The sequence below is a fragment of the Streptomyces noursei genome, assembly GCF_016917755.1.
Classification (GTDB): domain Bacteria; phylum Actinomycetota; class Actinomycetes; order Streptomycetales; family Streptomycetaceae; genus Streptomyces; species Streptomyces yunnanensis.
The window spans coordinates 3,132,550-3,189,134 of the sequence record NZ_CP070326.1 but is presented as its reverse complement, the minus strand read 5'-3'; the positions used below and the strand labels follow the sequence as shown (position 1 = coordinate 3,189,134).

Annotated in this window: 52 protein-coding genes and 1 riboswitch (2 of these 53 only partly in view); of the genes, 32 read left to right on the top strand and 20 right to left on the bottom strand. The window is 73.9% G+C overall.

The genetic code is table 11. From position 1 onward, the window contains the following. Positions 1-820 carry the 3' portion of a hypothetical protein gene (locus JNO44_RS14110; RefSeq protein ID WP_205364399.1) on the top strand. 575 nt of this gene lie to the left of the window's left edge, so the window shows 820 of its 1,395 coding nt (coding positions 576-1,395); the start codon falls outside the window, past its left edge; the stop codon is at positions 818-820. On the opposite strand, the gene JNO44_RS14105 is transcribed toward JNO44_RS14110, so the two are convergent. After that, positions 777-2,066 carry a glycosyltransferase family 87 protein gene (locus tag JNO44_RS14105; RefSeq protein ID WP_205364397.1) on the bottom strand — a complete coding sequence of 430 codons (1,290 nt, stop codon included), beginning with the start codon at positions 2,064-2,066 and terminating at the stop codon, positions 777-779. The two genes, JNO44_RS14110 and JNO44_RS14105, sit on opposite strands and share 44 nt — an antisense overlap. A 204-nt stretch (positions 2,067-2,270) precedes the next feature. On the opposite strand from JNO44_RS14105, the gene JNO44_RS14100 reads away from it, so the two are divergent. Beyond that, complete coding sequence (locus JNO44_RS14100) at positions 2,271-3,413, top strand: glycosyltransferase family 4 protein (RefSeq protein ID WP_205364396.1); 1,143 nt, start codon at positions 2,271-2,273, stop codon at positions 3,411-3,413. Positions 3,414-3,551: 138 nt separating this feature from the next. On the opposite strand, the gene JNO44_RS14095 is transcribed toward JNO44_RS14100, so the two are convergent. Beyond that, complete coding sequence (locus tag JNO44_RS14095; protein ID WP_205364395.1) at positions 3,552-5,348, bottom strand: AMP-dependent synthetase/ligase; 1,797 nt, start codon at positions 5,346-5,348, stop codon at positions 3,552-3,554. 271 nt (positions 5,349-5,619) lie between these two features. On the opposite strand from JNO44_RS14095, the gene JNO44_RS14090 reads away from it, so the two are divergent. From JNO44_RS14090 to JNO44_RS14065, 6 genes are all read left to right on the top strand, one after another. Further along, positions 5,620-6,396, top strand: a complete 777-nt coding sequence (locus JNO44_RS14090) for a metallophosphoesterase family protein (protein ID WP_073445151.1) — start codon at positions 5,620-5,622, stop codon at positions 6,394-6,396. A gap of 257 nt (positions 6,397-6,653) precedes the next feature. Further along, positions 6,654-7,142, top strand: coding sequence for an SRPBCC family protein (locus JNO44_RS14085; protein ID WP_205364394.1), 489 nt, complete (start codon positions 6,654-6,656; stop codon positions 7,140-7,142). Positions 7,143-7,144: 2 nt separating this feature from the next. Next, positions 7,145-8,350, top strand: coding sequence for an ArsA family ATPase (locus JNO44_RS14080; RefSeq protein WP_205364393.1), 1,206 nt, complete (start codon positions 7,145-7,147; stop codon positions 8,348-8,350). Between the two features lie 141 nt (positions 8,351-8,491). Further along, positions 8,492-8,965, top strand: a complete 474-nt coding sequence (locus tag JNO44_RS14075) for a DUF5304 domain-containing protein (protein WP_073445148.1) — start codon at positions 8,492-8,494, stop codon at positions 8,963-8,965. Between the two features lie 122 nt (positions 8,966-9,087). Beyond that, positions 9,088-10,029: an ROK family glucokinase gene (locus tag JNO44_RS14070; RefSeq protein ID WP_039637304.1), complete on the top strand. Its 942-nt coding sequence runs from the start codon at positions 9,088-9,090 to the stop codon at positions 10,027-10,029. Positions 10,030-10,034: 5 nt separating this feature from the next. Then, a complete protein-coding gene (locus tag JNO44_RS14065; RefSeq protein ID WP_235093107.1) occupies positions 10,035-10,859 on the top strand; it encodes an endonuclease/exonuclease/phosphatase family protein in 825 nt (274 codons plus the stop codon). Between the two features lie 85 nt (positions 10,860-10,944). Here JNO44_RS14065 and JNO44_RS14060 read toward each other — a convergent pair whose 3' ends face one another. Next, positions 10,945-11,493 (bottom strand): hypothetical protein, encoded by a 549-nt coding sequence (locus JNO44_RS14060; RefSeq protein ID WP_205364392.1) that lies wholly within the window; start codon positions 11,491-11,493, stop codon positions 10,945-10,947. After that, positions 11,480-12,277 (bottom strand): alpha/beta hydrolase, encoded by a 798-nt coding sequence (locus tag JNO44_RS14055; RefSeq protein ID WP_205364391.1) that lies wholly within the window; start codon positions 12,275-12,277, stop codon positions 11,480-11,482. The genes JNO44_RS14060 and JNO44_RS14055 overlap by 14 nt, the downstream gene beginning before the upstream one ends. A 281-nt stretch (positions 12,278-12,558) precedes the next feature. On the opposite strand from JNO44_RS14055, the gene JNO44_RS14050 reads away from it, so the two are divergent. The 5 genes from JNO44_RS14050 to JNO44_RS14030 all read left to right on the top strand — a co-directional run bounded on the left by JNO44_RS14050 (position 12,559) and on the right by JNO44_RS14030 (position 17,682). Then, on the top strand, positions 12,559-13,260 hold the full coding sequence (locus JNO44_RS14050) for a lysophospholipid acyltransferase family protein (protein ID WP_039637309.1): 702 nt from the start codon (positions 12,559-12,561) through the stop codon (positions 13,258-13,260). 145 nt (positions 13,261-13,405) lie between these two features. After that, on the top strand, positions 13,406-14,617 hold the full coding sequence (gene macS, locus JNO44_RS14045) for a MacS family sensor histidine kinase (protein ID WP_205369783.1): 1,212 nt from the start codon (positions 13,406-13,408) through the stop codon (positions 14,615-14,617). Between the two features lie 23 nt (positions 14,618-14,640). Then, complete coding sequence (locus tag JNO44_RS14040; RefSeq protein WP_420882747.1) at positions 14,641-15,285, top strand: response regulator; 645 nt, start codon at positions 14,641-14,643, stop codon at positions 15,283-15,285. Positions 15,286-15,476: 191 nt separating this feature from the next. Beyond that, a complete protein-coding gene (locus tag JNO44_RS14035; protein WP_205364388.1) occupies positions 15,477-16,505 on the top strand; it encodes a 6-phosphofructokinase in 1,029 nt (342 codons plus the stop codon). 160 nt (positions 16,506-16,665) lie between these two features. Next, positions 16,666-17,682 (top strand): 2-hydroxyacid dehydrogenase, encoded by a 1,017-nt coding sequence (locus JNO44_RS14030; protein WP_205364386.1) that lies wholly within the window; start codon positions 16,666-16,668, stop codon positions 17,680-17,682. Here the strand turns inward: JNO44_RS14030 and JNO44_RS14025 are convergent. Beyond that, positions 17,648-19,615 (bottom strand): anthranilate synthase family protein, encoded by a 1,968-nt coding sequence (locus JNO44_RS14025; protein WP_205364384.1) that lies wholly within the window; start codon positions 19,613-19,615, stop codon positions 17,648-17,650. The genes JNO44_RS14030 and JNO44_RS14025 overlap by 35 nt on opposite strands. A gap of 258 nt (positions 19,616-19,873) precedes the next feature. Here JNO44_RS14025 and JNO44_RS14020 point away from each other — a divergent pair, with 258 nt between their 5' ends. Continuing rightward, entirely contained in the window at positions 19,874-21,223 is a 1,350-nt protein-coding gene (locus JNO44_RS14020; protein ID WP_039637319.1) for a class II 3-deoxy-7-phosphoheptulonate synthase, read from the top strand. Between the two features lie 155 nt (positions 21,224-21,378). Then, complete coding sequence (locus tag JNO44_RS14015; protein ID WP_205364382.1) at positions 21,379-21,696, top strand: (2Fe-2S)-binding protein; 318 nt, start codon at positions 21,379-21,381, stop codon at positions 21,694-21,696. Positions 21,697-21,736: 40 nt separating this feature from the next. Here the strand turns inward: JNO44_RS14015 and bfr are convergent, their stop codons facing one another. Then, positions 21,737-22,213, bottom strand: coding sequence for a bacterioferritin (gene bfr, locus JNO44_RS14010; protein WP_205364380.1), 477 nt, complete (start codon positions 22,211-22,213; stop codon positions 21,737-21,739). Between the two features lie 155 nt (positions 22,214-22,368). Between bfr and JNO44_RS14005 the strand changes: the two genes are divergently transcribed. Further along, positions 22,369-22,989, top strand: a complete 621-nt coding sequence (locus JNO44_RS14005) for a sulfite oxidase-like oxidoreductase (RefSeq protein WP_067352541.1) — start codon at positions 22,369-22,371, stop codon at positions 22,987-22,989. A gap of 30 nt (positions 22,990-23,019) precedes the next feature. Here JNO44_RS14005 and JNO44_RS14000 read toward each other — a convergent pair whose 3' ends face one another. Both JNO44_RS14000 and pknB read right to left on the bottom strand, forming a co-directional pair. Next, the gene (locus JNO44_RS14000) at positions 23,020-23,919 is read right to left on the bottom strand and encodes a deoxyribonuclease IV (protein ID WP_073445141.1); all 900 of its coding nucleotides are present in this window, start codon (positions 23,917-23,919) and stop codon (positions 23,020-23,022) included. A gap of 58 nt (positions 23,920-23,977) precedes the next feature. Further along, entirely contained in the window at positions 23,978-25,954 is a 1,977-nt protein-coding gene (pknB, locus tag JNO44_RS13995; protein ID WP_205364378.1) for a Stk1 family PASTA domain-containing Ser/Thr kinase, read from the bottom strand. A gap of 187 nt (positions 25,955-26,141) precedes the next feature. On the opposite strand from pknB, the gene JNO44_RS13990 reads away from it, so the two are divergent. Beyond that, positions 26,142-26,570, top strand: coding sequence for a MerR family transcriptional regulator (locus JNO44_RS13990; RefSeq protein WP_205364376.1), 429 nt, complete (start codon positions 26,142-26,144; stop codon positions 26,568-26,570). Here the strand turns inward: JNO44_RS13990 and JNO44_RS13985 are convergent. From JNO44_RS13985 to thiO, 3 genes are all read right to left on the bottom strand, one after another. Beyond that, complete coding sequence (locus JNO44_RS13985) at positions 26,567-27,415, bottom strand: thiazole synthase (RefSeq protein ID WP_073445139.1); 849 nt, start codon at positions 27,413-27,415, stop codon at positions 26,567-26,569. The two genes, JNO44_RS13990 and JNO44_RS13985, sit on opposite strands and share 4 nt — an antisense overlap. 9 nt (positions 27,416-27,424) lie before the next feature. Beyond that, positions 27,425-27,625: a sulfur carrier protein ThiS gene (gene thiS / locus JNO44_RS13980; RefSeq protein WP_205369781.1), complete on the bottom strand. Its 201-nt coding sequence runs from the start codon at positions 27,623-27,625 to the stop codon at positions 27,425-27,427. A 56-nt stretch (positions 27,626-27,681) separates the two neighbouring features. After that, the gene (thiO, locus tag JNO44_RS13975; protein WP_205364374.1) at positions 27,682-28,899 is read right to left on the bottom strand and encodes a glycine oxidase ThiO; all 1,218 of its coding nucleotides are present in this window, start codon (positions 28,897-28,899) and stop codon (positions 27,682-27,684) included. Next, positions 28,897-29,009, bottom strand: a riboswitch (TPP riboswitch). It overlaps the preceding gene by 3 nt. 176 nt (positions 29,010-29,185) lie before the next feature. Here thiO and JNO44_RS13970 point away from each other — a divergent pair. From JNO44_RS13970 to JNO44_RS13950, 5 genes are all read left to right on the top strand, one after another. Beyond that, entirely contained in the window at positions 29,186-30,478 is a 1,293-nt protein-coding gene (locus JNO44_RS13970) for an NAD(P)/FAD-dependent oxidoreductase (RefSeq protein WP_205364373.1), read from the top strand. A 101-nt stretch (positions 30,479-30,579) separates the two neighbouring features. Beyond that, positions 30,580-30,945: an Rv2175c family DNA-binding protein gene (locus tag JNO44_RS13965; protein ID WP_073445136.1), complete on the top strand. Its 366-nt coding sequence runs from the start codon at positions 30,580-30,582 to the stop codon at positions 30,943-30,945. A 111-nt stretch (positions 30,946-31,056) separates the two neighbouring features. Next, positions 31,057-31,707 carry a thiamine phosphate synthase gene (thiE, locus tag JNO44_RS13960; protein ID WP_205364371.1) on the top strand — a complete coding sequence of 217 codons (651 nt, stop codon included), beginning with the start codon at positions 31,057-31,059 and terminating at the stop codon, positions 31,705-31,707. 133 nt (positions 31,708-31,840) lie between these two features. Then, positions 31,841-32,758 (top strand): methylenetetrahydrofolate reductase [NAD(P)H], encoded by a 918-nt coding sequence (metF, locus tag JNO44_RS13955; protein WP_205364369.1) that lies wholly within the window; start codon positions 31,841-31,843, stop codon positions 32,756-32,758. Between the two features lie 35 nt (positions 32,759-32,793). Then, positions 32,794-33,849 carry a hypothetical protein gene (locus JNO44_RS13950; protein WP_205364368.1) on the top strand — a complete coding sequence of 352 codons (1,056 nt, stop codon included), beginning with the start codon at positions 32,794-32,796 and terminating at the stop codon, positions 33,847-33,849. Between the two features lie 69 nt (positions 33,850-33,918). On the opposite strand, the gene JNO44_RS13945 is transcribed toward JNO44_RS13950, so the two are convergent. From JNO44_RS13945 to JNO44_RS45155, 5 genes are all read right to left on the bottom strand, one after another. Then, positions 33,919-35,445 (bottom strand): phytoene desaturase family protein, encoded by a 1,527-nt coding sequence (locus JNO44_RS13945; RefSeq protein ID WP_205364367.1) that lies wholly within the window; start codon positions 35,443-35,445, stop codon positions 33,919-33,921. Between the two features lie 66 nt (positions 35,446-35,511). Further along, positions 35,512-36,132, bottom strand: coding sequence for a DUF4126 domain-containing protein (locus tag JNO44_RS13940; protein WP_205364366.1), 621 nt, complete (start codon positions 36,130-36,132; stop codon positions 35,512-35,514). A gap of 348 nt (positions 36,133-36,480) precedes the next feature. Next, on the bottom strand, positions 36,481-37,095 hold the full coding sequence (locus JNO44_RS13935; protein ID WP_039637345.1) for a TetR/AcrR family transcriptional regulator: 615 nt from the start codon (positions 37,093-37,095) through the stop codon (positions 36,481-36,483). A gap of 35 nt (positions 37,096-37,130) precedes the next feature. Beyond that, positions 37,131-39,338 carry a YhgE/Pip domain-containing protein gene (locus JNO44_RS13930; RefSeq protein WP_205364365.1) on the bottom strand — a complete coding sequence of 736 codons (2,208 nt, stop codon included), beginning with the start codon at positions 39,336-39,338 and terminating at the stop codon, positions 37,131-37,133. Then, positions 39,310-39,483 (bottom strand): hypothetical protein, encoded by a 174-nt coding sequence (locus JNO44_RS45155; protein ID WP_420882643.1) that lies wholly within the window; start codon positions 39,481-39,483, stop codon positions 39,310-39,312. The genes JNO44_RS13930 and JNO44_RS45155 overlap by 29 nt, the downstream gene beginning before the upstream one ends. Before the next feature lie 230 nt (positions 39,484-39,713). On the opposite strand from JNO44_RS45155, the gene JNO44_RS13920 reads away from it, so the two are divergent. The 3 genes from JNO44_RS13920 to JNO44_RS13910 all read left to right on the top strand — a co-directional run bounded on the left by JNO44_RS13920 (position 39,714) and on the right by JNO44_RS13910 (position 41,924). Continuing rightward, positions 39,714-40,229, top strand: a complete 516-nt coding sequence (locus JNO44_RS13920) for an SAV_6107 family HEPN domain-containing protein (protein WP_205364364.1) — start codon at positions 39,714-39,716, stop codon at positions 40,227-40,229. A 105-nt stretch (positions 40,230-40,334) separates the two neighbouring features. Further along, positions 40,335-41,090 carry a methyltransferase gene (locus JNO44_RS13915; protein WP_039637351.1) on the top strand — a complete coding sequence of 252 codons (756 nt, stop codon included), beginning with the start codon at positions 40,335-40,337 and terminating at the stop codon, positions 41,088-41,090. A gap of 432 nt (positions 41,091-41,522) precedes the next feature. Beyond that, the gene (locus tag JNO44_RS13910) at positions 41,523-41,924 is read left to right on the top strand and encodes a DUF3040 domain-containing protein (protein WP_067352575.1); all 402 of its coding nucleotides are present in this window, start codon (positions 41,523-41,525) and stop codon (positions 41,922-41,924) included. A gap of 317 nt (positions 41,925-42,241) precedes the next feature. Here the strand turns inward: JNO44_RS13910 and JNO44_RS13905 are convergent, their stop codons facing one another. From JNO44_RS13905 to JNO44_RS13890, 4 genes are all read right to left on the bottom strand, one after another. Beyond that, entirely contained in the window at positions 42,242-44,662 is a 2,421-nt protein-coding gene (locus JNO44_RS13905; protein WP_205364361.1) for a transglutaminase TgpA family protein, read from the bottom strand. Beyond that, on the bottom strand, positions 44,659-46,047 hold the full coding sequence (locus tag JNO44_RS13900) for a DUF58 domain-containing protein (RefSeq protein WP_205364359.1): 1,389 nt from the start codon (positions 46,045-46,047) through the stop codon (positions 44,659-44,661). The genes JNO44_RS13905 and JNO44_RS13900 overlap by 4 nt, the downstream gene beginning before the upstream one ends. Continuing rightward, entirely contained in the window at positions 46,047-47,072 is a 1,026-nt protein-coding gene (locus JNO44_RS13895; RefSeq protein ID WP_205364357.1) for an AAA family ATPase, read from the bottom strand. Before JNO44_RS13895 ends, JNO44_RS13900 begins: the two co-directional genes overlap by 1 nt. A 253-nt stretch (positions 47,073-47,325) precedes the next feature. Continuing rightward, entirely contained in the window at positions 47,326-47,886 is a 561-nt protein-coding gene (locus tag JNO44_RS13890; protein ID WP_205364355.1) for a beta-class carbonic anhydrase, read from the bottom strand. A gap of 411 nt (positions 47,887-48,297) precedes the next feature. Between JNO44_RS13890 and rsmH the strand changes: the two genes are divergently transcribed. From rsmH to murD, 7 genes are all read left to right on the top strand, one after another. Then, positions 48,298-49,257 carry a 16S rRNA (cytosine(1402)-N(4))-methyltransferase RsmH gene (gene rsmH / locus JNO44_RS13885; protein ID WP_039637361.1) on the top strand — a complete coding sequence of 320 codons (960 nt, stop codon included), beginning with the start codon at positions 48,298-48,300 and terminating at the stop codon, positions 49,255-49,257. Next, positions 49,254-49,916, top strand: a complete 663-nt coding sequence (gene ftsL, locus JNO44_RS13880; RefSeq protein ID WP_205364353.1) for a cell division protein FtsL — start codon at positions 49,254-49,256, stop codon at positions 49,914-49,916. Before rsmH ends, ftsL begins: the two co-directional genes overlap by 4 nt. A 114-nt stretch (positions 49,917-50,030) precedes the next feature. Next, complete coding sequence (locus JNO44_RS13875) at positions 50,031-51,989, top strand: peptidoglycan D,D-transpeptidase FtsI family protein (RefSeq protein WP_205364351.1); 1,959 nt, start codon at positions 50,031-50,033, stop codon at positions 51,987-51,989. 18 nt (positions 51,990-52,007) lie between these two features. After that, positions 52,008-53,774 (top strand): UDP-N-acetylmuramoyl-L-alanyl-D-glutamate--2,6-diaminopimelate ligase, encoded by a 1,767-nt coding sequence (locus tag JNO44_RS13870; RefSeq protein ID WP_205364349.1) that lies wholly within the window; start codon positions 52,008-52,010, stop codon positions 53,772-53,774. A 62-nt stretch (positions 53,775-53,836) separates the two neighbouring features. After that, on the top strand, positions 53,837-55,327 hold the full coding sequence (locus JNO44_RS13865; RefSeq protein WP_205364347.1) for a UDP-N-acetylmuramoyl-tripeptide--D-alanyl-D-alanine ligase: 1,491 nt from the start codon (positions 53,837-53,839) through the stop codon (positions 55,325-55,327). Positions 55,328-55,332: 5 nt separating this feature from the next. Then, the gene (mraY, locus tag JNO44_RS13860) at positions 55,333-56,397 is read left to right on the top strand and encodes a phospho-N-acetylmuramoyl-pentapeptide-transferase (protein WP_039641846.1); all 1,065 of its coding nucleotides are present in this window, start codon (positions 55,333-55,335) and stop codon (positions 56,395-56,397) included. Beyond that, a protein-coding gene (gene murD / locus JNO44_RS13855) for a UDP-N-acetylmuramoyl-L-alanine--D-glutamate ligase (protein ID WP_205364345.1) crosses the window boundary here: on the top strand, positions 56,394-56,585 show its 5' end (the start). 1,272 nt of this gene lie beyond the right edge of the window; the window shows 192 of its 1,464 coding nt (coding positions 1-192); its start codon is at positions 56,394-56,396; the stop codon falls past the right edge of the window. Before mraY ends, murD begins: the two co-directional genes overlap by 4 nt.

Below are 56,585 nucleotides of genomic sequence, written 5' to 3'. Positions count from 1 at the left end.
GCGGCTGCGCGACCTGGCGAACCGGGTGGACGCGGCGGTGCCCGCGGTCTCCGCGGCCTGGAAGGGGGAGTGGGCGCGGAAGGTGGTGGTGGAGGCGCCGGACTCGGTCCAGAAGATGGCGCAGCTGATGGGCGGTGACGATCCGTCCGGGTACGCCGGGATCGCGGCGGTCACCACCGGGGAGGCGGGCGCGTCGTCGGTGGCCCCCGCGGACCGGGTGATCGTCAACCCGGACGCGTACGAGGAGCTCAACGAGCTGGGCCGCACGGTCGTCCTCACCCACGAGACCACCCATGTCGCGACCCGCGCGCTCACCACGCCCGCCACCCCGCTGTGGCTCTCCGAGGGGTTCGCGGACTGGGTCGCCTACCGGAAGGTGCACCGCAGGCCGACCATCACCGCGCCGGAGCTCTCCCGCGCGGTCGTGGCCGGGCGGCTGCCCGCGGGCCTGCCCGCCGACGCCGACTTCGGCTTCCGGGCCGGCGCGGAGCGGCTGGCCAAGGCGTACGAGGGCGGCTGGTTGGCCTGCCGGCTGATCGCCGAGAAGTGGGGCGAGGACCGGCTGATCGCCTTCTACCGGGACACCGGGCGGCGCGGGCTCCGCACCGCGGCGGCCCGCCCGGCGAAGCCCCCGTTGGAGGCCCGGACCGCCGCCCCGACGAAACCGGCCGCCTCGGCCACCCCCGCGGTGGGCGGCGCCGGCGCCCCTGGCACCGGCCGCAGCGGCCTGGTGGAGCAGGCGATGCGCGAGCAACTCGGCGTCGGAATGGCGGAGTTCACCGCGATGTGGCGCGCGTATGTGCGCCGCGAGCTGAGCTGAGCGAGGGGCGGGCGACAGGACCTGGCACCGCGGCCCGGCCGAGGCCGGTGTGGGCGCGCAGCCGGCGGCACGTGACCAGGCACGCCGCCACCAGCAGACCGTTGCGCAGCACCAGCAGCGCGATGCCCCGGGCGTCGCTCGCCACCACGTCCGCGAAGGAGACCGGGAACTCCAGCTGGGTCACCCCGGCGGCCAGCAGCACCAGCACGGCCGGCGGGCCCTGCCGGCTCGCCCGTACGGTCAGACAGACCGCGGCCAGTCCGACCAGCCACAGCAGGTACTGCGGGCTGATCACCCGGCTCGTGGTGGTGAACAGCAGGACGGCGGTGAAGGCGGCGTCGCACAGCGTCGCGGGGGCGGGCTCCGCGCACTCCGCGCGCGCCCCGAACGGCCCGGCACGCAGCCGCCAGTGGACCAGCCAGGCCAGCGCGGCCCCGGTCAGTGCCAGCGAGAGGGCGCTGACGAGCGGCACGCCGGGGCCGAGGAACTCCAGCGAGCCGTAGTGGAGTTGCACCTCGCCGGGCCAGCCGGCGTGCCGGGCGAGGTGCAGGACCAGCGCGCCGAGCGACTCGACCTCGGTGCCGCGGTCGCGCTGGAAGGTGAGGAAGGAGAGCGCGCCCGGCGCCGCGAGGACCGCGGCCAGCATCAGCGCGGCGGCCCAGCCCGCCGCGCTCCCCCACAGGGCGCGGGCCCGGCGACCGCGCAGTGGCGCCCCGGTCAGCAGCAGCACCGGCCAGACCTTGAGCAGGGCGCCGAGGGCGATCAGCGCGCCCGCGGTGCGCGGCCGGCGGGCCGCCGCGAACAGCGCCGCCGCTGTCACCGCCGCCACCATCAGGTCGTAGCGGGCGTAGGCGGTCGGTCCGAGCAGGGCGACGCCGGCGATCCACGCCCAGGCGCCGGTCCGGCGGTGCCCCGGTGCGCGTCCGACGCGCAGGAAGAGCGCCAGCGCCGCCGCGTCCACGGCCAGCACCAGCACGGTGAACGCGGTGGTGTACGGCAGGAACGGCAGCAGGCCGGGGGCGAGCACCGGCAGTGCGGCGGCCGGCGGGTACTGCCAGGTGACGTCGTCCAGGGGGAAGGTTCCGGACCGCAGGACCTCGGACCAGCCGTGGTAGATCTCCGAGACGTCGGTGGTGACGTCCGGCCCGGGCAGCACCAGCACACGGAAGACGCACAGCAGGAGCAGTACCCGGGTCGCCGCCCAGGCCGTCCAGGCCGCCGCCGTCCCGCTGCCGGTGCCGGTCATCGTTCCCCCGTCGGTCGTCCTGTCTGCATGATGCCGGGCCGGGCGGGGCACGGTCGGGCAGGCCGGGCGCGGGCGTGGCGGGGCGCGCCACCCGGGCCCGGCCGCCCACCCGGTACTGTCGGCCCCGGACCGTCCGGGACGCCGCGCGCCCCGTCGCCCCAAGACGCCCCTCGCCGAGAGACCGCCGACCGCCGAGAGACCACCGTGCACAAGACCCTCATCGTCACCAACGACTTCCCGCCCAGGCCGGGCGGAATCCAGGCATTCCTGCACAGCATGGCGCTGCGGCTGGATCCCGACCGGGTCGTCGTCTACGCCTCCACCTGGAAGCGGAGCGAGGAGGGCCGGGCCGCCACCGCGGCCTTCGACGCCGAGCAGCCCTTCCGGGTGGTCCGGGACGCCACGACGATGCTGCTGCCCACGCCCCGGGTGACCCGGCGGGCGGTCTCCCTGCTGCGCGAACACGGCTGCTCCTCGGTGTGGTTCGGGGCCGCCGCGCCGCTGGGGCTGATGGCGCCGGCGCTCCGCGCGGCCGGCGCCCGCCGGATCGTGGCGACCACCCACGGCCACGAGGCCGGCTGGGCCCAGCTGCCCGCCGCCCGGCAGCTGTTGCGCCGGATCGGCGAGGGCACCGACACCCTCACCCACCTCGGCGAGTACACCCGCTCGCGGATCGCCGCCGCGCTCACCCCGGCCGCCGCCGCCCGCATGGTCCAGCTGCCGCCCGGCGTCGACGAGAAGACCTTCCACCCGGACTCGGGCGGCGCCGAGGTCCGGGCCCGGCTCGGGCTCGCCGACCGGCCGGTGGTGGTCTGCGTCTCCCGACTCGTCCCGCGCAAGGGGCAGGACACCCTGATCGAGGCGATGCCCGCGATCCGTGCCGCGGTGCCGGACGCGGTGCTGCTGATCGTCGGCGGCGGCCCCTACGAGGAGCAGCTGCAGGCGCTGGCCCTGGAGAAGGGCGTGGCCGACGCGGTCCGCTTCACCGGGGCCGTCCCGTGGGCGGAGCTGCCCGCCCACTACGGCGCGGGCGACGTCTTCGCGATGCCCTGCCGCACCCGCCGCGGCGGGCTGGACGTCGAGGGCCTGGGCATCGTCTACCTGGAGGCGTCCGCCACCGGGCTCCCGGTCGTCGCGGGCGACTCCGGCGGGGCGCCCGACGCGGTGCTGGACGGCGAGACCGGCTGGGTGGTCCCCGGCGGCTCCCCGGAGGCCGTCGCCGAACGCCTCGTCACCCTCCTCCGGGACCCCGGGCTGCGCCGCACCATGGGTGCCCGGGGCCGCGCCTGGGTGGAGGAGAAGTGGCGCTGGGACCTGCTGGCCGAGCGGCTCCGGGAGCTGCTCTAGGTCCAGGGCCTGGACACGCGCGTCCGCCGCCGTGGTGCGTGACCACGACGGCGGATTCGGCGGTGCGGGGCCGGGCAGCCCCGTGCGGGAGGTATCCGCGGGCCAGGGGCTGTCCGATGGGTCAGGGTGGGACGGACCCTACCCGCGGTAGAGCGCCTCGATCTCCTCCGCGAAGTCCTTCGCGACGACGTTCCGCTTCAGCTTCAGCGACGGTGTCACATGCCCCGACTCCTCGGTGAACTGAGCCGGCAGGATGCGGAACTTGCGGACCGACTCGGCCTTGGAGACCGCCGCGTTGCCGTCGTCGACCGCACGCTGCACGGCGGCCAGCAGCTCGGGGTCCTCGGCGAGCCGGGCGGGCGTCACGTCGGCCGGGTGGCCGTGCTCCTCGGCCCAGCGGGGCAGGAACTCCTCGTCGAGGGTGATCAGCGCGCCGATGAACGGGCGGCCGTCGCCGACCACCATGCACTCGGCGATCAGCGCGTGGGCGCGGATCCGGTCCTCGATGACGGCCGGCGCGACGTTCTTGCCGCCGGCGGTGACGAGTATCTCCTTCTTGCGGCCGGTGATGGCGAGGTAGCCGTCCTCGTCGAGGGTGCCGAGGTCGCCGGTGTGGAACCAGCCGTCGGACAGCGCCTCGGCGGTGGCCGTCGGGTTGTTCCAGTACTCGCTGAAGAGGTGCTCGCCGTGCAGCAGCACCTCGCCGTCGTCGGCGATCCGGACCACCGAGCCGGGCAGCGGCTGCCCGACCGTGCCGATCTTCTGCCGGTCCCAGGGGTTGAACGCGGTGGCCGCGCAGGACTCCGTCAGGCCGTAGCCCTCCAGGACGGTGAAGCCGATGCCGCGGTAGAAGTGGCCCAGCCGCTCGCCGAGCGGGGCGCCGCCGGAGATGGCGTGGCCGGCCCGGCCGCCGAGCACCGCCCGCAGCTTGCCGTAGACCAGGCGGTCGAAGACCTTGTACTTGAGCTTCAGCCCGAAGGACGGGCCGCCGGGGGTGTCCAGCGCCCGGCTGTAGGCGATCGCGGTCTCCGCCGCCTTGTCGAAGATCTTGCCCTTGCCGTCGGCCTGCGCCTTGGCCCGCGCGGAGTTGTAGACCTTCTCGAAGACCCGGGGGACGCCCAGGATCATCGTCGGCCGGAAGGAGGCCAGGTCGTCGGTGAGGTTCTTGATGTCCGGCGCGTGGCCCAGCTTGATGGGCGCCATGACCGAGGCGACCTCCACCAGCCGGCCGAAGACGTGCGCGACGGGCAGGAAGAGCAGGACCGAGGAGTCGCCGGTGCGGAAGAGCGGTTTGAGCCGTTCGACGACGTTGCCGCACTCGGCGAAGAAGCTGCGGTGGCTGAGCACGCACCCCTTGGGACGGCCGGTGGTGCCGGAGGTGTAGACGATGGTGGCGGGGGAGTCCGCGTCGGCCAGCCCGCTGCGCTCGTCGACCTCCTCGTCGGTGATGCCGTCACCGGCCGCCCGCAGCCGGGCGACGGCGTCCCGTTCGATCTGCCAGATGTGCGCCAGGTCCGGCAGTCGGTCGCGGACCGCTTCGACCGTCGCCTCGTGATCGGGGGTCTCCACCACGATGGCCACCGCGCCGGAGTCGCCGAGGATCCACTGGATCTGCTCGGCGGAGCTGGTCTCGTAGACGGGGACGGTGATGGCGCCGGCGCTCCAGATCGCGAAGTCCAGCAGCGTCCACTCGTAACGGGTGCGCGACATCAGCCCGACCCGGTCGCCCGGCCGGATCCCGGCGGCCATCAGCCCCTTGGCGGCGGCCCGGACCTCGGCGAGGAAGGTGGCGGCGGTGACGTCCTGCCAGGTGCCGTCCACCTTGCGTCCCAGGACCGCGACATCCGGGTACTGTGCGGCGTTGCGGCGGATCAGGTCCGTCAGATTGCCGTCCGCGGGGACCTCGTACAGGGCCGGAAGGCTGAACTCGCGCAAGACTGCTGCTCCTCGAAAGCGCCGGCGCCACGACGCTGTGTGCGCACCGGCTGCGGTCCATGATCATGCGGGGGATTGGACGGCCCGGACGTTACCCATCGGTATTGCTTTTGGGATAGGGGGTTACGGCCAGATGTTCGATGCGTCACATGCTGGGGACACGCCATGGGGACTGCACCGCGCAGACTAGACCAGCCCCGTGGTGACCCGAAAGTAACCAAGGGCCCGCCCTCCGCCTTCCCCCCGCCGCCCGGCGATCTAGGGTGACCCCATGCGCGTGCATGTGGTCAGTGACGTCCATGGGAACAGCCGGGACCTGGCGGCGGCCGGGGACGGGGCCGACGCCCTGGTCTGCCTCGGCGACCTGGTCCTCTTCCTCGATTACGCGGACCACTCGCGCGGGATCTTCCCCGACCTCTTCGGCGTCGCCAACGCCGACGCCCTGGTCGAACTGCGCACCGCCCGCCGCTTCGACGAGGCCCGGGAGCTCGGCCGCCGGCTCTGGGCCGAGCTGGACCGCAGCGGCGCCGGCCGGGAGGCGGTCATCGAGGCCGCCGTCCGCCGCCAGTACGCCGACCTCTTCGCCGCGTTCCCCACCCCCACCTACGCCACCTACGGCAACGTCGACATACCGCGTCTGTGGTCCGAGTACGCCGGGCCCGGCACCACCGTCCTCGACGGGGAGCGCGTGGAGATCGGCGGCCGGGTCTTCGGCTTCGTCGGCGGCGGCCTGACCTCGCCGATGAGGACGCCGTACGAGATCAGCGACGAGGAGTACGTCGCCAAGGTCGAGGCGATCGGCGACGTGGACGTGTTGTGCAGCCACATCCCGCCGGACGTCCCCGAGCTCTGCTACGACACCGTCGCCCGCCGCTTCGAACGCGGCAGCGCGGCCCTGTTGCACGCCATCCGCACCACCCGGCCGCGCTACGCCCTGTTCGGTCACGTCCACCAGCCGCTCGTCCACCGGGTCCGGATCGGCGGTACGGAATGCGTCAATGTCGGGCACTTCAACGCGACCGGCCGGCCCTACGTGCTGGAGTGGTGAGGCCGACGGCGGCGGCGCGGCCGGGCCGCGGCGACCGGCCCGCTGGTGTCGGTCCGGGTTCCGCCGCGCGGTAGCCTTCAGCAGCAGAGACACCGCGTAACGGGGTCTCCCCGGCTCACTGGGGGTCCCTCGGCTCACCGGCCCCCTGCTCGCGCGCAGTCGAAGCCGGGGGGAGCGGCCGGGAGCTCGGGGGCGGAGCCGGGAGCTCGGGGAAAAGTCGACGGACCGGCACGAATCGGCATGGAGGAGTCAGGGCGATGGCCGAACACACCAGCTCGAACATCACGATCGAGGCGGCACCGGCCGAGGTGATGGGAGTGATCGCCGACTTCGACCGCTACCCGGAGTGGACCGGGGAGGTCAAGGAGGCCGAGATCCTGGCCACCGACGACCGGGGCCGCGCGGAGAAGGTGCGCCTGGTCCTGGACGCCGGCGCGATCAAGGACGACCACACCCTCGCCTACGCCTGGACCGGGGAGAACGAGGTCAGCTGGTCGCTCGTCAAGTCGCAGATGCTGCGGGTCCTCGACGGCTCCTACCGGCTCACCGCCCTGGAGGGCGGCACCCGCACCGAGGTCACCTACCAGCTCACCGTCGACGTCAAGATCCCGATGCTCGGGATGATCAAGCGCAAGGCCGAGAAGGTCATCATCGACCGGGCGCTGGCCGGACTGAAGAAGCGGGTCGAGAGCGGCTCCGCGGCTTCCGGTGCCGCGACCGCCGCCGACGAGGCCGAGAAGCACTGAGCGTGCGGACCGTCCTCGTCACCGGCCCCGGCGGCGCGGGCCGCACCACGCTCGCCGCCGCGACCGCCCTGGCCGGTGCCCGACAGGGCGCGCGGACCCTTCTGCTCACCACCCAGAGCAGCGCCCCGGAGGCGGTCCTCGGCACCCGCCCCGGCGTCGCCGAACCCGCGCCGATAGCCTCGGCCCCCGGCCTGTACGCCCGCCGGATCGACCCCGCGGACCGGTTCCGCCAGGAGTTCCTCGCCTTCCAGGAGCGCGCCGGCGCCGCCCTCGACCTGCTCGGTGCGGCCCCGCTCGACGAGGACGAGCTCACCGAGCTCCCCGGCTCCGAGTCCTTCGCGCTGCTGCACGCTCTGCGCGCCGAGCACGCCTCGGACGCCTGGGACCTGCTGGTCGTCGACATGCCGCCGGCGGCCGAAACGATCCGGCTGCTGGCGCTGCCCGCGCAGGTCCGCCGCTACCTCCGCCGCCTGCTGCCGCCCGAACGCCAGGCGGCCCGCGCGCTGCGCCCGGTCCTCGCCCAGCTCGCCGGCGTCCCCATGCCGGCCCAGAAGCTGTACGAGGCCGCCGAGCGCTGGGAGAGCGAACTCGCCGCCGTCCAGCGGGTGGTGGACGCCCCCGGCACCTCCGTGCGGCTGGTCACCGACGCCGGCCCGGTCGCCAACGCCACCCTGCGCACGCTCCGCGCCGGCCTCGCGCTGCACGGCCGCCGCACCGACGGCGTCCTGGTCAACCGGCTGCTGCCCACCGGCTCCGCCGACCCCTTCCTCGCCGGCCTCTCCGGCAGCCAGCAGACCGCCCTGAAGGCGCTGCGCGAGGAGTTCCCCGACGTCCCCGTCCACGAGGTGCCCCACCTGGGCCGCGACCCCCAGGGCGTGGCGGAGCTCGACGAGTTGATCGACGGGCCGACCGGCGCCGTGCCCCCTCCGCCGCCGGCCGCCGACCCCTGGACCGTCGAGGACCGGCTGGCGATCGAGGGCATCCTCGTCTGGCGGGTGCCGCTGCCGGGCGCCGAGCGGGACGGCCTCGGCCTGGTGCGCCGCGGTGACGAGATCGTGGTGACCGTCGGCCGCTTCCGCCGGATCCGGACGCTGCCCTCGGCGCTGCGCCGCTGCACCGTCTCCGGCGCGGCTCTGCGCGACGGCGCCCTGGAGATCCGCTTCACCCCGGACCCGGGACTGTGGCCGCGGACCGCGCCGAGCGACTGAATCCGGCACCCCCGTTCGGGTAACGTCGTAACACGCCCTCGCCGTGCTGCCGCGCGCACGACGGCGGCCTACGTGCCTTAACGACAGTGCCCCACGGCACCGTCCCGTCCGTACCGCCTGCAGGAGTCCACGGAGTCCGTCATGAGTGATGCCACCGAGCGCCCCGCCGACCACCGCGCCGAGCCGGAAGCCGACGCCTGGGAGACGGCCTGCGCCGAGGACCTCGCCGCGGAACAGGCCCGCCGCCGGGACGAGTACGGCCCCCAGCCGGGCAGCGCCGCCGAGGAGTTCCGCCGGCTCGCCGAGGCGGTGACCGACAAGCTCGCCGCCATCCAGCTGCCCGGCGCGCTCGGCGGAATGGCCGCCAGCAGCGCGGTGGGCGGGCTGCTGCGGCAGGCCAAGGCCGCCGTCGAGCCGGTCATCGAGCGCAACCCCGACGTCTTCGACCACCTCGCCGCGGCCGGCTCCGAACTCCTCGCCGCCTACCGCTCGGCGGTGACCGGCAGCGAAGGCCGCTGGACCCGCGGCGAGACCGCCGACGACCGCCCCGAGGGCCAGGCCACCGATCCGCGCGACGACGGCCCCGCCGGCACCGAGCGCATCGACCTCGACTGACGCCGCCCACCGCCCCGACGGGTGGGAGATCCCCGGCCTCAGCGGCCCTGACCGGCGGGGAAGCCCCCCCTGCCTCCGGTACGGTGGTTCACGGCGGGGTTCGAGCGAAAACTGAGGGACACATGGGACTCACCATCGGCGTCGACATCGGCGGCACGAAGATCGCGGCCGGCGTGGTCGACGAAGAGGGTTCGATCCTTGAGACGTGCAAGGTTCCGACCCCGCAGGCCACCGACGCGCTGACCGAGGCCATCGCGGACGCCATCCGCACGGTCGGTGCCGGCCACCACGTCGAGGCCGTCGGCATCGGCGCCGCCGGCTACGTCGACGAGAAGCGGGCCACCGTCCTGTTCGCCCCGAACATCGACTGGCGCCACGAGCCGCTCAAGGACAAGGTCGAGCAGCGCGTCGGCCTCCCCGTCGTCGTCGAGAACGACGCCAACGCCGCGGCCTGGGGCGAGTACCGCTTCGGCGCCGGCCAGGGCCACAGCGACGTCATCTGCATCACCCTCGGCACCGGCCTGGGCGGCGGCATCATCATCGGCAACAAGCTGCGCCGCGGCCGGTTCGGTGTCGCCGCCGAGTTCGGCCACATCCGGGTCGTCCCCGACGGCCTGCTGTGCGGCTGCGGCAGCCAGGGCTGCTGGGAGCAGTACGCCTCCGGCCGGGCCCTGCTGCGCTACGCCCGGCAGCGCGCCTTCGCCACGCCGGAGGCCGCCACGGCGCTGCTCGCGCTCGGCGACGGCACCCCCGAGGGCATCGAGGGCAAGCACATCAGTGCCGCCGCCCGCCAGGGCGACCCGGTCGCCATCGACTCGTTCCGCGAACTGGCCCGTTGGGCCGGCGCCGGCCTCGCCGACCTGGCCTCGCTCTTCGACCCGTCCGCCTTCATCGTCGGCGGCGGGGTCTCGGACGAGGGCGAGCTGGTCCTCGAACCGATCCGCAAGTCCTTCCGCCGCTGGCTGGTCGGCAACCAGTACCGTCCGCACGCCCAGGTGCTCGCCGCCCAACTCGGCGGCAAGGCCGGACTGGTCGGCGCCGCCGACCTGGCGCGCCAGGGCTGACGCGGATGGCGGCCGAGCACCCCGGACGGACCGCGTCCGGCGGGACGGATCCCGCCCCCGGCACCGACGCGACGGCCCCCGTCGCCGGACTCCCGGCCTCCGCCACCGAGGCGGACGGCTCCGCGGTCGTCCGGGTGCTCAGCTACAACATCCGCTCGATGCGCGACGATCAGGCGGCGCTGGCCCGGGTCATCCGGGCCTGCGCCCCCGATCTCGTGCTGGTCCAGGAGGCGCCGCGCTTCTTCCGCTGGCGCAAGGCCGCCGAGCGCCTCGCCCGGGCCAGCGGCCTGGTGTACGTCACCGGCGGCGCCAGCACCGCGGGGCCGATGATCCTCGCCCACCTCCGCGCCCACGTGGAGCGCACCGAGGACGTCCTGCTGCCCCGCACCCCCGGCCTGCACCAGCGCGGCCTGGCCACCGCCGTGCTCCGCTTCGCCGGGGCCCGGCTCGGGGCCGTCAGCTGCCACCTCAGCCTCGATGCGCGGGAGCGGTACGGCCAGGCCGGGCTGCTGCTGGAGCGGGTCGCCGGGCTGGGCGTCCCGCACACGGTGGTCGGCGGCGACCTCAACGACCGGCCGGACGGGCGGAGCTTCCGGCGGATCGCGGGGCTGCTCAGGGACGGTTGGGCGGCCGAGCCGTGGGGCGGGGAGCACACCTCCACGCCGCACCGGCCGCGGCAGCGGATCGACGCGGTGTTCACCACCGACGGCGTCGAGGTACTGGGGTGCGGGGTGCCGCGCGATCTGCCGGGCCTGCGCACGGCCGACCTGCTGGCCGCCTCGGACCACCTGCCGGTGCTGGCCGCGCTACGGGTGCCGGCCGGCGGCTGACCCCGGCCGGTCCTCGGCTTCAGGACCGGCCGGCGGCCTTCCCGCCGGACGGGGACCAGGACCCTTCCGACCCGTCGGACACGACCTAGACCACCGCCCCGCCGCCCGGCATGTCATCGTCGTCGTCCCGGTCGTTGGCCATCCGGGCGAAGAGGGTGGCCAGGCCGCCCAGGAAGCCGCCGATGCCCAGCACCGCGGCCCACCAGGTGAGCGGCTGCTGGAAGACGACCATGCCGAGCAGCAGCAGCGGGCCGCCGAGGACCGCGATCCAGGTGAACTTGGTGGTGGTGTCGGCCTGCGGCAGCGGCGGCGGCTCGGGCGGGGTGAAGTGGCCCTCGTCGGTCTCGTCGAAGTCGTCGTCGGAGGACTTCTCGGGGGTCCAGTCGCGCGGGCCCACGCCGGGGGCGTAGACCACGAAGCTGCCGGGGCGCGACGGGGAGTCCCCGCCGGGCGTGCCGTCGGCGGGGCGCGGGGCGGGGGATTCCGGGGCGTCCTCGTCCGCCGGCGCGGTGCGCTCCGGTCGCTCCCCGGTGCCCGGGAACTCCGGCCGCTCGCCGTAACCCGCGACGATCTCGGCCCACGCGGCCTCCTCGTCGAGTGGGTCCCGGGGGTCGCGGGGGCTATGCTCCGCCACTGGCCGCCGTGCCCTCCTGGACCGCGTCCGGCCGGGCCTCGGGGGCGAGTCGGGTGATGAAGGAGTAGGTGTCCCGGAAGATCCGCTCCGCGTCGTGGTCGAGCGTGGCGACGTGGTAGCTGCGCTCCAACACCTCGTGCCGGACGTCGTCGGAGGAGACCCGGCTGAGGATGCGCTCGGAGTCGACGGGCGGGACGACGTGGTCCTGGCGGCTGGTCAGCACCAGCAACGGCTGGGTGACGCGCGGGAGTTCGGAGTCGACCAGCGCGAAGAACCGCCGCAGCGAGTGCGCGGCGTGCAGCGGCACCCGGTCGTAACCGACCTCCACCGCACCGGGCTTGGCGATGTCGCTCGCGATCCCCTTGGTCGTGCGGACGACATGGCGCAGGACGGGCAGCAGCGGCGCCGCCGCGTCGTGGACCTTGTTGCCCGGGTTGACCACGGCCACGCCGCTGATCGCGTCGCCGTGCCGGGCGGCCAGTCGCAGCGCCAGCGCGCCGCCCATGGACAGTCCGCAGACGAAGACCTTGGTGCAGCGCTCGGTCAGCGCGCGCAGCTCCCGGTCGACCTCGGCGTACCAGTCCTGCCAGGTGGTGAGCTGCATGTCCTCCCACCGTGTGCCGTGGCCGGGCAGCAGCGGCGCGCTGACGCTCAGCCCCCGGTCGGCGAGGTACTCGGCCCAGGGGCGGATGGACTGCGGGGAGCCGGTGAAGCCGTGGCAGACGAGGACGCCGACCTCTCCGCCGTCGCGGCGGAACGGCTCGGCTCCGGGGAGGAGCGGCACCGGGGAACTCCGATCGGTGAGGGGACTCGCGGGTTACTTAAGGGTACGCGGAGTGACCGCGGCGGGGTAGGGCCGTGGCCCTACCAGGGGGTGTGGCGACAGCCGCTCCGGTGGAGCTGGGGCCTGCACGGGGGCGGGTCGGGGGACCCGCGCGGGGGCGCGGACGCCCGCGGACGGGACCCGCGCGCGCTCTCGCGGACCGCCGCGGCCCCCGGGCGTGCCGTGAGGGGGTTAAGGTCATTGCGTCAGACACAGGAGGCAGTCGGTTGATCTACGGCGCAATGAAGTTTTCCATCGGCGGTCCGCTCAGGCTCGCGTTCCGTCCCTGGGTGGAAGGCATCGAGAACGTTCCCGCCGAGGGTCCGGCGATCCTCGCGAGCAACCACCTGTCCTTCTCGGACTCGTTCTTCCTGCCCGCGGTTCTGGACCGCAAGGTCACCTTCATCGCCAAGGCCGAGTACTTCACCTCCCCGGGGGTCAAGGGGAAGTTGACCGCCGCGTTCTTCAAGGGCGTCGGGCAGCTCCCGGTGGACCGTTCGGGCGCGCGCGGCGCGGGCGAGGCGGCGATCAAGAGCGGGATCGAGGTGCTGGAGCGCGGCGAGTTGTTCGGCATCTACCCGGAGGGCACCCGCTCCCCGGACGGGCGGCTCTACCGCGGCAAGCCGGGCGGCCTGGCGCGGGTGGCGCTGGCCACCGGGGCGCCGGTCATCCCGGTGGCGATGATCGACACCGAGAAGGTGCAGCCGCCCGGCAAGGTCCTGCCGAAGATGGTCCGGCCCGGCATCCGGATCGGCAAGCCGCTGGACTTCAGCCGCTATCAGGGCATGGAGGGCGACCGCTACATCCTGCGCTCGATCACCGACGAGGTGATGTACGAGATCATGAAGCTCTCGGGCCAGGAGTACGTCGACATCTACGCGACCGCTGCCAAGCGGCAGATCGCCGAGGCGGCCAAGGCCGCGGAGGCGCAGAAGAAGGCTTAAGGCGAAGGCCGGGGCGGTGCGGCCCCGGTGAGGGGTGGGGGTTGCCCGCATGAAGGATGCCGACATAGAGGACGTCCGGGCCAAGGGCGGCGAGGTGAAGGGCGGCCGGGGCGCGGCACCCGGCGGGGGCCGGAAGGCGCTGCGGATGTCCGTCGAACTGCCGCTGTGGCGGGCGCTCACCGGCTACCGCATCCTGACCCTGGTCTATGTGCTGGGCCTGTCCGCGGTCGCCTATCCGCGCTACGCGCACCCGCTGGGCGCCGCCGCCTACATGGCCGCGCTCACCCTCTGGACGGCGCTGACCTGGCGCCGTACGACGTCCGCTGAGCGCTGCACCCGGCAGTTCCTGCTCGCCGACCTCGGCTTCGCGGTCGGCGGCATCCTGCTGACGTCCGTGATCGACACCCACGCCCGGATCATGGGCGGCGCCCCGACGCTGCCGTCCATCTGGACGGCGGGGGCCGTCCTGGGCTTCGCCATCAAGGGCGGCTGGCGATGGGCCGCGGTGGCCTCCAGCATCGTGGCCGTGGTCAACCTCGTCGAGCGCCAGGAGCTGGCCCGGGACACCGTCCACAACGTGGTGCTGGTGTGGGTGGCCAGCGTCGCCATCGGCTATGTCGTCGAGGTGGCCCGGGCCAGTGAGCGCACCCTGGCCCACGCCCTCCAGATCGAGGCCGCCACCCGCGAGCGGGAGCGGCTGGCCCGCGACATCCACGACGGCGTGCTCCAGGTGCTCGCCATGGTGCAGCGGCGCGGTGCCGCGCTCGGCGGCGAGGCGGCCGAGCTGGGCCGGATGGCGGGCGAGCAGGAGGTGGCGCTGCGCACCCTGGTCGCTGGCGGGCTGGTGCCCCGGCAGCGGACGGTGCTGGACGTCCCCCAGGACGCCGCGGCCGCGGCCCGCCCGGCGGACCCCGGCCCGCTGCCGGCCGGCCCCTGCGACCTGATGGTGCTGCTCGCCCCGGACGCCGGGGCCGGGGTGACGCTCTCCGGCCCGGGCTCACCGGTCGAGTTGCCGGCCGCCGCCGCGGTGGAGCTGGCCGCCGCTGTCAGTGCCGCGCTGGACAATGTACGGGTGCACGTGGGGGCCGACGCCCGCGCGTGGATCCTGGTGGAGGACGAACCGGACGCGGTGCTCGTCACGGTGCGCGACGAGGGGCCCGGCATTCCCGAGGGCCGGCTCGCCGCGGCCGAGCGCGAGGGCCGCCTCGGGGTGGCGCTGTCGATCCGCGGCCGGCTGCGGGAGCTGGGCGGCAGTGCCGAGTGGCTCTCGGTCCCCGGCCAGGGCACGGAAGTGGAGTTGAAGGTTCCCAAGGGCATCGCGCCCGAGGGCGGACGACGGGGGAGAGCGCGCGCGTGAGTGACGAGACGGGCCTGCGGGTCATGGTGGTCGACGACCACCCGATGTGGCGGGACGCGGTCGCCCGCGACCTGGCGGAGGCCGGGTTCGACGTGGTGGCGACGGCCGGGGACGGCCTCCAGGCGGTGCGCCGGGCCCAGGCGACGGCGCCCGACGTGCTGGTCCTGGACCTCAATCTGCCGGGGCTGCCCGGTGTCCGGGTGTGCAAGGAGCTGGTCGGCGGCAATCCGTCGCTGCGGGTGCTGGTGCTCTCCGCCAGCGGCGAGCACGCCGACGTCCTGGAGGCGGTGAAGTCCGGCGCCACCGGCTATCTGCTGAAGTCGGCCAGCACCGAGGAACTGTTGGACGCGGTCCGCCGCACCGCCGTCGGCGACCCGGTGTTCACCCCGGGCCTGGCCGGCCTGGTCCTCGGCGAGTACCGCCGGCTGGCGACGGAGCCGTCCCCCGCGGCCGCCGACGAAGCGGACGCCCCCCGGCTGACGGAGCGGGAGACCGAGGTGCTGCGCCTGGTCGCCAAGGGGCTCTCGTACAAGCAGATCGCCGAGCGGCTGGTCATCTCGCACCGCACGGTGCAGAACCACGTCCAGAACACCCTCGGCAAGCTCCAGTTGCACAACCGCGTCGAGCTGGTGCGGTACGCGATAGAGCGCGGCCTCGACGGCGTCTGAGGCGCCCGCCGTCCCCCTGCACGGGCCGCGCGCCTGCGCTCGTAAGGGTGAACACCTTGTGTCAACTCCCGTGCAATTGACGGGGATCGACGCACACACCATCCCGGAGTGACCCAGGTCACCATTAGCGTGACCGGCGTTACGCTCACGGACGGCCGTACGGCGGCCACGGACGGGATGAAGGTGAAGCGATGCGGGTCGGAGTACTGACCGGCGGCGGCGACTGCCCGGGTCTGAACGCGGTGATCAGGGGCATCGTCCGCAAGGGCACCCAGGAGTACGGATACGACTTCGTCGGGTTCCGGGACGGCTGGCGCGGACCGTTGGAGGGCCGCAGCATGCGGCTGGACATCCCGGCGGTGCGCGGCATCCTGCCCCGCGGCGGCACCATCCTCGGCTCGTCGCGGACCAACCCCTTCAAAGAGGAGGACGGGGTCCGCCGGATCAAGGAGACGCTCGCCAAGCACGAGGTCGAGGCGCTGATCGCAATCGGCGGCGAGGACACCCTCGGCGTCGCCTCCCGGCTCTTCACGGAGCACGGCGTCCCCTGCGTCGGTGTGCCCAAGACCATCGACAACGACCTGTCGGCCACGGACTACACCTTCGGCTTCGACACCGCGGTCGGGGTCGCCACCGAGGCCATCGACCGGCTGCACACCACCGCCGAATCCCATATGCGGGTGCTGGTCGTCGAGGTGATGGGCCGGCACGCCGGCTGGATCGCGCTGCACTCCGGCCTGGCCGGCGGCGCCAACGTCATCCTCATCCCCGAGCAGCGCTTCGACGTCGACGAGGTCTGCCGCTGGATCGAGTCCCGCTTCAAGGCAAGCTACGCGCCGATCGTGGTGGTGGCCGAGGGCGCCATGCCCAAGGACGGCGACATGGTGCTCAAGGACGGCAGCACCGATTCCTTCGGGCACGTCCGGCTGTCCGGTGTCGGCGAGTGGCTGGCCAAGGAGGTCGAGGCGCGCACCGGCAAGGAGGCCCGGACCACCGTCCTGGGCCACACCCAGCGCGGCGGCACCCCCAGCGCCTTCGACCGCTGGCTGGCCACCCGCTTCGGGCTGCACGCCATCGACGCGGTGCGGGATGCCGACTACGGCACGATGGTCGCGCTGCGCGGCACCGACATCGTGCGGGTACCGCTGTCGGAGGCGACCGCCAAGCTGAAGACCGTCGATCCGGCGCTCTACGCCGAGGTCGGCGTCTTCTTCGGCTGACCTCCGCCGTTCTCCGGCCGCCGTCCTCCGGCCGAGCGCCGCCGTCCGCGCCCCGGGCGGCACCGCCGGGCGATGGGTCGTATATTCGCCATGACGCGACATATCCGGCCCATTGCCTCCGCGTGGCGCCGCCGCCGGCGGGGGAGAACCGGAGGAGAACGTGGAGATCGTCGCATTCGGCGTGCAGGCGGACGAGCGGCCGATCCTGGAGCAGGCGTTCGCGGGCCGCCACCAGGTGCGTTGCCTGGACGTCTTCCTCGACCGCGACACCGCCCCCATCGCGCACGGCTACGAGGTCGTCTCCACCAGCGCCAACGACGACCTGAGCGCCGAGGTGCTGCAGACCCTCGCGGCCGGCGGCACCAAGATGGTCGCCCAGCGCTCCACCGGCTTCAACAACATCGACCTGGAGGCCGCGGCCGATCTGGCCATGACCATCGGCCGGGTCTCCGCGTACTCCCCGTACGCGGTCGCGGAGTTCGCGTGGCTGCTGGCGCTGGCGGTGAACCGGCGGCTGGTGCCGGCCGCCAACCGCACCCGCAACTTCGACTTCCGGCTGGACGGCCTGATGGGCCGCGATCTGCACGGCCGGACGGCCGGGGTGCTCGGCACCGGCAAGATCGGCACCGCCTTCGCCCGGATCGCCCACGGCTTCGGGATGCAGCTGCTGGGGTGGGACCTCGTCGAGAACCCGGAGTGCGCGGCGCTGGGCATGCACTACGTCCCCCGGGAGCGGCTGTTCGCCGAGGCGGACCTGATCAGCCTGCACGTCCCGCTGACCGAGGACACCCGGCACCTGGTCGACGCCGCCGCGCTGGCCGCCATGAAGGACGACGCGATCCTGGTCAACTCCAGCCGCGGCGGGCTGATCGACACCGCGGCCCTGGTCGAGACGCTCAAGGCCCGCCGGCTCACCGGCGTCGGCCTGGACGTCTACGAGGAGGAGGCCGGGCTGTTCTTCTACGACAAGTCCCTGGACGTGGTCGGCGACGACACCCTGGCCCGGCTGATGACCTTCGCGAACGTGCTGGTCACCTCGCACCAGGCGTACTTCACCGAGGAGGCGGTCGGCCAGATCATCCGGACCACCGTGGCCAACGTGGAGGACCATCTGGCCGGCCGCACCAGCGCACACCTGCTGGTCACACGAGGACAGCTGCCAGCAGCTGTGCGGTGACCGCCGCGCCGTCCAGGGTCAGCACCGACTCGGGGTGGAACTGCACGCCCGCGAAGCCCGGGCCGCGCAGCGCGTGCACCTCACCGGTGGCCTCGTCCCGGCTCAACTCGATGCGGTGCATGGCCAGTTCGGCCGCCGTCCGGTCGTCGCAGCGGGCCGTGAAGGTGTTGTAGAAGCCCACCGTCTCGGGCCGCCCGAAGAAGTCGATCCGCTCCTGCGCGCCCTGGAACGGGACCTCCTTGCGGACGATCTCCAACCCCAGCTCCGCGGCGAGCAGTTCGTGGCCGAGGCAGACCCCGAGCAGGCCATGCCGGTGACCTGCCACCAGGTCGGAGGTGAGGGACCGCAGGAACCGCATCTTGGGGTCGGCGATGTCGGACGGGTTGCCCGGCCCCGGGCCCAGCACCACAGGACCCTGGTGCGCCAGGGCCGCCGCGCGCAGCCCCGGCTCGTCGTAGCGGCGGACCGCCACCGTCAGCCCCGAGGTGCGCAGCAGGTGCGCCAGCATCGCGGTGAAGGTGTCCTCGGCGTCGACCACCAGGGCGTGGCCGCGCAGCCCGGTCGACGGCGCGCCGTCCCCGGCGGTGGTCTGCATCCGCAGCCAGAACGGCGCCAGGTCGGCCCGGCGGGCGTCCAGCGCGGCCCGCACCCGCGGGTCGTCGGCCAGTCGCGGCGCCGGCCCGGCCGCGGCCCGCACGGACGCTGGCCGGACCCCCAGCGCGGTGAGCACGCCGGCCGCCTTGGCGTGCGTCTCGGCGACCTCGCCGGCCGGGTCGGAGGCGCGGACCAGGGTGGCGCCGACCGGCACCCGCAGCCGCCCCCGCGCATCCCCGCCGTCGATGTCCGCGGTGCGGATCAGGATCGGGGAGTCCAGCGTCTGCGCCCCGGTCGCGTCCCGGCCGATCAGCGCCAGCGCGCCGGCGTAGTAGCCCCGCCCGCGGCCGTCCGGGCCGACCGGCTCGTGCCGCTCGATCACCCGGCAGGCGTTCTGCACCGGCGACCCGGTGACCGTCGCCGCGAACATCGTCTCCTTGAGGACGTCCCGCACGTCCAGGGTGGAGCGGCCGCGCAGCTCGTACTCGGTGTGCGCGAGGTGCGCCATCTCCTTGAGCCGCGGCCCGACGACCACCCCGCCCTGGTCGCCGACGGTGCACATCATCTTCAGTTCCTCGTCGACCACCATCGACAGTTCCTCGACCTCCTTGCGGTCGCCGAGGAACGCCAGCAGGCCCTCCGCGGTGGGGCCCTCGGCCGGGTAGCGGTAGGTCCCGCTGATCGGGTTCATCACGACGGTGCCGCCGGTGGCCCGGACGTGCACCTCCGGGCTGGCGCCGACCAGCGTGCGCACGCCGGGCCGGTGCACCACGAAGGTCCAGTACGCCCCGCGCTCGCCGGCCAGCAGCCGTCGGAACAGCGCCAGCGCGTCGGCCGCCGAGAAGTCGGGGATCGTGCCCTCGAAGGTCCGGCGGATGACGAAGTTGGCGCCCTCGCCGGTGCCGATCTCCTCCCGCACCACCCGTTCGACGATCTCCGCGTAGGCCGCGTCGGTGACGTCGAAGGCCCCGTCGTCCACCCGGACGTCGTGCGCCGGGAGCGCCGTCAGCAGCGCGTCCAGCGGCAGCTCGTGGCACTCGGCCGGGCGCAGCACGGCCAGCGGGGTGCCGTCGTCGTGCGCCCGGAAGCCGCGCTCGCGGATCTGCCGGAACGGGACCAGGGCCAGCGCGTCGGTGACCGGCGCGTCCGGCACGCCCTCGCCGAGCGGGATGTCGGCCAGCCGCTCGACCTCGGTCACCTCGCCGATCAGCACCTCGACGGTGTCCCCGTCCCGGCCGGGGGCGCGGCGGCGGAGCAGGGCGAACGGCGGGCAGGCGGGGTCGAGCAGCCGCTGGACCAGCGCGGCGGCGTCGGGTGGGGTCTGGGGCGCGAGGTGCATGGGCGGTTCCTTCCGGGAGAGCTTCCGGTGCGGAGGGAACGGCCGTGGGAACACCGAAGGCCGCCCCTCGGGCGGCCTTCGCGGTCTGTGGGATGCGTACGCGAATCAGTGGGCCGCCGGCTGGGCGGTCCACCACCAGTCCATGTTCATGGTCGGTCGCGTCTGCATGGCCGGCACCCTACCGGATCGTCGGCCACGCGGCGTCTCACAGTCCGGATGGCGGACGGACACGGCTGCCGGACCCCGTAATGTGGGGGTGTGACCGTGAACGCTGAATCCCACGCCGGTGGCAACACCTGGCGAGACCTGCCCGCGGCGCAGCAGCCTGACTGGCCGGACCAAGAGGCTCTGCGCGATGTGATCGCGGAGCTCGAGTCCTATCCGCCGCTCGTCTTCGCGGGCGAGTGCGACCAGCTGCGCGAGCGCCTGGGCGCGGTCGCCCGAGGTGAGGCGTTCCTGCTTCAGGGCGGCGACTGCGCGGAGGCGTTCGACGCCGTCTCCGCCGAGCACATCCGCAACAAGCTCAAGACGCTCCTCCAGATGGGCGCCGTGCTGACCTACGCCGGGTCCGTCCCGGTGGTCAAGGTCGGTCGGATCGCCGGCCAGTACAGCAAGCCGCGCTCCAAGCCGACCGAGACCCGTGACGGGGTGACCCTGCCGACCTACCGCGGCGACTCCGTCAACGGCTTCGAGTTCACCGAGGCGGCCCGCATCCCGGACCCGCAGCGGCTCAAGCGGATGTACCACGCCTCCGCGGCGACGCTGAACCTCGTCCGCGCCTTCACCACCGGCGGCTACGCCGACCTGCGCCAGGTGCACGCCTGGAACCAGGACTTCGTGAAGTCCTCGCCCTCCGGCCAGCGGTACGAGGCGCTGGCGCGCGAGATCGACCGGGCGCTGAACTTCATGAACGCCTGCGGGGTGGACCCGGAGGAGTTCCGGACCGTGGAGTTCTACTCCTCGCACGAGGCGCTGATCCTGGACTACGAGTCGGCGCTGACCCGCGTGGACTCCCGCACCGGGAACCTCTACGACGTCTCGGGCCACATGGTCTGGATCGGCGAGCGCACCCGTCAACTGGACGGCGCACACATCGAGTTCGCCTCCCGGGTCCGCAACCCGATCGGTGTCAAGCTCGGCCCCACGTCCACCGTGGAGGACGCGCTCACCCTGATCGACCGGCTCGACCCGGACCGCGAGCCGGGCCGCCTGACCTTCATCACCAGGATGGGCGCGGACAAGATCCGCGAGAAGCTGCCCGACCTGGTGGAGAAGGTCACCGCCTCCGGCGCGCAGGTCGTGTGGATCTGCGACCCGATGCACGGCAACACCTTCGAGGCGGCCTCGGGTCACAAGACCCGTCGCTTCGACGACGTGCTGGACGAGGTCAAGGGCTTCTTCGAGGTCCACAAGGCCCTCGGCACGCACCCGGGCGGCATCCACGTCGAGCTGACCGGTGACGACGTCACCGAGTGCGTGGGCGGCGGCGACGAGATCTTCGTCGACGACCTGCACCAGCGCTACGAGACGGCCTGCGACCCGCGGCTCAACCGCAGCCAGTCGCTGGACCTGGCCTTCCTGGTGGCGGAGATGTACCGCGACCAGTGACGGTTGCCGAACAACGTGTGGGGCGCGGATCCTGTGATCCGCGCCCCACTGCGTTGCCGCGCATTGTTGCGCGCCCGCCGTCACGGGTAAGGTAAGGGTTACCTCACTGCCGATCGCCGGGATCGTCCGAGGTGCCCTTACGGAGGTGAACCCGCGTGTACGTCTGCTCCTGCTTCGGCATCACCGAGCAGCAGGTCCGCGAGCACGCGGACCGGGGCGCCTGCACGCCCCGTCAGGTCGCCTCCGCGTGCAAGGCCGGCACCGACTGCGGCAGCTGCGTCCGGCGCATCCAGGCGCTGCTGGGCCGCGGTGCGTGCCCCCGTCGCGAGCTGATCGACAGCGGCGCCCCCGACGCGCTGCGGTCGGAGTCCGAGCCGGGGAGTCCGGCGTCCGAGGTGCCGGCCGCGCCTTCCGGGCCGCTGGCCGCGGAGGTGGCCGCACCGGCGCCCGCGGGCCTCCGGGCGGCCGCGTAGCCCCCTGGGGCGCCCCGTCGAGGTGCATCGCGCCGGGCCGTCAGCTCGGCTGCTCGATCACCTGGGCGAGGTAGAGCGCCTCCCCGAGCTTCTCGACCAGCTCCAGCTGGGTGTCGAGGTAGTCGATGTGGTGCTCCTCGTCGGCCAGGATGTCCTCGAAGATGTTGGCCGAGGTGACGTCCCCCTTGGCGCGCATGACCTCGATGCCGCGCTTGAGTCGGTCGATCGCCTCCACCTCGATCTGCCGGTCGGCCTGGAACATCTCGGTGACGGTCTGGCCGACCCGGACGTGGAACAGCCGCTGGTAGTTCGGCAACTCTTCGAGGAAGAGGATGCGGTCGGTCAGCGTCTCCGCGTGCTTCATCTCGTCGAAGGACTCGGCGCGGGTGTACTTGGCGAGCTTGTACCAGCCGAAGTTCTCCTGCATCTTCGCGTGCAGGAAGTACTGGTTGATCGCGGTCAGCTCCGCGGTCAACTGCTCGTTGAGGAATTCGATGACCTCGGGGTCGCCCTGCATGGCTGCGGGCCCCTTTCACGCGAGTTCTGGGCAAGTGCCGCGCATCCTTGCACCGCCCGGAGCGAGCCGTCCAGTAAGTTCACACTTAGTACGAGTTGCCCGATTCCATCCCGCCCTGGTCATCGGCACCCCGCACGGTCTGACACCATGGGGGCATGGGCCAGCCGGAAAGTCGCGACGAGGAGCCTGTGCTGCCTCCGGGACAGCGGCTCCAGAGGGGCTGGCCGGTGACGCACTACGGACCGGTCCCGAAGTTCCGGCCCGAGCGCTGGGAGTTCCGGGTCTTCGGCGCCACCGCCGACGGCGCCAAGCACTGCTGGACCCACGAGGAGTTCACGGCCCTTCCGTACACCACCGTCGTCGCCGACATGCACTGCGTCACCAAGTTCAGCATGCTGGGCGCCGAATGGGGCGGGGTGCTGACCCGCACGATCCTGGAGCTGGCGCCCCCCGCGCCCGAGGCCACCCATGTGATGGTGTGGGCTGAGTACGGCTTCAGCTCCAACCTCCGGCTCACCGACTTCGGCGCGCAGGACTGCCTGTTCGCCACCCACCGCTCCGGCGAACTGCTCACCGCCGAACACGGCTTCCCGGTCCGGCTGATCGTGCCGCACCTCTACGCCTGGAAGGGCCCCAAGTGGGTCCGCGGCATCGAGTACATGACGGCCGACCGCCGCGGCTTCTGGGAGGAGCGCGGCTACCACAACCTCGGCGACCCCTGGCGCGAGCAGCGCTACTCCTACCAGGAGGAGCCGGGCGAGGGCCCGGAGCTCTGAGGGCCCGGCCCGCCCGGCCCCGTGCCGGGTTCAGGGCAGCCGCAGTTCCTTCAGCCGCGCCACGTCCGCGGCGTGGCCCTCCTCGCCGCCCGGGGTCTCGATCACCAACGGCACGCCGTCGGTCGCGGGATGCGCGAACAGCTCGGCGAACGGCTCCGCGCCGATGTGGCCGGCGCCGATGTTCGCGTGCCGGTCCTTGTGCGCGCCGACCACGTCCTTGGAGTCATTGGCGTGGATCAGTTTCAGCCGGCCCTCGCCGGTGACCTCCACCAACTCGTCCAGCAGCGCCTTCGTCCCGCCCGGCGCCGCCATGTCGTGCCCAGCCGCGAACGCGTGACAGGTGTCCAGGCAGACCCCGAGCCGCGGATGCCGGTCCAACGCGTCGAAGTACGGGCCCAGGTCCTCCGCCAGCGCGCACAGCGAGGAGCCCTGGCCGGCCGTGGGCTCCAGCAGCAGCCAGGGGTCGTCGTCCCGCGTCAGCTCGTCCAGCAGCGGCCGGACCTGCTCCCTGACCTGCGCCAGTGCCGTCTCCCGCGGGCGTCCGCCGGTCGCCGAGCCGGTGTGCACGACCACCCCGAGCGCGCCGATCTCCCGGCCGCGGCGCAGCGAGTGGCGCAGCGACGCCACGGACTTCTCGACCGTCGCCGGGGTGTGCGACCCGAAGTTGATCAGGTACGGCGCATGCACATACGCCGGGATGTCGTCCTGGGCGCAGCGCTCGCGGAACGCCGCGTCCTGCTCGGGGTTGCCGGGCGGCGTCGCCCAGCCGCGCGGATTGGCGACGAAGACCTGGACGACCTCGCAGCCGAGCTGCCGGGCGTACGACAGGCCCACCTTGGCCAGGCCGCCGGCCACCGGCACATGGCCGCCGACCGGATTGCGTGCGCGGGCGCGCAGGGCGGCGCCCTCGGGGGACAGGGGAGTACTCACCCTCCCAGGGTGCCAGGTGCCCCGCGGCCGTCCGCGGGCCACCCGGGCCAGCCGGTTCCTACAGCGCGCCCTTGAGCCGGATCGTGATCGTGCTGCCCTTGGGCGCCTGCTCGCCGGCCGCGACCGACTGGGACGCGACGCTGTCCTGCGGGAACAGGAACGGCCGGTCCACCGAGACCTTGAAGCCGAGGTCGGTCAGCGCCTTGGTGGCGTCCGCGGTGTTCATCCCGCCGACGTCCGGCACGGCGACCATCTCCGGGCCCTTGGAGAGCGTCAGGGTGACCGTCTCGCCCTTGCCCAGGGTGCCGCCGGCGCCGGGCGACTGCCGGGCCACGGTGTCCTTGTCCTGCGGCGCGAAGACCGGCTGATCGGCGAACTGCACCCGGAAGCCGGCCTGCTGCAGCGCCGCCGCGGCGTCCTGGCGTCCCTTGCCGACCACGTTCGGCACGTCCACCGGCGCGCCCCGGCTGACGGTGAGCGCCACCGCGGTGTCCGGCCGCCGGGTGCTGCCCGGTGCCGGGTCCGTACGGATCACCGAACCCTTGGCGACCTCGTCGCTGAACGCCCGGGTCTCGGTGCCCGGCACCAGGCCCAGGTCGCGCAGCTTGCGCCGGGCGTCCGCGAGCGGGGTGCCGGCCAGGTCGGGGATGGTGACCTTCTCCGGGCCACGGGAGACGACCAGGATGACGGTGCCGTTGCCGCGGATCCGCTGGCCCGTCTCCGGCTTCGTCGCCATCACGTGGTCGCGCTGGACGTTGGGGCTGAAGCCGCGCTCGACCTTCACCCGCAGCCCCTCGTCGTGCAGCGCCTGCTGCGCCTTGGCCTGCGTCATGTCCAGCACCGCCGGGACGTGGGTGAACTGGCCGACGTTGATGTACCAGACGCCGGTGCCGATGCCCAGGACCAGCAGCACGGCCGCCACGAGGGTGAGGATCCGCCGCTGCCGGAGCCGCCCCCCGGCCGGGGGCGCGCCGTGCGCCGGCGGTGCCGGCCGCAGCCGGGTGGTCCGGCCGTCCTCGGGTGCGGCGCCCGCCGGCGGCATCTCCAGCCGGCTGGTGCGGTTCAGCTCCGCCTCGCCCTCGACGGGCAGCGCGAGCTGGGTGCCGGCCGGACGCGGGATCACGTCCGTCCGCTCGTCGTCCGCGGACGCCTCCCTGGCCTGCGGCGGGACGACGTCCAGCTGTGCTTCGGTCAGCCGCGCGCGGACCGCGCGGGCCCGGGCGAGCAGCGCCACCGCGTCCTGCGGGCGCTGCTGCGGGGCCCGGGCGGTGGCCGCCGCGACCAGCTCGTCCAGCTCCGGCGCCAGGCCCGGCACCAGCTCGGAGGGCGGGGTGATGTCGTCGTGCAGATGGCTGTAGAGGATCTGCGCCGCGGTGCCGCCGGTGTGCGGCTTGCCGCCGGTGAGCATCTCGTAGAGCACCACACCGCAGGCGTAGACGTCGACCCGGGCGTCCGCGGTGCCGTGCTCCATCTGCTCGGGGGCGAGGTAGGAGACCGTGCCCAGGACCGAGCCGGTGGACGCGGTGGTGTGCGTGTCCACCGCGCGCACCAGGCCGAAGTCGGCGACCTTGACCCGGCCGTCGTCGCCGATCAGGACGTTCTCCGGCTTCATGTCGCGGTGCACCAGGCCGGCGCGGTGCGCGGCCCCCAGCGCGGCCAGGATCGGCTCCAGGATGTCCAGGGCGGCCCGCGGCTGCAGGGCGCCCCGCTCGCGCAGCACGTCGCGCAGCGTGCAGCCGGCGACGTACTCCATGGCCAGATAGACGTAGGTGCCGTCGGTGCCCTGGTCGAAGACGCCGACCACGTTGGGGTGCGAGAGCCGGGCGACGGACTTGGCCTCCCGGATGAAGCGGTCGACGAACGCCCCGTCCACGGCCAGGCTGGGGTGCATCACCTTCAGCGCCAGCACACGGTCCAGCCGGGTGTCCATGGCCCGGTAGACGGTGGCCATGCCCCCGGCGGCGATGCGCCCCTCGACGCGATAGCGACCGTCGAGCAGCTGGCCCACGAGCGGGTCCTGCAGCGTCGTATCCACGGCAGACGAGTCTACGAGCCCGCGCCGACACGCCGGGCGCCCCGGCCACTCTCCTGGGCTACCGCAGCGGAACCGTGACACGGGGCGGCCGGCGGACCGGCGCCCCGGGCACGGAATAATCCGGTCCCGGCCGTGGTCGCTCCCCAAGGGTGCGTCACGCGGCACACCGCACCAGAAGGGGGACCTCATGACGACGCTGCTGATGATCGGTGAGCTGGCCCGGCGGACCGGTACCACCGAGCGGCTGCTGCGCTACTACGAGGAGCAGGGGCTGCTCAGCCCCGAGCGGACCACGGCTGGCTACCGCGTCTACGAGGAGGCCGACGTCGCCCAGGTCCGCCGCATCCGCACGCTGCTGACCTCCGGGCTGAACACCGCGACCATCGCGCAGGTGCTGCCCTGTCTGCGCGACGACGACGGCCGCCTGGTGCCGACCTGTCCGCAGCTGGTCGGCGAGCTCCACCGGGAGCGCGCACGGCTCACCGACTCCATCGACGCCCTGCTGGCCTCCCGGAGCCTGCTGGACGAGGTGATCACCGCCGCCCCGCCGGAGTTCGCCGACCTGGTCGGGGCGGCGGCGGACCGACCCGGGCCCGCCGGCCGCCCCGCGGCCTAGAACGCCGGCCGCTCCGGGTCCAGCTCCGGGACGCCCTCGGTGGGCGAGGACGCCAGCGCGAAGTGGCGGCGCGGGATCCGGCCCGCCCGGTGGGCCAGCCGGCCCGCCGCCACCGCGTGCCGCATCGCCGCGGCCATCAGCTCCGGCTCCTGCGCGCGGGTCACCGCCGACGCCAGCATCACCGCCGCGCAGCCCAGCTCCATCGCGAGCGCGGCGTCCGAGGCGGTGCCGGCGCCCGCGTCGAGGACGACCGGCACGCCCGCGCGCTCGGTGATCAGCTGGAAGTTGTGCGGATTGCGGATCCCGAGGCCGGAGCCGATCGGCGAGCCGAGCGGCATGATCGCCGCGCAGCCCACGTCCTCCAGCTTCCGGGCCAGCACGGGGTCGTCGTTGGTGTACGGGAGCACCGTGAAACCGTCGTCCACCAGGATCTCGGCGGCGTCCAGCAGCTCCACCGGGTCGGGCAGCAGGGTCCGCTCGTCGGCGACGACCTCCAGCTTGACCCAGTCCGTGCCGAGCGCCTCCCGGGCGAGCCGGGCGGTGAGCACCGCCTCGCCCGCGGTGAAGCAGCCCGCGGTGTTCGGCAGCACCCGGATGCCGTTCCGCTCCAGGACGGACAGCACCGAGCCCTGCACGGTCGGGTCCAGCCGCCGCATGGCGACCGTCGTCAGCTCCGTGCCGGAGGCCAGCAGCGCGCGCTCCAGGACGTCGAGGCTGGGCGCGCCGCCGGTGCCCATGATGAGCCGGGACCGGAAGGAGGTCCCGGCGATGGTGAGCGGGTCGGCGGCGGGGTCCGGGCCGGGCGCCGCGGGGGTGGCGCCCCGTTCGACTGCGATGTCGGTCATGTCGGCGGATCAGCCTCCCTGGACGGCGGTCAGCACCTCGACGCGGTCGCCGTCGCCGAGCGCGGTGGTGGGCCACTGGCTGCGCGGCACCACGGTCTCGTTGACCGCGGCGGCCACCCCGGCCGGTGCCTGGGACAGCGTGGCGACCAGCCGGTCGAGGGTCAGTCCGCCGGGGATCCGGCGGGCCTCCCCGTTGACGGAGACGTACATCGTGGGGCCGGTGCGGCCCTCGGGGGCATCGGGGCCGTCGGGGGTACCGGGGGCGTTCATACGGGCTGCTCCTCTGGGGCGCGGGTGCGCTCGGCCCCCCGGGCGGTGGGGGAGAAGCGCGTGGGGGAGAAGGGGCGGGCCGCTTCCGGGACGGTCCCGGTGGCCAGCACCTCGGCCATCACGTCGCCGGTGACCGGCGTCAGCAGGACGCCGTTGCGGAAGTGGCCGGTGGCCAGGTGGAGGCCGGGCAGCTCGGTCGGCCCGAGCAGCGGCGCGTTGTCCGGGGAGCCGGGGCGCAGCCCGGCGCGGCTCTCGGTCAGCGGCAGCTCGGTGAGGCCGGGGACCAGCTCGTGGGCGTCCCGCAGCAGCTCGTAGACGCCGCCCGCGGTGACCGTGGTGTCCCAGCCCAGCTCCTCGCTGGTGGCACCGAGGACCAGTTCACCGCTCTCCCGGGGCACCAGGTAGAGGGGGTTGCCGCGGACCACCGCCCGTACGGTGCGGGAGAGGAACGGCCGGCCGCCCGGCGGCGGGTCCGGCAGCCGCAGCCGCAGCACCTGCCCCTTGACGGGGCGCACCGGTGGCAGCACGGCCTCCGGCACCCCGGCCAGCCGGCCGCTGCGGCTGCCCCCAGCCAGTACGACCTGACCGGCCGCCAGCCGTGTCCCGTCGGCGAGTTCCGCGCCCGAGGCGCGCCCGCCGGCGGTCGTCAGGCGCTCCGCCCAGGTGCGGTGGAAGACCACCCCGGCCCGCTCGCAGGCGGCCAGCAGGGCGTCCGTCAACCGGCGCGGATCGACCTGGTGGTCACCGTCCACCCGGAGGCCGCCGCGCACCCCGGGGGCGAGCATCGGCTCCAGCCGGCGGCACTCGCGTCCGGTCAGCCACTGGGAGTCCAGCCCGGACCGGACCTGGAGGGCGTGCAGTTCCCGCAGATGGGCGCGGTCGTCGGCGTCCAGCGCGACGGCCAGCGTGCCGCACCGCTGGTAGCCGATCCGCTGCCCGCTCGCCTCCTCCAGCTCCTGCGCGAAGCGCGGATAGCGGCGCGCCGAGGCCAGATTGAGCCCCAGCAGCGTCTCCTCGCCGTAGTGCAGCTCGGTGACCGCGGCCAGCATGCCGGCCGCGACGTACGCCGCGCCGCCGCCGGGCGCGGGGTCCGCCACCGCGACCCGCAGCCCCCGGCCGGCCGCCCGCCAGGCGGTGACCAGCCCGATGATGCCGCCCCCGACGACCAGCACGTCGGGGTGCGGTGGTGTGGCGGATGGATGCAATGGATGCATGGGCGTCCAGCCCCTCCCTTCGCCGGCATGACCCGGATCAGGTTCGTACGGTCGGAGGCCGGCCAGCCTCCCTCTCAGCCCGGTCCGTCCGGGCTCCCGCGAGTGCGTGCAGCCGCCACCCTAATACGGGCCGCGACGCGCCGTAAGGGAGCGCCCTGGCGGCACGGCCCCGTACACCTGCCGGCGGTTCCGGACGGTGCCCTGGCGCCACGGCTCATGACGCTGTGTCAGAGATCTCCTTGCGCGGTGCTGCGGGCCGCGTCGTCCGCCGTCCTAGAGTGAGCGGGTGAGCGAGCAGAGCAAGTCTCCCCAGGCCCCTGACCGCACGCCGCGCGTGGTGATCGCCGGCGCGGGGATGGCGGGTGTGCAGACCGCCGTGGCCCTGCGCGAGCAAGGCTGGCGCGGCGCGATCACGCTCCTCGGCGACGAGCCCCACCAGCCCTACGACCGCCCCCCGCTGTCCAAGGCGGTGCTGCTCGGCAAGGCCGAGGGCTCGGCGTTCGACATCGACTTCGCCGCCCTCGGCATCGACCTCCGCCTCGGCTGCCCGGTCACCGCGCTGCGCCCGGCCGAGCGCGTCGTCGAGACCGCCGAGGGCCCGATCCGCTACGACTACGCGGTCATCGCCACCGGTGCCGAACCGATCCGGCTGCCGGGCGGCGACGAGCTCCCCGACGTGCACCTCCTGCGCACCCTGGACGACGCCGAGCGGCTGCGCCCGGTGCTCGCCGCCCAGCACCGGATCGTGGTGGTGGGCGCCGGTTGGATCGGCGCGGAGTTCGCCACCGCGGCCCGTGAGGCGGGCTGCGAGGTCACCGTCGTCGAGGCCGCCGACCATCCGCTGGCCGGCGCCCTGCCCGCCGAGGTCGCCGCGTACATGACCGACTGGTACACGGACGCCGGCGCGGACCTGCGCACCGGCGCCCGGGTCGCCTCCCTCGCGCCCGGCGCGGTGGCGCTGGCCGACGGCACCACCCTGCCCGCCGACGCCGTGGTCGTCGGGGTCGGCGCCCGGCCCGCCACCGGCTGGCTGGCCGGCTCCGGCGTCGCCCTCTCGCCCGAGGACGGCTCGGTCCTGGCCGACGAGCGGCTGCGCACCTCCGTCCCCGACGTCTACGCGGTCGGCGACTGCGCCTCCTTCCCGTCGGCCCGTTACGGCACCCGGCTGCTGGTCCACCACTGGGACAACGCCCTCCAGGGGCCCCGCACGGTGGCCGAGAACATCGCCGGCGGCGAGGCGGCGGGCGTGGTCTACGACCCGGTGCCGTACTTCTGGTCCGAGCAGTTCGGGCGGTTCGTGCAGTACGCCGGCCACCACGTGGACGCCGACGAACTCGTCTGGCGCGGCGACCCGGCCGGCGCCGCCTGGTCGGTGATCTGGCTGCGGGGCGAGGGCCAGGACCGGGCGGGCGCGGCCGGGGGCGGCGCCGGGCGACCGGCGGGCCGGCTGGTCGCGCTGCTGGCCGTGGGGCGGCCGCGGGACCTGGCCCAGGGGCGGCGGCTGATCGAGAAGGGCGCGCTGCTCGACCGGGAGCGGGCGGCGGACGCGGCCGTTCCGCTCAAGTCGGCGGTGCGGTAGGGGCGGTCCGCGGGCCGGACGGCTCACCCGGCGGTGTGCACGCGGCCCCTGACGGCGACGCCCGGCTACCGGCTGTCAGTGGGAGGTGGCAGGCTTGTCCTGTGACCGAGATTGACGTAAACATCGATGGGCTCGTCCCCGCCTGGCTGACCCTCCCCGACATCGCCGAGGAACTCGGCGTCGAGGTGACGCGCGTGCGGCAGCTGGTGAAGGAGGGCCAGCTGATCGCGGTGCGTCGCGGCGAGAACCGCGTGCTCCAGGTGCCCGCCGAATTCATCCAGGACGGCAAGGTCGTCAAGGGCCTCGCCGGCACGCTGACGCTCCTGCGCGACGACGGCTTCGCCGACGAGGAGATGCTGGAGTGGCTCTTCACCGCCGACGACACCCTGCCCGGCACCCCGGCGCAGGCGCTGCGCGAGAATCGCGGCACGGAGGTCAAGCGCCGGGCCCAGGCCCTGGCCGTCTGACGGACCCGCGTCCGCCCAGTAACCGCACCACGCATCCGTAACCGCATCCACGCGTCGTACGGACCGGCCCCGGCCGGTCCGTACGACGCCGACGAGGGGGGAAGCCGCCCGATGACCGCCGCTCGACAGGCCCTGTCCGACGCCCGGCTCTACCTGTGCACCGACGCACGCACCCGCCAGGGCGATCTCCCGCAGTTCCTGGACGCGGTGCTGGCCTCGGGCGTGGACATCGTCCAGCTCCGCGACAAGGGCATGGAGGCCGGCCAGGAGCTGCGCCACCTGGAGGTCTTCGCCGATGCCTGCCGGCGGCACGGCAAGCTGCTCGCGGTCAACGACCGCGCGGACGTCGCCCATGCCGCGGGCGCCGAGGTGCTCCACCTCGGCCAGGGGGACCTGCCGGTCCCGGCCGCCCGCGCCCTGCTCGGTCCGGAGCCGCTGATCGGCCGCTCCACCCACGCCGAGGCCGAGGTGGACGCCGCGCTCACCGAGCCCGGGGTGGACTACTTCTGCACCGGCCCCTGCTGGCCCACGCCGACCAAGCCCGGCCGGCACGCCCCGGGGCTGGACCTGGTCCGGTACGCCGCCGCGCGGAACCCCGAACGCCCCTGGTTCGCCATCGGCGGCATCGACGCCGGCAACCTCGACGAGGTGCTGGCGGCCGGCGCCCGCCGGGTGGTGGTGGTCCGCGCGATCACCGAGGCCGAGGACCCGGGCGCGGCGGCCACGGAACTGGCCAAGCGGATCCGGTCCTGGCCCGTCTGACCAGGGCGTCCGGCGCCCACCGGGAGACCCCGGAATGGACGGAAGATGTCCACGTAGTGGACAGGAACCGCGCCAACCAGCCATTACGCCGATGCCGGTTGGTGTCCGTCCGGGCTGTGGTTAACCTGCGGGTATGGCCCTAGGTACAGCTTCCACCAGGACTGATCGCGCACGTACCGTGCGCGACCTGCTTGCCTCCGGCAAGCGATCCTATTCATTCGAGTTCGCCGCACCCAAGACGGAGAAGGGCGAGCGGACGCTGTGGAACGCCATCCGCCGCATCGAGGCCGTCGCCCCGACCTTCGTGTCGGTGACCTACGGCGCCGGCGGCACCTCCCGCGACGGCACGGTCCGTGCCACCGAGCGCATCGCCACCGACACCACCCTCACCCCCGTCGCCCACCTGACCGCGGTCAACCACTCCACCGCCGAGCTGCGCAACATCATCGGCCAGTACGCCGACGCCGGGATCCGCAACATGCTCGCGCTGCGCGGCGACCCGCCGGGCGACCCCATGGGCGAGTGGGTCAAGCACCCCGAGGGCATCAGCTACGCCGCCGACCTGGTCCGGCTGATCAAGGAGTCCGGCGACTTCTGCGTCGGCGTGGCGGCCTTCCCCGAGATGCACCCGCGCTCGACGGACTGGGACGCCGACATCCAGCACTTCGTCGACAAGTGCCGCGCCGGCGCCGACTTCGCGATCACGCAGATGTTCTTCTATCCGGAGGACTACTTCCGGCTGCGCGACCGGGTCCGCGCCGCGGGTTGCTCGACGCCGATCATTCCGGAGATCATGCCGGTGACCAATGTGCGTCAGATCGAGCGGTTTGCGCAGCTCAGCAACGCCGCGTTCCCGCCCGAGCTCGCCGAGCGCATCCTCGCGGTCAAGGACGACCCGGCGGCGGTACGCTCCATTGGCATCGAGTACGCGACGGACCTGTGTGCGCGCTTGATGGCCGAGGACGTGCCCGGGTTGCACTTCATCACCCTGAACCACTCCACGGCGACCCTGGAAATCTACGAGAACCTGGGGCTGCACCAGCGGCCCTGACCACGGCGGCCGGGATCCGGCGGAAGAGGGCGCATATGGGCTGGACGATCCTCTACATCGCGTTCGGCCTGGTCGCCCTGTGGCTGCTCGGCGAGGTGCTGTTCCAGAACAAGGCGCCGCTGCGCTGGCGGTTGCTGGCGCTGTGCGGCTTCCTCGGCGTGGTCACCGGCGTGCTCCTCCCCTCGGTCATAGTGATCGCGCTGGGGGGCATCGCCTTCGCGGTGGGGCAGACCTATGTGACGCTCTCCGTCCGCCGCGGCTACATGGACGGCTGGACGATCGGGGGGCGGCCCAAGCCGAACCGCCGGCGCCGCGCGCGCTCCTCGCGCGCTCCCGCGGCCGGGCCGAACCTCCAGGTCTCCGGGCTGACGGAGGAGACGCCCGAGGCCGTCGCGGGAAGCGGCACGGAGCCCACGGCCGGCGCTTACGACGGCGCCTACGACGGCGTCGGCGTCGCGGCCCCGGACCCGTATCAGACGCTGCCGGACCCGGTCGGCCCCGGTGAACCGCCCGCCGCCGCACCGGACTTCGCCTCCGCCTCCGCCTTCGCGGACGCCCCCACCGTCTACGCCCCCCAGCCGCTGCCGGACGAGACCGGGGCCTACGGCGTCTACAGCCGCGACTCCCGCCCCGACCCGTTGGCCGCCGCCTCGTACGACGTCTTCGGAAACGTCACTGCGGAGGGCGACCCCAACGCCCATGGCTACGGCGGCGGTTACAGCGCGCCCCCCGGCCAGGGCGAGTACACCGACCCCTACCCGACCTACGACGACGGCTCCTACCACGGCGGGCAGGCGCCCTACTCGGACCCGTACATCGGTACCCAGCAGTACGCCGCGCACTACGACCCCTACGAGGAGCCCGACGCGTTCGGCGGGGCGCCGTACCAGGCGGGGCAGTACGACGGCCTCGGCGGCCAGCCGGCGCAGCAGTACGGCCAGGAGTACTACCACCCGCAGACCCCGCAGACCCCGCAGAACCCGCTGGACGGCGCCTGGGTGCCGCAGCAGCGGGACACCGGGCACGCGGCGGAGCACCCGTCCTACCCGCCCCCGCAGCCGGGGTACGACGAGCAGCGCTACCACTACTGAGCGGCGGGCGGCGGTCGCGTGGCGGCCCGGCCCCGTCGCCGGTCCCGGCATCCGGGGCCGGGCACGGGCTCACTCCGAGCCGTGCCAGTCGTCGCCGTTGACGATCAGGCCCGCGACGATCGCCCCGGACATCCCGGCGTGCGCCAGCCCACCACCGGGGTGGGACCAGTCGCCGACGGCGTAGAGCCCCGGTATCCGGGTGCGGTTGCCGGGCCGCAGGAAGCGCCCTTCCCGGCCCGCCAGCGCCGGGCCGGGCACCGGCCCACCGTCGGCCGGCGAGCGGACCTCCCGCCACAACACCCGCTCCCGCAGGCCCGGTACGGCCGCCTCGGCACTCGCCACCAGCTCGTCCGCCGCCCGCTCCAGGACCGCGGGATCCCGCCAGTCGACCGGGCCGTGCGGGGTGACGGTGGCGGTGAGCGTCACCGCCTCGTGGTCGTCGTCGGGGCGCGTCGCCGGGTCGTCGGGGCGCAGCATCGTCACCGTCGGCCGGGCGCAGGGGGCCCGCGGGGCGGGCCCGTCGCCGAAGACGCCGGCCAGCTCCGCGGCGCGGTCCGCGGCATGGACCACCGTGCGGTGCACCGCGTCCGCCGGGCGGGCGCCGCGCAGCGCCAGACAGACCGTCAGCCGGGCGCCGACCCCCCGGTCGCCCGGCTCCGGAGCGGGGCGGACGTCGCCGTCGCCCCAGGGCGCGCGGCCCGCGCACAGGCCCGGCAGCCGGACCGGGTCGACGCCCGCGACCACGAACTCCGCCTCGGCGACCCGGCCGTCGGCCAGCTCCACGCCCGCGGCCCGGCCGTCCTTCTCCACGATCCGGGTCACCTCGGCGTCGAAGGCGAACTCCACCTTGCGGGCCCGGCAGCGCGCGTACAGCGCGTCGGCCAGCGCCCGCATCCCGCCGGCGACGTACCAACTGCCGAAGGTCTGCTCCATGTACGGCAGCACGGTCGCGCTCGCCGGGGCGGTGCGCGGGTCGAAGCCGTACGCCAGGGCGTAGCTCTCCAGGAGGGCGATCAGCCGGGGATCGGCCAGCTCCCGCCGGGCGACCTCGGCGAGGGTGGCGGTGGTCGGGCCCTTGCCCCCGCCCAGCCCGAACAGGCCGCGCCGGCGCACCGCCGGATACGGGTCGCGCCCCAGCACGTGCCAGTTGGCCCACAGCGGCTCCTCCAGGAGCGGCCGGCGGGTGGCGTCCCACGCCTCGCGGGCGCGGACCATCAGATCGCTCCAGCGCTCGCCGCTGCCGGCGCCCAGGGCCTCGTCCAGCGCGGCCAGGACACCGGCCCGCGAGGCGTTCGGCAGCGTCGCGGCGGTGCCGTCGGCGAAGACATGCCGGCTCGCGGGGTCGACCTGGGTCAGCTCGACGCAGCTCTCCAGCGGCTCGCGGCCGGTCTTGAGGAACAGATCGCGGTGCACCGCCGGCAGATGCAGCAGGCCGGGCCCCGTGTCGAAGGCGAAGCCGTCCCGCTCGAAGCGGCCCACCGCGCCGCCGTACGTCGCACCGCGCTCGAACACCGCCACCCGGTGGCCCGCGACGGCCAGCCGGGCGGCGGCCGCCATGGCGCCCATCCCGGCGCCGATCACCGCAATCCCTGCCATGCCTGCGACTGTATCCGGCGGCACTGACAGCGGCGTCGACGGCCGGTGTCCCGGCCGGCGGCGGGCTCAGCCGACCGGCGGTGCGGCGCCGTCCGCAGGGGCCGGCCGCTTCGCCGCGCGCCGCTCCCGCCGGCGCCGCAGGTACCGGCGGATCCGCGACCACAGGAAGATCACCACCGTGATGCCCGCGACCAGCAGTACCGCCGCGATGCCCGCCGCGATCCACGGGTGGAACAGCGCGAACGCGATGATCCCCGCGACGCCCAGGTCCTCGGCCAGGCTCAGCACGATGTTGCTCGCCGGCTCCGGCGAGGTGTTGACCGCGATCCGGGTGCCCGCCTTGACCAGATGGCTCACCAGCGCCGTGGAGCCGCCCACCGCACCGGCCGCCAGCTGGGGCAGCGACCCGTCGTGCCCGGCCAGCAGGGCCGCCACCACACCGCCGGCGATGGGCCGGATCACGGTGTGCACGGCGTCCCAGACGGAGTCCACGTAGGGGACCTTGTCGGCGACCGCCTCGGCGACGAAGAGCACCGCCGCGACGATCAGGACATCGGGCCGCTCCAGGGCGGCGGGGACCTCGTCGGAGACGCCGGTCGCGCCGAGCAGGCCGAGCAGCAGGACGACGGCGTAGGCGTTGATCCCGCTCGCCCAGCCGCTGGTGAAGACCAAGGGAAGTACGGACACGCGGCAGATCGTAAGCGGTCGGCGGGGCCCGCCGCCCGGCTCATGAGGCGCGGTGCTCAGCTTTGAGTATCCGTACTCAGACGCCGAGATGAGTAGGTACGCGGATGGGCCGGCACCGGTCTGGACGGAAGAGTGGGGGCCACGGACGGGAAGCGGCGCCGCACCGCCGACACGGGGCGGCGGAGCGGCGTGGCTCCCGGACGTGACGGAGGACCCCACGGGGGAAGACGGGGGACTCCACGGGGGAGTACGGGGGAAGGACGGGGGCGGCGCTGCCCTGGTCGGATCGGTCGGGGGAACGATCTGTGCCAGGGCAGCGCCCATGTGCGCGGGGGACGGGGCGCCCGCTCAGGCGGGGCGCCCGGTGACCCGCCCCTGGAGGAGCCGCGACAGTGCCGCGTGCACGTCGTCGATCGACCGGTCCGGCTGGTACGACTGCCAGTCCAGGGCGGCGACCAGGACCATCCCGAACAGCGCCGACGCGGTCAGCGGGATGTCGATCTCTTCGCTCAGCTCGCCGCCGGCCACCGCCTCCCGCAGCACGTTCTCCACCACCGTGATGGCCCGCTCCCGCACCACCATGAGCGTGGACTGCCAGGCCCGGTTGGTGCGCCACAGCTCGGCGACGTAGAGCTGGGTGAGCGCCGGGTAGCGGGCGATGAAGTCCAGGCCCGCCCGGATCATCGCGTCCAGGGCGTCGACCCGGGTGCCGCCCCGGTCGGTGACCTCGTCGGCGGCCGTCTGGAGGGAGGACGCCAACAACTCGATGCCGTGCCGCAGCAGCTCCTCGAAGAGGACGTTCTTGCTCGCGAAGTTGTAGTACACCGTGCCCTTCGCGACCCCCGCCCGTTCGGCGATCTCGTCCACCGTGGTGGAGGAGAAGCCCTGTTCGGCGATGAGCGTGACCGCGGCTTCGAAGAGCTTGCGCCGGGTGGCGTCGCGGCGTGTGTTGGAGCTGTCCATAGGGGCGATTGTGCCGGTCTTCGCCGGGCGCGCGCTCACAGGCTCAGCTCCGGGTGGAGGTCCTTCATCCGCACCACCTGACGGCCGCGCGCCGCCAGGGAGGTCAGCGCGAGCGCCCCGAGGGCGAAGGCCAGCAGCACCGCGCTGCCCTGCCATACGGGCGCCAGGTCGCCGCCCGTGATGAGCCGGCGCAGCCCCTCGACGATGTAACTCATCGGCAGGAAGGGGTGGATGGCGCCGAAGAAGCCGGGGCTGGTCTGCACCGGGTAGGTGCCGCCCGCCGACGTCAGCTGGAGCATCAGCAGCGCCAGGACGAGGATCCGGCCGGCCGGCCCGAACTTCGCGTTCAACCACTGCACGATCGCCGTGAAACAGGCCGTGACCAGTACCAGGAAGCCGATCGTGCCGGCGGCCCGGGCCATCTGGAGGCCGAGCGCGAAGTGCAGCACGCTGATCAACGCCGCGGTCTGCAGCACCCCGATGCCGAAGACCGGCAGCCATCCGGACAGCGCCACCCGCCAGGAGGCCGCACCCATCGCCAGCGCCCTCCGGTTGAGCGGCGGGATCAACATGTACGCCACCATCGCGCCGACCCACAGGGACAGCGGGATGAAGTACGGGGCGAACCCGGTGCCGTAGTTGGGCGCCTTGTGGGCGGAACCGGACGCCAGCTGCACCGGGTCGGACATCACCAGGGTGCGCGCGTCGCGGTCCTTCTTGCCGTAGTCGGGGATCTGCCCCGCCCCGTCGTGCAGCCCGCCGGCCAGCTGCGCCGAACCGTCGGACAGCTTGAACATCCCGCCGTCCAGCGTCCGTGCGCCGTCCTTGAGGCGGCCGACGCCGGCGTCCAGGTCGGTCATCCCGGAGGCGGCCCGGCCGGTGCCGTCGTGCAGCTGCCGCGCCCCGTCGCTGAGCCGGTCCGCGCCGCTCGCCAACTGGGCGTTGCCCGCGGCCAGTTTGCGGGCGCCCGCGGAGACCTTGTGGGCGCCGTCGTTGAGGTCGTTGATCTTCCGGACCGCGGCATCCATGTCGGCACCGAGGGTCGGCCCGTGCGCGGCCAGTTCGGAGGCCAGGGAGTGCAGGGTGTCCAGGTCCCGGCCGAGCTGGTCGAGGTTCTTCTGGTCGTGGACGTAGCCGCTGACCTCTTCGGCGGTGTCCGCCGCGGTGTTCGCCTGCTCCGTGATCCGCTTCAGTTCGGCGCAGTCGGTCACCAGGGTGACGCCGGTGCCGCAGCGCAGCCGGTAGTACGAGCCGAGGTGGTCGGCGATCCCCCGGGAGAGCCCGGCTCCCGTGGAGGCCGCGGCGGGCAGCTTGTCCAGGTGGTCGCGCACCGCCTGGGCGCCGTCCGCGACCAGCTGCGCGGCCTCCCCGATCTCCTTGCCGTGCGCCCGGACGAACGGTCCCACCTTGTCGACGACCCCGTTGACGGTGTCGGCGAGCTGCTGGGTCCCGTCGGCCACCTGCCCGGCCCCGTCGGCCAGTTGACGCGATCCGTCGGCGGCGGTGCCGGCGCCCCGGGCGAGGTCGGTACTGCCCCGGCTGAGCCGGCCGGCGCCGGCGTCGAGGTCGCCCAGGCCGCCGACCAGCTGGGCGCTCCCGTTCTTGGCGGTGCCCAGGCCGTCGGCCAGTTTGCCGGTGCCGTCCTTGGCCTGCCCGATGCCGTCCTTGAGGCGGTCCGCGCCGTCGGCGGCCTCCTCCGTCTTGCCGTGCAGGGTCGAGAAGGAGACGAAGATCTTGTCGAGGAAGGTCCGCGACGCCTTGGCCGAGGCCGCCGCGCGGACCTCGGAGAAGACCGTCCGGGAGATCTGCCCGACGATGTAGTTGTTGGCGTCGTTGGTGCGCACCTTCAGGGCACCGGTCTCCGGGTGGCCCCCGGAGCTGGAGGCGATCCGACGGCTGAAGTCCCGCGGAATGGCCAGCGAGAGGTAGTACGTGCCGTCCTCGACGCCCCGGCCGGCCGCCGCGGCGTCCACCTGGTGCCAGTCGAAGGTGTGGCTGTCGCGCAGCCCGGCGACGATGTTGTCGCCCGCAGAGAGGTGCTGCCCGCCGACGTCGGCGCCCGTGTCCTCGTTGACCAGCGCGACCGGGATCTTGTCCAGCCGGCTGTAGGGGTCCCAGAAGGACCACAGGTAGAGCGCGCCGTACAGGAGCGGCAGCAGCAGGAGCGCGGCCAGCGCGGCGCGCGGCAGCTTCCCCCTGCCGAACCGCTTCAGCTCAAGCGCGGCCAGCTTCGGCGAGCGCATCGGCCGCCCCCTCCTCGTCGTGCCCGCCGTCCTCGACGGTGCCGGCCGCGGGCTTCATCCGGCCGGTGAGCGCCGGCAGCAGGCAGGTCCGGCCGGACCCCGAAGGGCCGGCCGTGACCGCCGCACCGTGTGGGGTGCCGTCCACGTCCCCTCCTTGCACTGACTGGTCAGTTCAAAGTAGGGAGCCCTCCCGCTGTCCGCAAGGGGTTCTCCGGAATTCCGCGAAAACCCGTTCCGGATCCCCGCCGCGATGTCCGTTTTTCCGGCGAAACCGCAGGTCACAGCCGATTGTCAGTGGTGTGCCGCACGATGGGTGCATACGGTCCGCATCGGCCCGCCGGTCCTCAACCCGCGGGCGACGACAGGAGGTTCGTCATGGCAGCTCGTCCCGCCGCGGGCAGCTCCGCTGCGTACGGTCCCCCGAGCGATGTCCACCCCGTCCTGCGCCGGGCGTCCGCGCCGCCCGCCGCCCTCGACCTGCTCACCAAAGCCCAGCACGGCCTCACCGAGGCCGAGACCCTGGAATCCGCCAACGAACGCTTCGCCACCGCCCACCTGGCCGCGCTGCGCGCCGCTGCCGCCGTCCTCGCCGTGCGCGGCCGACCGGAGCCCACCGCGCGCCGCCGGAAGACTATCCGGAGCGCCTGGGAGGTGCTGCCCGAGGTCGCCCCCGAACTCGCCGAGTGGAGCGCCCTGTTCGCGGCCGGCGCCGCCCGCCGGGCCCGGGCCGAGGCCGGCATAGCGGGCGCGGACAGTCGCCGCGACGCCGACGACCTGCTGAGGGACGCCGGGATGTTCCTCCGCCTGGTCGAGCGGATGCTCCGACTCCAGCCGGTGCTGCCCCCGCAGCGGGCCGGGGACCCCGGCGGCAGTTGGGGCAGGGCCGGCTGACCGCCCGCGCCCGCCCGGCGCGCGGGCCGGACGCCGCACCAGGCACGATACGGAATAGGGTGGTGAACGACTGGATGTCCATGCCCCGCCGAGGAGCCACCCACCGTGTCTGACCCGCTGCGCCCGCGCGCCTCCCTTCGTACCGCCGTGGTCTGGGACGTCCTCAAGGACGCCCTGGAGCGCCGGGTCAAGGCCGCCGGGCGCGACGCCCTGGACGTCCTCGACACCGGCGGCGGCAGCGGTAACTTCGCCGTCCCGGTGGCCCGCCTCGGTCACCGCGTCACCGTCGTCGACCCCAGCCCCAACGCCCTCTTCGCCCTGGAGCGCCGGGCCGCCGAGGCCGGGGTCGCCGACCGGATCCGCGGGGTCCAGGGCGACGCCCACGGGCTGTTCCAGGTCGTCGAGCGCGGTGGCTACGACGCGGTGCTCTGCCACGGCGTGCTGGAGTACGTCGACGACCCCGCCGAGGGCCTGCGCAACGCCGTCGGCGCGCTCCGCCCCGCCGGCACCCTCAGCCTGCTCGCCGCCGGCCTGGGCGGGGCGGTCCTCGCCCGCGCCCTGGCGGGCCACTTCACCGAGGCCCGCCGGGCCCTCACCGACCCCGCCGGCCGCTGGGGCGAGGGCGACCCGGTGCCCCGCCGGTTCACCGCCGAGCAGCTCACCGAGCTGGTCACCGGCACCGGCCTCCAGGTCGGCGCGGTGCACGGCGTGCGGATCTTCGCCGACCTGGTGCCCGGCGTCCTGGTCGACACCGAGCCCGGCGCCCTGGACGCGCTGCTGAAGCTGGAGGTCGCCGCGGCGGAGCAGCCCGCGTTCCACTCGGTCGCCACCCAGCTGCACGTCCTCGCCGAGCGCGACTGACGGCTCACGAGGCCGCCGGGCCGCACCGCGGTCGTTCCGATCGCACACGGCTCCTCACCGTCCGTACGGCCCGCACCGCTCCTCGCCGATGCGCCCGCACCGTCGGCCCTCGGGCGGCGGGCGGTGCGGCGCCGAGGAGCGGCGTCCGCGGCACGCGCGAGCACCGTCCGCGGGACCCGGTGGCGCCCGCGGGCATCGCGTGTGGTCGGGCACAGGCCACCCGAACAGCCGCTTCGCCCCGTATGATCGGGGTACGACGTTCCGGCATGACGGACTGGCGGGTGGGGAATGCAGCCAGCATCACCACCAGCCGCCGCAGCGGTGCGGACGGTGAATTGGCGTAGAGGGGCGGGTTTCACGGGGGCGATTCCCTGCCTATCCTGAAAGGGTCGCACCCGGTCGCCCCCCGCGACCGACGAGTAGGAGGACTCCGTGCCGCTCTCGGAGCACGAGCAGCGCATGCTCGAGCAAATGGAGCGAGCGCTGTACGCCGAAGATCCCAAGTTCGCGACAGCGCTTGAGGGAAGCGGGCTGCGTACGTACACCCGGCGACGGGTCTACCAAGCGGTCGCGGGCTTCCTGGTGGGTATCGGCCTGCTCATGGCCGGCATGGTTGCGCAGCAGATCTGGTGGGTCAGCGTCATCGGCTTCCTCGTCATGCTCGGCTGCGCGGTGCTGGCCGTCACCGGCTGGCGCAAGGCCCCCAAGCCCGGTGAGCGCGCCGCCGGCCCCGGTGGGGCGCAGCCGCGCCGCCAGGTCAGGCCGCGCCGTTCGATGATGAACCGCATCGAGGACCGCTGGCAGCGCCGCCGCGACGAGCAGCAGGGCCACTGACCGGTGGGCTCGACGCCCGGTCCCTCCGCACGGCGAACACGCGGGCGCGGGCGCGGCCGATTTCTCGGATCCGGCCAATTCCCGACGTCTCTCCGGGCTTTTGGCGCCCCGGCCCGTTCGTGCTTTTGAAGCCGGTCCGCGCATTCGTTTCGACTTCCGTGGTGTGGCCCCCGAGCGATCGGGGGCCACACCTTTTCCGTTTTCCGGGGGCGCCTTATTCCGCGCGGGATTCCGCGTGTGCGGTGCGGCGCGGAAGGCTTCTCGCACGGGAGTGCCACTGCCGGGCACGGGTGGGCCGCGCCCGGCGGGGTGCCGGACTACGCCCGCTCGCCGCGCCGCCATCCCGCCGCCCGCAGCGCGGCCACCGCGCGCCGGGCCGCGGTCGCCGGGCGGCTGTTCCGGCAGCCCAGCCGCAGCGCCGCCCACCGGGCAGCCCAGGACCGGCGGAGCCGCGCCGCCGAGCGCGGCGCGCACCGGGCCCGTAGCCGCAGCGCGCGGGGCGCTCCGTCCCGCAGGCCGGCATGCACCTGCCGGACGTCCGCGGCGAGCCCGGACACCGGGACCGGCCGTGGGGCGTACAGCACCCCCTCGACCGCCGTGGCCACCCGCCGGGCGGCGGCCGCGGCGTCCGGTTGCAGTTCCCCGACGCGAATGATCCGGGCCGCCGCCGTGCGCGGCGTCAGCGACTCGTCCGGGAAGATCCCGAAGTCCCAGCCGGTGTCCAGGAGCTCCTGCCAGGCGGCGAGGGTGTGGGCCGCGGCGTCGCCGTCCGGGCCGCCGGCCAGCCGGCGGGCGCGGACCCGGCTCCGCCACAGCAGTGGCACCGCGGGCAGCGTCAGGACCAGCAGCGCGGCGAGGACCCCGGCGGCGAGCGCCCAGAGCGCGGGGCCGCCGTCCGACGGGCCGGAGGTCGGGTCCGCGGACGCGGCCGCGCAGCCCGGACCGGCGCCCGTCCGCCGGTCGCCGGCGCCGCAGGAGGGGGCAGCGGACGGTCCGGTCGAGGGCACCGCGGACGGCGCCGTCGCGCGGTCCGGGGCGCCGGGACCGGTCGCCTGCGAGGGGTCCGGATAGGCGTAGTCCGGGACGCTGCCGCGGCTCGGGGTCGGCTCGAAGCGGGTCCAGCCGACGCCCTGGAAGTACAGCTCGGGCCAGGCGTGCGCGTCCTTCAGGCCCACCGACGTCGTGCCGTCGGGCTGCGGGGTGCCGGGGGTGAAGCCGACCGCGACCCGGGCCGGAATGCCGAGGGTGCGGGCCATCGCCGCCATGGAGAACGAGAAGTGGACGCAGAAGCCCTCCTTCTCCTCCAGGAAGCGGGCTATCGCGTCGGTTCCGCTGCCCGCCCGGACCTCGGTGTTGTAGGTGAAGCCGCCGTCGACGGCGAACCAGTCCTGGAGCTTGACCGCCTTGTCGTACGCCGTGCGGGCACCGTGGGTGACCTGGCGGGCGGTGCTGCGGACGATCGCGGGGAGGGAGGCCGGGACCTTGGTGTACTCGCGCTGCAGCGCGGCGGGCGGGGCCGGGGCGGTGGCCAGTTGGTGCGCGGTGGGCCGCACCTGGAGGCTCTCGACCTGGTACTGCAGGCCGTGGGTGTTCTGCCCACGGTCGCCGACCAGGGTGCGGCCCTCGGGCTCGAACCGCCAGCGGCCGGGGATGTCCACCTTGGCCGCCGGATAGGGGAGCGGCAGCCAGTTCTGGGCGTACCAGCGGGCGGTGGACAGGGAGGTGTTGACCCGGGTGACGGGCACGTCGGAGCTGAGGCCGGGCGGTCGGGGCAACTCGGCGGGGACGTCGGTGACCGTGCGCTCGGAGGGCTTCCAGGCCGTGCCGTCGAACTGGTCCAGGGCCACGATCCGCAGATACATCTCGCGGGTGTCGGCCGCGGTGGTGCGGTAGTTGAGGACCTCGCGGTCCTCCGGTTGGTTCAGGCTGTCCTGGAGCGAGACCAGGGGGTTCACCGCGGAGATGGTGCCGCCCCCGCCACCGGGCCCGGTGCTGTCGGCGGTCGGACCGAGCAACCCGCTGCCCAGCGACGGCAGTACGGCGGGCACCAGCAGCGCGACGCCCAGTGCCAGCGCGCCGATCCGACGGCCGCGGCGGATCGGCACCGGAGCGCCGCCGGCACCGCCGGGCCGGCCCGTGGCCGGACTGCCGAACACCCGGCCCCACTGGGAGAGCCGGTCACGGCCCTCGGCGAGCAGGAGCAGCAGATAGCCGGCGGCGGCCACGACGAACCACAACCAGCCCGCGCCGTCCGGGGACAGTCCCGCCGCCACGGAATACAGCGCGAGCAGCGGCAGCCCGGCGGGCGCGGCGCTGCGGTAGGTGACCGCCAGCGCGTCCACGACGAGGCCGATCAGCAGCACCCCGGAGATCAGCAGCAGCCGGATGCCGGGCGTGACCGGGGCCGGGATGGCGTATCGGCCGACGTCCCGGACGCCGTTGTGCACCAGGTCGGCGAGCGCGGCGACGGCGTCCGGTCCCGGCAGCAGCCCGGCTATCGCCTGGCCGTGGGCGAACACCGCGGTCAGCAGCAGGACGGCCGCCAGCGCCTGGGCGACGACGATCAGCGGTCGGGCCAGCGGAAGCCGCCGGGCCAGCGCCCCCACCCCCGTCACCAGCGTCAGCAACAGCGCCGCCTGGAACAGCCAGGTGACCGGGTCCACCAGCGGCAGCATCGCGCCCCCGGCGCACAGCGTGGCCACCATCGCGCCCAGTGTCAGCCGTCCCCGCCCGTTCATGCGCCCGCCTCGCTTCGTCCGGGGGCGCCGGTTCCGCCCCGCCCCGGCGCCGCGCCGGCCGGCGGGGCCGGTTCCGCCCCCGCCCGGTCCGCCGCCCGCCACAGTTCCGCCAGTGCGTCACCGGGCGCCACCGGCAGCGCCGTCCAGCCCGCCTCGCGCAGCAGCCGCACCCGCTCGGCGACCGGTGTCCCGTGGGAGGGACGGATCCCGCCGGGCCCCCGGGACCAGGCGTCGCCGTCCAGGACGAAGGCGACCGCGGTGGCGCTGCGCCGGCGGATCCGGCCGGCCAGCGCGGCCTGCTCCTCGTCCAGTTCGCCGAAGAAGGCGATCAGCAGCCCTTCGGCGCCGCCGCGCAGCGCGTCGTACGCCGCGGAGAGGCCCTCCTCGGCGGAGTGCTCCACGACGGCGAGGGTGTCCAGCAGCAGGCCCGCTGCGTCCGCGGACTCGCCGCCCGCGAAGCCGCCGCCCTCCGGACCGGGCACCGTGTGGCCGGTGTCCGTCAGCAACCGCACCGAGAAGCCCCGCGCCAGCAGGTGCAGGGCCACCGAGGCGGCGCCGGCCACCGCCCATTCGAAGGCCGAATCGGGCCCGGAACCCTCGTGGGCGACCGTGCGGGTGTCGAGCAGGACGGTGCAGCGTGCCTTCTGCGGCTGCTCCTCGCGACGGACCATCAGCTCGCCGTGGCGCGCGGTGGACCGCCAGTGGACCCGGCGCAGATCGTCGCCGTGGCGGTAGCCGCGCGGGATGATGTCGTCCTCACCGGCCAGGGCGAGCGAGCGGTGCCGTCCGTCGCCGTACCCGGCGGTCTCGCCGGCCAGCCGGACCGGCGGCAGCGGCTCGACGCGGGGCACCACCGTGAGGGTGTCGAACGAGCTGAACGAGCGGGTCAGCTCGCACATGCCGAACGGGTCGGTCAGGCGCAGCTGCAGCGGCCCCAGCGAATAGCGGCCGCGCAGGTCGGAGCGGACGCGGTAGGACACTTCGCGGTGCCCGCCGGGCTCGACGCGGTCCAGGACGAAGCGCGGCCGGGGCCCGAGGACGTAGGGGACCCGGTCCTGGAGCATCAGCACGCCGGTCGACAGCCGTGCGACGTTCTCCACCCGGAGTCGGACCCGGGCCTCGGCCGCCGCCGCGACCCGCGCCGGCGTGAGGGTGCGGCTGCCCGCGACGCGGTAGCGGGTGCGGTGCAGCACCAGGACGCACACCAGCGGCAGCGCCGCCAGCAGCAGCCCGACCCGCAGCAGATCCGCCTGCCCCAGGAGATACGCGCAGGCCGCGGCGGCCACCCCGGCCGCCAGGAACGACCGGCCGCGGGTCGTCAGCCCCCGGAAGGCGCCGCGCAGCCCGCCCGGCTCGGGCGTCCCGGTGCTCCCCCCGCCGGACATCACAACCCCCGTGCGCCGGGCGGCTGCTGGCCGCGGGCAGACTGCCGCCACTGCGGGGCGGACGGGTCGGGGACCGGGGTGCGCTGCACGATCTCCAGCACCACCTGCTCGGCCGTGCGGCGGTTCAACTGGGCCTGGGCGGTGGGCAGCAGACGGTGCGCGAGCACCGCCACCGCCAGCGACTGGACGTCGTCCGGCAGCGCGAACTCCCGCCCGGCCATGGCCGCCGCGGCCTTGGCGGCGCGCAGCAGGTGCAGCGTCGCCCGCGGCGAGGCGCCGAGCCGCAGATCGGGATGGCTGCGGGTGGCCGCCACCAGATCGACGGCGTACCGGCGCACCGCCTCGGCGACGTGCACCGCGCGCACCGCCTCGGTCAGTTCGACGATCTCGTGGGCGTGCGCCACCGGGCGCAGCACGTCCAGGGGGGAGGCGCCGCCGTGCACGTCGAGCATCCGCAGCTCGGCCGCCGGGCTGGGATAGCCGATCGAGATCCGGGCCATGAAGCGGTCCCGCTGGGCCTCCGGGAGCGGGTAGGTGCCCTCCATCTCGACCGGGTTCTGCGTCGCGACGACCATGAAGGGGCTGGGCAGCTCGTAGGTCTGCCCGTCCATGGTGACCTGGCGCTCCTCCATGGACTCCAGGAGCGCCGACTGGGTCTTGGGGGAGGCGCGGTTGATCTCGTCGCCGATCACGATCTGGGCGAAGATCGCGCCGGGCTTGAACTCGAAGTCCTGCTGCTGCTGGTCGTAGACGCTCACGCCGGTGATGTCCGACGGCAGCAGGTCGGGGGTGAACTGGATGCGCCGCACCGAGCAGTCGATGGACCGGGCCAGCGCCTTGGCGAGCATCGTCTTGCCGACGCCGGGCACGTCCTCGATGAGCAGGTGCCCCTCGGCCAGCAGAACGGTCAGCGCGAGCCGTACGACCTCCGGCTTGCCCTCGATCACTCCCTCCACCGACCGGTGCACCCGCCCGACGGTGGTGGTCAGATCGGCAAGGCTCGCTCGTTCGTCATACGTCGTCACTCGGCCCTCCTCGGCCCGTCACCGGGTGGCCGCCGCCCCCTGGATGGACCCGGCCCTCCCCGCGCGCATCCCGCCCGGCCTCGGCCGGGGCGATGTCACCTACGCATTCTTGCCGCCCGCGCGGCCTCGCGTCATGGCCTGTGGATAACTCACACCGTTCCGTCCCGGCCAACCGGACAAGCCCGGCGAACCGGGCGCGGGGGAGGGGTGGCGGACGGGACCCGCCGCCGCTCGCGGCAGGTCCCGTCGCAGGTCAGCCCCGCGGGTCGATCTCCCGCAGCAGTCCCGTCGTCACGTCGAACACGAAGCCGCGGACGTCGTCGGTGTGCAGCAGGAAGGGTGAGGTGCGCACCCGCTGCATGGACTGCCGGACGTCCTGGTCGAGGTCCTTGAACGCCTCGACCGCCCAGGTGGGCCGCTGGCCGACCTCGGCCGCCAGCTCGTGCCGGAAGTCCTCGGTCAGGCTGAGCAGGCCGCAGCCGGTGTGGTGGATGAGGACGACGGACCGGGTGCCCAGCGCGCGCTGGCTGATCGTCAGGGAGCGGATGATGTCGTCGGTCACCACGCCGCCGGCGTTGCGGATGGTGTGGCAGTCGCCGAGCTCCAGGCCCAGCGCGGCGTGCAGGTCGAGCCGGGCGTCCATGCAGGCCACCACGGCGACCTTGAGGACCGGTCGGGCGTCCATGCCCGGGTCGGTGAAGGCGGCGGCATAGTGCCGGTTCGCCTCGACGAGGCGGTCGGTGACCGTGCCGTCAGGCGCGGCGGGCGTGCTGTCGGAGGAGGGGGGCAGCGGCTGCGACGCAGGTATGGGCATGGATTCACGGTAATCGTTCATGGCCTGTTCAGCCCCTCCGTACAACAGGCGTAGGGGACAACATCACACCTTGTGAGGTAATCCACAGGGTTGCACGTCCCCGGATAAAGCCGCACGAAACCTTCGGGCGCACCCTGCGGGGGACGCGCGGAACCAGTTGATTGACCGGGACGGCAGGTGGACTAAAGTGGCGCGAAGTGGGAGGCGTGACGCTCTCCTTGGATCCCGGATCCCGCGCGTGCGTGACCGTACGTACGGTTCGGCCTCCTCCCGCTCCACCGGTCATCCGACGTCACTTCCCCGTCGCCGGAGGGCCACTTCCCCTTCAGAGCGGGCGGGGACCAAGCGGTACGTGCGGCATCCCCCAGCCAGCGGCCGGGGACCCACCTGCCGCCCACCATCGGAAGGCGCATGAGCAGCAACACTCGCCACGTACCCGTCATGCTCCAGCGGTGTCTGGACATGCTCGCCCCCGCGCTCGCCGAGCCCGGCGCGGTCGTCGTCGACTGCACCCTCGGCCTCGGTGGGCACAGCGAGGCGCTGCTCGCCACGTTCCCCGAGGCCCGGCTCGTCGCCCTGGACCGCGACCCGGCCGCGCTCCGGCTCGCGGGGGAGCGGCTGGCCCCCTACGGGGACCGCGCCACCCTGGTGCACGCGGTCTACGACGAGCTCCCCGAGGTCCTCGACCGGCTCGGGCTGCCCAAGGTCCAGGCCGTCCTGTTCGACCTCGGGGTCTCCTCCATGCAGCTCGACGAGGCCGACCGCGGCTTCGCCTACGCCCAGGACGCCCCGCTCGACATGCGGATGGACCAGACGACCGGCATCAGCGCCGCCGAGGTCCTCAACACCTACCCGCCCGGGGAACTGGTCCGGATCCTGCGCGCCTACGGGGAGGAGAAGCAGGCCAAGCGGATCGTCGCGGCGGTGGTCCGGGAGCGGGAGAAGGAGCCGTTCAGCAACAGCGCCCGGCTGGTCGAGCTGATCCGTGACGCGCTGCCGCAGGCCGCCAAGCGCACCGGCGGCAATCCGGCCAAGCGCACCTTCCAGGCCCTGCGCATCGAGGTCAACGGCGAGCTGGCCTGCGTCGAACGCGCCATCCCGGCCGCCGTGAAGGCCCTCGCGGTCGGCGGCCGGATCGCCGTGCTCGCCTACCACTCGCTGGAGGACCGGCTGGTCAAGCACGTCTTCGCGGCCGGCGCCAGCAGCACCGCGCCGCCCGGCCTCCCGGTCGTGCCCGAGCGCTACCAGCCCCGGCTCAAGCTGCTGACCCGCGGGGCCGAGCTGCCCACCGAGGAGGAGGTCGCCCAGAACCGGCGCGCGGCCCCCGCCCGGCTGCGCGGCGCCGAGCGCATCCGCGAGGACATCGCGTGACAGGGCAGGGGGGTCGTCCGCGCGGCAGGCAGCGCCTGGCCGCGCTGCTGCCCTCCGCCCCCCGCGGCGGCACCGCCGCGCGCACCCCCTTCGTCCTGCTCGTCGTGGTGCTCCTGGGCTCCGGGCTGATCACCCTGCTGCTGCTCAACTCGGCGCTCAACCAAGGGTCGTTCGAGCTGAGCCGGCTGGAGCGGAAGACCGGCGAGCTGACGGACGAGCAGCAGGCGCTCCAGCAGGCGGTGGACGCCTATTCCGCCCCGGACGAGCTGGCGCGGCGGGCCCGCAAACTGGGCATGGTCCCGGGCGGCAACCCGGCGTTCCTGATGCCGGACGGCACGGTCCGCGGCGCGCCGGGCCCGGTCTCGTCCTCCAGCACCTCGCTGTCCGCGTCCGTCGAACCGGGGTCGCTCGGCCCGATGATGCTGCGGCCGTCGGCCCCGGAGACCCCGCCGGCGTCCGTGCTCCCGCCGACGTCGCCGGCGGTACGGCCCGCGATCGGCCCGCTCGCCCCCAGCACCCCGGGCGTCCCGCCGTCGCCGGGCCCGCTGGCGACCCCGGTGGCCCCGGCCTCCGTCCTCCTGCCCGCCGCCCCACCGTCCCCCGCCGGCCGCCCGTCCGCCCTCGCGGCCGGGCCCTCCCCGTCGGCCTCCGGCAGGTGACCGCGTGATGCCCGCCCCCGCCCACCGCTGCTGCGGTCCCGCCGTCCCGGCCCTCCGGGCGGACGGCGCCGCGCGGCTGCCTGCCACCCCCGTGCCCGCCCCGGAGACCGCGGTATGACCGAGCCCAGGGACCCCCGGCGCGTACCGCGCCCCGCCCGGCCCGCCGGCCGCTCCGGTGCGTCCCGGTCGCCGGCCACCCGCCGGCCCGCCGTCCAGGGCCGCCCCCGGCCGGCCGGCGGCACGCTGCGGCCGGTCAGCCCGCGCCCCCGGCTGCGGCTGGTCGCCCTGGCGCTGACGCTGGTGATGCTGGCGTTCGTCGTCCGGCTCGTGCAGGTGCAGGCGGTGGACGCCGCGGCCTACTCCGCCAAGGCCAACGAGAACCGCTACGTCCCGGTCAAACTGGCCGCCGAGCGCGGCGCGATCACCGACCGCAACGGGGTGGACCTCGCCACCACCGTGGACGCCTACGACATCACCGCCGACCCCAGCCTCCTGGCGCCCGACAAGCTCAAGATCAAGGACGCCCCGCAGCAGGCCGCCGCACTGCTCGCGCCGATTCTCGACGAGTCCCGGGAGGCCCTCGCCGCCAAGCTCGACCAGCCCGCGTCCCGCTACGTCCTGCTCGCCCGGCAGCGCACCCCCCAGGTGTGGAAGAAGATCAAGGACCTCCGCAAGACGCTGGACGCCAAAGCCGCCGCCGCCCCCAAGAGCGCCCCCCGCCCCAACGTCCTGGTCGGCATCTTCGCCGACAAGCACAGCAAGCGCGTCTACCCGGGCGGCGACCTCGCCGCCGGCCTGCTCGGCTTCGTCAACGGCACGGGCAAGGGCGCCGGCGGCCTGGAGGCCCAGCTCAACAAGGAACTGGCCGGCAAGGACGGCAAGCTGGTCTACGCCCAGTCCGGCGGCCGCCGGGTGCCCACCGCCGACACCCAGGAGCACCCCGCCGTCCCCGGCACCGACGTCCAGCTGACCATCGACCGCGACATCCAGTGGGCGGCCCAGCAGGCCATCAGCGATCAGGTGGAGAAGTCCCGCGCCGACCGCGGCTACGTCGTCGTCCAGGACACCCGCACCGGCCAGATCCTGGCGCTCGCCAACGCCCCCGGCTTCGACCCCAACGACTTGTCCAAGGCCGGCCCCGACAGGCTCGGCAACCCCGCCCTTACCGACGCCTACGAGCCGGGCTCCACCAGCAAGCTGATGTCGATGGCGGCCGTCCTGGAGGAGGGCGCCGCGAGCCCGTACACCCGGGTCACCGTGCCCAACCGACTGCACCGCGGCGACCGGCTCTTCTCCGACGACGTCGACCACGACACCTGGCACCTGACGCTCAACGGCGTGCTCGCCAAGTCCAGCAACATCGGCACCATCCTGGCCACCGGCCAACTGGGCACGACCCAGCCGCAGGCCAACCGGGTCCTCTACTCCTACCTGCGGAAATTCGGCATCGGCCAGCCGACCGGGCTCAACTTCCCGGGCGAGACCGACGGCATCCTGGCCAAGCCGGAGAAGTGGAACACCTCCCAGCAGTACACCATCCCGTTCGGCCAGGGCCTGTCCCTCAACGCCGTCCAGGCCGCCTCCGTCTACTCCACCATCGCCAACGGCGGCGAGCGGATCGCCCCCACCCTCGTCCGCGGCGCCACCGGGCCGGACGGCCGGTACGTCCCGGCTCCCGCGCCCGCCCAGAGCCGGGTGGTGAGCACGAAGACCGCCACCACCCTCTCCGCCATGCTGGAGTCGGTGGTGGACGACGACGAGGGCACCGGGGCGAAGGCGAAGATCGACGGCTATCGGGTCGGCGGCAAGACCGGCACCTCCAACCGGGTGGACCCGAAGACCGGCCGCTACCACGGCTACACCGCCTCCTTCGCCGGCTTCGCGCCCGCCGACAAGCCCCGCATCACCGTCTACTGCGCCGTGCAGAACCCCACTCACGGCAGCTACTTCGGAGGCCAGGTCTGCGGCCCGATCTTCCAGAAAGTCATGGCGTTCGCGCTCAAGACGCTCCAGGTCCCCCCGACCGGCGCACAGCCGCCGCGGCTGCCGGTCACGTTCAAGCCAGGCGAATGAAAACGAGGCAACACCGCCGTGACGACGATCACTCCCGACGGCCCGCAGCTGCCCGGCGACAGAACCCCGGCGGAGCCCTCACTTCGCCCCGGGCCCGTTCTGCCCGGTACGCTCACCGCCGTGTCACAAGCTGATCAGTCCCCGAAACCCCAGCACGCGGAGAAGGGCGGCCCCGGCAGATATCCGGGTGCGCCGCGCCCCGCGGAGGTCCGTCCCACCCCCCTGGCGGACCTCGCCCAGCAGCTGGCGATCCCGGTCCCCGACGCCGCGCATGTCATGGTCACCGGCATCACCCACGACTCCCGTGCGGTCCGCCCCGGCGACATCTACGCCGCGCTGCCCGGCGCCCGTCTGCACGGCGCCGACTTCGTCGCCCAGGCCGCCGACCTCGGCGCCGCCGCGATCCTGACCGACCCGTCGGGCGCCGAGCGGGCCGCCGCGACCGGTCTGCCGGTCCTGGCCGTCGACGACCCGCGCGGGCGGATGGGTGCCCTGGCCGTCTCGATCTACGGTGCGCCGGGCGAGGACCTCCTCCAGATCGGTATCACCGGCACCTCCGGCAAGACCACCACCGCATACCTCATCGAGGGCGGGCTGCGGGCCGCGGCCGCCAAGGAGGCCGACGGCGGTGGCGGGCGACGGGCGGGCGGTCTGACCGGCCTGATCGGCACCGTCGAGTCCCGGATCGGCGACGAGCGCCTGAAGTCCGAGCGGACCACGCCCGAGGCCACCGACCTCCAGGCGCTGTTCGCGGTGATGCGCGAGCGCGGCGTCCGCTCGGTCGCCATGGAGGTCTCCAGCCACGCGCTGGTGCTCGGCCGGGTCGACGGCTGCGTCTTCGACGTCGCGGTCTTCAACAACCTCAGCCCGGAGCACATGGAGTTCCACTCCGGCATGGAGGACTACTTCCAGGCCAAGGCCCAGCTGTTCACCAGGGCGCGCAGCAAGGCCGGCGTGGTCAACCTCGACGACAAGTACGGCCGCCGGCTGGCCGCCGGCGAGTCCGAGGTCCCGGTCACCACCTTCTCCGCCGAGGGCCACCCGGACGCCGACTGGCGCGCCGCCGACGTCGAGATCGGCGCGCTCGGCTCGACCTTCACCGTGCACGGCCCCGGCGGCGTGACGCTGCGCGCCGCCAGCCCGATCGCCGGCCCGTTCAACGTCTCCAACGCGCTGGCCGCGATCACCGCGCTGGCCGTCGCCGGCATCGACCCGCAGACCGCGGCCGACGGCGTCGCCGCGATCCCGGGCGTCCCCGGCCGCCTGGAGCGGGTGGACGTCGGCCAGCCCTACCTGGCGGTCGTCGACTACGCGCACAAGACGGACGCCGTCGAATCGGTTCTGCGGGCCCTGCGCAAGGTCACCACCGGCAAGGTGCACGCCGTACTCGGCTGCGGCGGCGACCGCGACCCGCACAAGCGGATGCCGATGGGCGCCGCGGTCGCCCGGCTCGCCGACACCGCCGTGCTGACCTCCGACAACCCCCGCTCCGAGGACCCGCTCGCGATCCTCGCCACCATGCTCGCGGGCGCCGCCGAGGTGCCCGTCCACGAGCGCGGCACCGTCCTCGTCGAAGAGGACCGGGCCGCCGCCGTCGCCGCCGCCGTCGCCCGCGCCGAACCCGGGGACACCGTGATCGTCGCGGGCAAGGGCCACGAACAGGGACAGGACATCGCCGGAGTGGTACGCCCCTTCGACGACCGCCAGGTGCTGCGCGCCGCGATCGAATCCGCGATGGCAGCGCAGAAGTCGCAGCAGTCACAGCAGCCGAACCACCAGGGATGACACACCGCCATGCGCGCACAATCCTCTTGTTGGCACCTCCTGCACGGCCCCGGGGGTGACCTGTGATCTCCCTGTCCCTCGCCGAGATCGCGAGCATCGTCGGCGGGCAGCAGCACGACATACCGGACCCGGACCGCGAGGTCACCGGGCCGGTCGTCTCGGACTCCCGGGCGGTCCGCCCGGGTGGCCTGTTCGTTGCGTTCGCAGGTGAGCGCGTCGACGGCCACGACTTCGCCGTCGGCGCCGTGGAAGCCGGTGCGGTGGCCGTCCTCGCGGCCCGCCCGGTCGGCGTCCCGGCGATCGTCGTCGACGACGTCGTCGCAGCTCTCGGCGCACTCGCCCGGGCCGTCGTGAACAAGTCGGGCGCCACCGTCGTCGGTCTGACCGGCTCGGCCGGCAAGACCAGCACCAAGGACCTGATCGCCCAGCTCCTCCAGCGATACGGTCCGACGGTGTGGCCGGAAGGCAACCTCAACAACGAGATCGGGCTGCCGCTCACCGCGCTGCGCGCCGAGGACACCACCCGGCACCTCGTGCTGGAGATGGGCGCCCGCGGCATCGGCCACATCCGCTACCTCGCCGGGCTGACCCCGCCCCGGATCGGGGTGGTCCTCAACGTCGGCACCGCGCACCTCGGCGAGTTCGGCGGGCGCGAGCAGATCGCCCAGGCCAAGGGCGAGCTGGTCGAGTCGCTGCCGGCGGCCGACGAAGAAGGGCCCGAAGGGCTTCCGCTGGAGGGTGGCGGCGGGCGACGGGTGGGCGGCGTGGCGGTGCTCAACGCGGACGATCCGTACGTCCGGGCCATGGCGTCCCGTACGAAGGCCCGTACGGTCTTCTTCGGCGAGTCCGCGGACGCCGCGATCCGCGCCGAGAATGTCCGGCTCAACGGCCTCGGACAGCCCTCCTTCACGCTTCACACACCCTCCGGGTGCAGCGATGTGACCATGCGGCTGTACGGTGAGCACCACGTGTCGAACGCGCTCGCCGCGGCCGCCGTCGCCCATGAGTTGGGCATGCCCGTGGACGAGATCGCCGCCGCGCTCTCCGAAGCCGGCACGCTCTCCCGCTGGCGGATGGAGGTCACCGAGCGCGCGGACGGCGTGACGGTCGTCAACGACGCCTACAACGCGAACCCCGAGTCCATGCGAGCGGCGCTGCGTGCGCTGGTCGCCATGGGCGCCGCCGGCAGGGCGCGGGGGGGCCGGACGTGGGCGGTGCTCGGTGAGATGGCCGAGCTGGGCGAGGAGTCACTCGCCGAACACGACGCGGTCGGGCGGCTGGTCGTCCGGCTCAACGTCAGCAAGCTCGTGGCGGTCGGCGGCAGGGAAGCGGCCTGGCTCGACATGGGCGCCAAGAACGAGGGTTCGTGGGGTGAGGAGTCGGTGCACGTGTCCGACGCGCGGGCGGCGATCGACCTGTTGCGCAGGGAGCTGCGACCGGGAGACGTCGTGCTGGTGAAGGCGTCCAGGTCGGTGGGCCTGGAGCGGGTGGCCGCGGCATTGCTGGACGGCGAGGACGGTTCCGCTGCGAAGGGCGGAGCCGCGTCCCGATGAACTCCATGAAGCAGATCCTCTTCTCCGGGATGATCGGGCTCTTCCTGACCCTGATCGGTACCCCGCTGCTGATCAAACTCCTGGCCAAGAAGGGCTACGGGCAGTTCATCCGCGATGACGGCCCCCGCACCCACGGCAGCAAGAAGGGCACGCCCACCATGGGCGGCATCTCCTTCATCCTGGCCACGATCATCGCCTACGCCCTGACGAAGGTGATCACCTCCAGCCACCCGACCTTCTCGGGTGTCCTGGTGCTCTTCCTCTTCGCGGGCATGGGCCTGGTCGGCTTCCTCGACGACTACATCAAGATCGTCAAGCAGCGGTCGCTGGGCCTGCGGGCCAAGGCGAAGATGGCCGGCCAGCTGATCGTCGGCATCGCCTTCGCGGTGCTCTCGCTCCAGTTCGCCGACCTGCGGGGCGCGACCCCGGCCTCCGACCGGCTCTCCTTCACGCAGGACTTCGGCTGGCAGATCGGCCCGGTGCTCTTCGTCCTCTGGGCGCTGTTCATGATCCTGGCGATGTCCAACGGCGTGAACCTCACCGACGGCCTCGACGGCCTGGCCACCGGTGCCTCGGTGATGGTCTTCGGCGCCTACACCTTCATCGGCATCTGGCAGTACCAGGAGTCCTGCGCCAACCAGATCACCGCCGGACCCGGCTGTTACGAGGTCCGCGATCCACTCGACCTCGCGGTGGTCGCCTCCGCCCTGATGGGCGCCTGCTTCGGCTTCCTGTGGTGGAACACCTCGCCCGCCAAGATCTTCATGGGCGACACCGGCTCGCTGGCGCTGGGCGGCGCGCTCGCCGGCCTCGCGATCTGCTCCCGCACGGAGATGCTGCTGGCCGTCCTCGGCGGCCTGTTCGTCCTGATCACCATGTCCGTGGTCATCCAGGTCGGCTCGTTCCGGATGACCGGCAAGCGGGTCTTCCGGATGGCGCCACTCCAACACCACTTCGAACTCAAGGGGTGGTCCGAAGTCCTTGTGGTGGTCCGCTTCTGGATCATCCAGGGCATGTGCGTGATCGTCGGTCTGGGCATCTTCTACGGCGGCTGGCAGGCGGCGAAGTGACCGTGTACGACCCGCAGGACCTCCACGACTTCGCCGGTCGGCACATCACCGTGGCGGGCCTCGGCGTGAGCGGCGTCCCCGCCGCCCGCGCCCTGGCCGGCCTCGGCGCCCGCGTCACCGTCGTCAACGGCACCGACGGCGAACGCGAACGGGCCCAGGCGGCCGAACTGGAGCAGCTGGGGGTCACC

Coding starts and splice junctions, on each gene's coding strand:
- JNO44_RS14105 (WP_205364397.1), bottom strand. CDS start 2,066: ATGACCGGCACCGGCAGCGGGACGGCGGCGGCCTGGACGGCCTGGGCG.
- JNO44_RS14090 (WP_073445151.1), top strand. CDS start 5,620: ATGCGCGTGCATGTGGTCAGTGACGTCCATGGGAACAGCCGGGACCTG.
- JNO44_RS14085 (WP_205364394.1), top strand. CDS start 6,654: ATGGCCGAACACACCAGCTCGAACATCACGATCGAGGCGGCACCGGCC.
- JNO44_RS14075 (WP_073445148.1), top strand. CDS start 8,492: ATGAGTGATGCCACCGAGCGCCCCGCCGACCACCGCGCCGAGCCGGAA.
- JNO44_RS14070 (WP_039637304.1), top strand. CDS start 9,088: ATGGGACTCACCATCGGCGTCGACATCGGCGGCACGAAGATCGCGGCC.
- JNO44_RS14065 (WP_235093107.1), top strand. CDS start 10,035: ATGGCGGCCGAGCACCCCGGACGGACCGCGTCCGGCGGGACGGATCCC.
- JNO44_RS14050 (WP_039637309.1), top strand. CDS start 12,559: ATGAAGTTTTCCATCGGCGGTCCGCTCAGGCTCGCGTTCCGTCCCTGG.
- macS (WP_205369783.1), top strand. CDS start 13,406: ATGTCCGTCGAACTGCCGCTGTGGCGGGCGCTCACCGGCTACCGCATC.
- JNO44_RS14040 (WP_420882747.1), top strand. CDS start 14,641: ATGGTGGTCGACGACCACCCGATGTGGCGGGACGCGGTCGCCCGCGAC.
- JNO44_RS14035 (WP_205364388.1), top strand. CDS start 15,477: ATGCGGGTCGGAGTACTGACCGGCGGCGGCGACTGCCCGGGTCTGAAC.
- JNO44_RS14025 (WP_205364384.1), bottom strand. CDS start 19,615: ATGCACCTCGCGCCCCAGACCCCACCCGACGCCGCCGCGCTGGTCCAG.
- bfr (WP_205364380.1), bottom strand. CDS start 22,213: ATGCAGGGCGACCCCGAGGTCATCGAATTCCTCAACGAGCAGTTGACC.
- JNO44_RS14005 (WP_067352541.1), top strand. CDS start 22,369: ATGGGCCAGCCGGAAAGTCGCGACGAGGAGCCTGTGCTGCCTCCGGGA.
- JNO44_RS13990 (WP_205364376.1), top strand. CDS start 26,142: ATGACGACGCTGCTGATGATCGGTGAGCTGGCCCGGCGGACCGGTACC.
- JNO44_RS13985 (WP_073445139.1), bottom strand. CDS start 27,415: ATGACCGACATCGCAGTCGAACGGGGCGCCACCCCCGCGGCGCCCGGC.
- thiS (WP_205369781.1), bottom strand. CDS start 27,625: ATGTACGTCTCCGTCAACGGGGAGGCCCGCCGGATCCCCGGCGGACTG.
- thiO (WP_205364374.1), bottom strand. CDS start 28,899: ATGCATCCATTGCATCCATCCGCCACACCACCGCACCCCGACGTGCTG.
- thiE (WP_205364371.1), top strand. CDS start 31,057: ATGACCGCCGCTCGACAGGCCCTGTCCGACGCCCGGCTCTACCTGTGC.
- metF (WP_205364369.1), top strand. CDS start 31,841: ATGGCCCTAGGTACAGCTTCCACCAGGACTGATCGCGCACGTACCGTG.
- JNO44_RS13950 (WP_205364368.1), top strand. CDS start 32,794: ATGGGCTGGACGATCCTCTACATCGCGTTCGGCCTGGTCGCCCTGTGG.
- JNO44_RS13945 (WP_205364367.1), bottom strand. CDS start 35,445: ATGGCAGGGATTGCGGTGATCGGCGCCGGGATGGGCGCCATGGCGGCC.
- JNO44_RS13935 (WP_039637345.1), bottom strand. CDS start 37,095: ATGGACAGCTCCAACACACGCCGCGACGCCACCCGGCGCAAGCTCTTC.
- JNO44_RS13930 (WP_205364365.1), bottom strand. CDS start 39,338: ATGCGCTCGCCGAAGCTGGCCGCGCTTGAGCTGAAGCGGTTCGGCAGG.
- JNO44_RS13920 (WP_205364364.1), top strand. CDS start 39,714: ATGGCAGCTCGTCCCGCCGCGGGCAGCTCCGCTGCGTACGGTCCCCCG.
- JNO44_RS13905 (WP_205364361.1), bottom strand. CDS start 44,662: ATGAACGGGCGGGGACGGCTGACACTGGGCGCGATGGTGGCCACGCTG.
- JNO44_RS13900 (WP_205364359.1), bottom strand. CDS start 46,047: ATGTCCGGCGGGGGGAGCACCGGGACGCCCGAGCCGGGCGGGCTGCGC.
- JNO44_RS13890 (WP_205364355.1), bottom strand. CDS start 47,886: ATGCCCATACCTGCGTCGCAGCCGCTGCCCCCCTCCTCCGACAGCACG.
- rsmH (WP_039637361.1), top strand. CDS start 48,298: ATGAGCAGCAACACTCGCCACGTACCCGTCATGCTCCAGCGGTGTCTG.
- JNO44_RS13875 (WP_205364351.1), top strand. CDS start 50,031: ATGACCGAGCCCAGGGACCCCCGGCGCGTACCGCGCCCCGCCCGGCCC.
- mraY (WP_039641846.1), top strand. CDS start 55,333: ATGAAGCAGATCCTCTTCTCCGGGATGATCGGGCTCTTCCTGACCCTG.